Consider the following 57,671-nt stretch of genomic DNA (forward strand, 5'->3'; position numbering starts at 1 on the left):
CCATTCAATTTGGCTCCTTGCTCAACTAAATAACGGATCACATCTGCTCCACCGTAGCGCGCCGCATATAAAATGGCTGGATGATCTTTGGCATTGATCTTGGCTCCTCGCTCCACAAGAAGTCTGACCACCTTCGACTGATTACAGATCAATGCCAGATCAAGCGGACGAAGCGTAATGTTTGAGCTTATTGCTATTTTTTCTTCCAAATCCATACCTTGCTGTATATATGCTTCAACACGGGCAACATCTCCTTGGTAGATTGCGAGGGCTGGATCAGGTAACGTTTTGAACGTGCCTTGATTACCGATTTTGTACATAAGTTTGGCCTCCTCTGCAATGAAATAATGAAATTGATGTTTGTTGAGCTACCCAAATGAATATGCTAACATAGTGGGCAACCCTTCGGAATCTACATACTAAATACATAACGAACACAGAAAGGACACTATGAATTCCCTAAACCTTCATCATACATTGCAACAGATCATTCCACCGCTGGATCTCAGAAGCTGTCTGGTCAGTGTACGCGGGGAGATCGTTTACAAGCATTTTCGGAACACACAGGCTGAGACAGATATCGCCAAAATCAATTCATGTACCAAGAGCATCATCTCTGCGCTCATCTGTATCGCCATGGATCAAGGGCTACTGCCCGAGGCAGGCACGCCCATATCTACCTTTTTCCCGCAGCTTACTTCTGATCCTGATCCACGTAAACCAGCAATTACCCTAGAGCAACTGCTTACAATGACAGCCGGATTTAACTGGGACGAGTTCGGCGGACAAAATTCGTTTCCACGGATGACACGTACGGATCATTGGATCAACTTTGCTTTAGAACAACGTTTGCGACATGAACCCGGCACACATATGGAATACAATTCGGGAGTTTCCCAGATTCTATCTTCAATATTAATGCAACATGTAGGCATGAGTGTAGCAGCGTATGCCGAGCGTTATTTATTTGGCCCACTTGGCATTCAAGATTATGAATGGGAGCAAGATCCCCAAGGTGTACACACGGGTGGATTTGGCCTGAGATTGCTACCAACCGACTTGCTCAGATTCGGACAACTCTACCTTCAGGAAGGGAATTGGGAAGGAAAACAGCTTATTTCCAGCCAACTCGTCAAACGCTCAACGCAACCCTTCATCACGGTCCCTCCACCAAACCATGGCAGTTACGGATGGCACTGGTGGGTGGATCAATATGCAGATCAACATCTTGACGATAACTCGCTCCCCCAACACCGACCTACGCATTCAGAGCGTCTCAAATCACTAGATTATTACTACGCCAGAGGATTTGGAGGTCAGTATGTATATGTTGTTCCCGAGTTGGAACTTGTGACCGTGCTGACTAATGACAAACGCAAGAAGGAAAAGCCACCCATCGACGTATTCCCCAGATTCATTGTGCCTGAATTGTGGAAGCTAGCTACCTTTTCCGAATAAATTTACAATGATTCGAAGAGAGATATTTCAAACATATACCCTTGCCTGGATTGCGTGATCGTTAAGTGGAAGGGCAAGGGTACTCAGACATTAGGAATTAACCTGCTACGGCGTTCTCCCTTCTGTCCGTTTCAGGGCAATTGTCTACGATCCGATATTTTCCAACCTCAACTCTCCCTTTACACCATTGCTTCCTCTACAGCCAACGTTATAGGATAAGGCCCTGACTCCTGATTTGAAATAACCACAAGTTGAATCCCATGCTTGGGATACACGCCAGACATAAACGAAACACCTGGGTCAAAACCCATGACATGAGCCTTAAATATTTCTTTTTCACGTAACTCCAGCCATATCCCCAAACCATAAAATTCCTCGTCCTCATCGTGCGCGTAGGGTGTCAACAAATACCGTGTCATCTCCTCACCGAGCAACGTATACCCCAGCAGAGCATCCCAGAAACGAATCATATCTGGTGCGGTTACATAGGCTCCGCCATCTGCTCCACCTTGAACAGGGATCGAAAAAATATTACTAGTCCATGTCCCGTCGTCAGCATCGATATATCCAATAGCTGTGTTACGCGGAAGCTGATCTGTCAGGAAATAACCTGAATCTTGCATACCCGCACGTTTGAAAATATGTTCCTCCACATATGTTGTAAAGGCCAAGCCAGTGTATTGCTCCACAATGAGTCCGAGTACGATAAATGCCGCATTGTTATAATGAAATTTCTCACCAGGAGCAGACTTCATTGGCAGATGTTGAAACATAGCCAGAAAATCACTGAGCTGTCGCATCACATACACGGGCCTGTCTCTCCACAACGCTGAAAAATCATCCATCTCGTCCTCATCAAAATAATCCGGTACGCCAGAAGTATGGGTCAGCAACTGGTGCACTGTAATCTCTGAATCCCACGCCGGAAACGTAAGGTTTAGGACATCCTTTAATTTGGAATCTAACGTAAAATGTCCTTGCTCAATCAACTGACCTATACTTACAGCTGTGAAAACCTTACAGCCCGAAGCAATACCAAAACGTGTATTCACATCATTCAGAAGTTCATCACTGCGGTTCGCATACCCTCGCACCATCTGAAAAAGGGTCTCTCCCTCCTGTTTGCACAGCACAACACCCGAAAAATCTTTTTGTTCCATAACCTCTTTGACTTTTTCCCTGACTTTTGCTGCATCCAGCATATCGAAGCACCTACGCTTTCTTATCATTGGTTTGTAAACTTCGTTGATCTGGTCCAGACCCTCTCGCATTCAGCAAATAATATAACGTGAGATAGATAGTAAAAAGAAACGTTCCAAAGAACATACAAAACGCCAAGGAGGGCCGACTAACACTTTCGTTCATCAGCCTGATTAACAACTCGCGATTAGTCAATGCATCCCAGCTGTTTAACCGATAAACCCGTCCAAGCAGAACACCATAACTGCCAAGAGCTGTTCCACCCATTACAAATATCCATGACGCCGCACGTCCTAACCGATTATAGATGACTTCCTGAATCTGATACATTGATAGGAAGCCGATCAGCAGTCCTGTCCACACAAACATCAGCACAACCATCAGATCATACCAATAGTGAAACTCGGCAAGGCTTCCAGAGAAATACCTTGAACTCCTTGACGTCAGGTGAAGCAAATCCGTAACGATATACGAAGAGTTGGGGAAAAACAACAGCCACATCATCGCACTCGGTATCGCGATCCATATGGCTCCTTTCCATTTCAGACGGCCCAAACCATAGGTTAGGGATGAGAATACAAATGGAATCCAGCCCAAAAACAAATTCCAGATTAGGAAACGGAAATACCGCTGATTCAGCCAGTCGGCCGCTATGTAATACAACCCCAGCGTGACAACCGTAACTGCACTAAGAAAAACAAACATGTGCACATAATTTAGTTTTCTCAATACGTACAACCTCACTTGTGTTGAATTCAAAATCTACTTCATTCATGGCATATATTTACTATTTTTCAAATCTATTAGATCATACCATGTATAACTCTAGAATCAAATTTATGATAGAGAAACTAAAGTAGATTAGACGGTATATAAAACAAAAAAAGCGACGGTCCTTTTTAAAAGGATCATGTCGCTTAAATAAGTAGTTACAGTTAAACATTTCATTACTATTATTAGTTCATAATTGCACAGTTGCCAGTTTGTTTGGATTGACAATGAGATACACGCCATGGATTCGCTTCCCTGAAGCATCCATTTCCAAACATAACACTTCAGTGACCTGCCCATCTTTCATTAAAGCGAGCTGAGGCTCGCCATTAATGAATGCAGGCTTCCACATTCTTTCTCTTAACGAACGTAGCACTCTAGGAGAGGTAAGGATGGCGAGCACACCTTTATGCACATGCATTGTTCGCATAATCGTGCGTGCTACGCCACCGCCATCCGCTGTGAACACAGGCTGATCTGTCAACAGCTCCAGCATAGCTGAAACGTCATGTGCTAGAAATGCCGTGGTGAAACGGCTAAGCACTTCTTTTTTAGTTTTCCAATTGGCGCTCGCTTGCTCTATCACTGGAAGTTGTTCAGGTAAATTTCGTCTGGCACGACTGTAAATCTGTCGACAGTTGCTTTCTGTTTTCCCCAGCCATCCCGCAATCTCCGAATAGTCATGCTCAAACGCTTCGCGTAGCACAAAAACAGCCCGTTCCACGGGTGACAGACGTTCAAGCATAACCAGATAGGCGTACGAAATCATTTCTTTTTGCTGTATCGCTTCCTCTGGCGTATTAACTAATTCATGAACACCAAGCGGCTCGGGAAGCCATTCCCCGACATAATGCTCCCTCTGGTTGCGAGCAGAGTTCAACAGATTCAAACAGCGGTTCACGATAAGTTTTCCAATGTAAGACTTGGGTTGGTGAATAAGCTGATTCCTCAACTTTTGAAGTTCTGCGAAGCAGTCCTGAACGATATCTTCCGCCTCAGTCACACTGCCCAGCATTCGATATGCGATCGCGAAGGCATAATTCTTATACTGTTTATACAATGCACCAACATCCAGAGAAGACGGTTCCGGCGTATACTTATGTTGATTAGAATCAGAATTAAGATTGGACTGCATAGGATCGCCTCCTCTGGCTTGGTTCGTTTATCGTTTATTTTTCTCGTTTATCATGTTAGTTAAAACATCCTGGGTACATGCCTGTCGTAATGGCAATCCGGTTCCAACTGTTGATTGAATTAATCGCCATAATCAAATTAACGATTTCCGTTTCGCTGAAGTGCTCACGAATTTTATTATATAGCTCAAGTGGAACCCCATGCTCCGATATTTGCGTCACAACCTCGGCCATCTCAAGCATAACACGTTGTTTCTCCGTAAATATAGGCACTTCATGCCACACACTGAGCAAAAGAATATGATCCCCATAATCGCCCAGCTTCATCAAGTCTTTAGCATGCATATCTATACAAAAGGCACAGCCATTGATCTGAGAGACACGAATTTTCAACAACTCATATAACACCTTATCTTCAAATTGCCCGGATACATATTGCTCCAACGCCATCATAGCTTTGAAAGCACCAGGGTTCGCCGCTCTGTAATTCATACGTAAATTCATATTCATTCTCCTCCATCATCTGCTCTCATTTGGTCTACATACTGAAGACAAATAACGTATGAAGTTTGTGACATCTCGCGAGAAAAAAGATTAAAAAAACAAAAAAGGCGCTCTGAATTGAACGCCCTTATCGTTATGATGCTTCATAATAAAGATTATCGTAATCATGCCAGATCTGCTTATCATAAAGCTCACGGTAATGAGAACAAAATACGAAATAGATTCGTACAAGAAGAGTAAATAGAGGAATATGATTCAATTTACGCCTTATTATCTGAGTTCAATTGCACCGGGATTTCGCTATAGTATGGGCATCCTGGTTCGTGGATAATACGCGGATCTACCCAAGTACCCCAATGTGGAAGACGATTCACATAAGGAGGCATATTTGGTTGCATATTTGGTTGCATATTAGGCTGTACATTCGGCTCGATGTTGGGTTGAATATTAGGCTGTAAGTTCGGTTGCATACTCGGTTGGGCAATATGTTCGATCTTTGGTTCGATCTTTGGTTCAATATTCGGTTTGATACTAGGTGGGATATTAACTGGTTGGATGTTTGGTTGAAGATTCGGTCCCACATTAGGCATGTGGTTGGATACAGGCGCGATCTGCGTTTTACAACCTTTTGGCGGGCCGATAATTACCGTTTTTTGAATGGGGGCCAATACTTCCTGCACTTTATGGTCATCCAGACAATAGGTGTGTGCCAGCACTTTCGCAGGAGTCAGTCGCAAAATATCAGAGCCGAAGATCGCTTCAGGCACAGGAGCATCAAAGATCGCGAGCAGATGTGTGTGATCTGCCGTCGCCACTTCATAGTGCCACCATCCTTGCGGTACGTTAGCGGTCTGCCCTGGTGTAATGGGGAAATGAAGCAGTTCATTCGTGAACGGGTTAATGAGGGAAACAACCGCCGCACCGCTGATGCAATAAACAAGCTCGGCTGCGTTCTGATGAATGTGAGGTTCGACGACATTGCCTGCACTCAGAAAAATATCCAATAAAGAGCTGTCGCCCAACGTATTGAGCTGTTTAACCGAAAGTGCATTAATGTAATTATGCTCATCTTTCTTGAAAAGCGGATTGTTGCTCAGATCATACGTAAACTGCGTAGTCGGTAAAGTGAAATCCATGTACGAGGTTGCCAAAATAAAACGCCTGCCCTTCGCTCTCGGTTTAGGTGGTACCCTATACCTCAGCGTATGCCTAGCGCCCAGATCGGTGAGCCCATTTCTACTGGGCTAAGTTGCTGTGTCAGCGAGTGAAGAATCCGCATAGGCTGATATCATCAATCCAGACATTGGAGGCTTGTGATATGTCATATGTTCCAGGTGCATCATCAACCCAGCAATCTGTAGGCTATCCTTATCCTTATTATCCGCCACCGCCACCCCCTTACCCTTATCCATACCCCTATCCTTATCCACCGGTAGTGCCATTTCCTCTTCCTTTTCCTATTGGGGGATTTGGACCATCGTGGCATGGTGGTTATCCAGGACATTATCCGGGATATCCGGGAGGCCCTCACGGCGGCGGTCCAGGAGGACACGGGGGCCATGGCGGACCGGGTGGGCCCGGAGGTCCCGGCGGATTTCATGGTCACCGTTTTTTCCAGTGGTAGAGCCTGAAGGCTTTACGTTTTAGCCAAAAGGCAGGAGCTATTCAAATTGCTCCTGCCTTTTGGTTATTTCATCTTTTTATATCCATCGTAGTTTACAACGAACATTCAGGGTTCTAGTATTCAATCCCATCCATTAGATTCAAATTGCGGATAGACATCCGGAGAAGCTCCGCAAACGATGATGTAACGTAATAAACAAAGTCTGGATCATGCACATACATAATAATCTGTCCGTATGTCCCCGCCTCTGCTGGATCAAAATCAAACATCAAGTAGAGCGAACCTCCAGCCATTGTGGCAAAAGGAATCCATGATTTATGGAACAAATACGGTTTGATCTCAGGATCTAACTGGCAAATCTCTTCATCACCGTAATGCTCCTCCAGCTTCTCGTCCACATCACAGAAATATTGTTTGGTCTCGACAATCTCCTCAAGTGACATTAGATAGAACGGTTGACAAGACCCCTGCTCTACATCCCCCGGGTACAACATATGCAGACCATAACCACTGCCATCCGTATGGCGGTAAAAAGCACGGAAATCAGAGGGTAGGCGAACCTCATACAGTTTCTCGAACTGATCCAGTTCTGCCTCGGATACACCTGACAATTGAAGATACGTGTCATACAATGACCGGATCTCTTCATCTTGTATTTTCCGGTCTAACAGATGGTTCAATTCTATCCGCAGATCATTGATAACCGTATCCACTCCAGACTTCATATCCCGTCACCTTCACCTTTCTGCACACTTCGGTCCAACACATATTGTTCATATCCCCAGAACGCCTCTTGTTCATCGCCGCCTTCAATCAGGATCATAACTGCATACGAGAACAGATTAAGCCATTCCTCCATCACTGCAACCTGCTCATCTGAGATGAGATGATTACTGCGAAGCATACCTTCCGGTTCTACAGCCCAAGTCCTCGCCAGATGAGTAATGCTCCATAGGCAAGCGATTACTTCCCGATCCAGTGCTGCATGCGAAAGATCTGGAGCGAGCGTGCGTAATATGCGCATTAATTCATGGAAGTTCTCTTCAATCAATTGACCGCGAAACGGACGTAAGCTACCGAGAAAGCCATGTTCCATTTTCGGATGATTCACATCATCGTGAGCAAAGGCGTGATATTTTAACAACACTATAGCCTCTTTACGTTCCACCCTCATCATCCTTTAGCAAAATCAAATTCATTCATTCAAGGCCTGCCAGTCTATGCTACCAGCGCAGCGGCTCCTGTTCACGCCATAATACGTAACGCTCCCGTTCACGCAACGTACCTGTGCCAATTCCGTATTCGTCCATCCGTTCCGAACCCAGATCAAGGATGTGCAACATACCGCCATATGTTCCCACAGCAAGCTGAGACTGCTCAGGTGACACAGCCAGAGAACAGATCGTTGAGCCCACAAAATGGCGCCATAGCTCTTGGCCTTCGCGGTTGGTGCAATACAAATAACCGTATGCATCACCAATCACCATGCCTGCCTCCATCTCAATCATGGTATAAACACGAGCATTCTCTTCAATAATAGGCCACTCTTCATCCTGTTTACGATCAGCAATGCTGTCTAGCGGAACTTGAATCGTTACTCCATTGTAGAAATGGCAGGCATTAAACCAGACAACTTGATTGTCCTGACTGAATGCCGCACAGTGCGGATAACTCGACTCCGGCTCCACCTGATACGTCTTGTTATTTTCCCGATCCAGCACCGTATGGCTACTCATCTGGCTTCCCCAGGCAATCCAGCGCTCCTCCGAAGATACTGCGGCATGTCCCATAGAAAGTTGAGTGTCCTCGTATTCGTACTCCTTAATCTCTGACACATCGGGATGAAGAATAATCACCTGTTCCTGCTCTATCAGATAGATGCCGTAACGGGATTGAAGCAGCAGCGCCTGTCCTTGATCCATGGGGATCAGCTTTTCAATCGTGTTCTCGGGATGTATCGTATCTGCCAGGGATTCAATTTCAGGCAATTGAGCTTTGATTCGATCTTTGATCTTGTCCCACGGGTAGTATGCGACTTGCTCTCCTTCCAGCTTGCGGTCTGGTTCACGAATGACGCGAATACCTTCATGACTCGCCAGAGCTACGTAAGCGCCGCCCGCTGAACAGCCTGCCATGGTGTAATCCGGACTACACCACCATCCCTGCTGATCCATCGTATATACCTGCCCGTTATTCGACAATACTCCTGTATTACAGAGCATCGTATCCTCATTCAAGTAACCTACAACTTGCACGGCCTGCATAGAATCCTGAAAATGATTGCTCAGCGGCCACGTCGCCGCAGGTAATTCTTCTCGAAGACGCTCCACCTCACCTTGAAGATTAGCCTGTTTCACCATTTTCATCACTTTGGAACTGAGCGAATGCCGGGCATCATCTGCCAGTTCAGATTCATCCGGATGCTCTCCCTGAAGCATTTTATGTACAAATGCATTTACATCCCTGGCATACCGCTTGCCTTCCTTACGCCACTGTTCTGCAATTTCTGTATCCAGCCAATCCATAAAATCCCCTCGCCCTCTGCTGCTCTCTATTCCAATGCAGTGCAATGATGTGCCTGCAATAACTGTTGTATCGCCTGCACCTGCTGCTGCGCTTCTTGCGCCTCCGTTGCATGATTATTTTTTTCATAAAATAAACCTATTTCGCGCTCACTCGCCATATTAAAACGAACATACCCGCCAATCATGGCGCTGAATAGCTTGCATGTATATTCATTATCAATGACCAGATCCCATGAAAAGTGCGACTCGCACAGATCTACCAGTTCTTTCATTGATGTTCCGTTCTCTTTTCCCGTAAAATGATAAAAAATATGTTGCTTCTCCTCGTTCCACGGTTCGAAATACGCTGGTCTGAACGGCTCGTCCCTGTTGTAATATCCGCAGTAGATACGATCAAGAATATCAGCGAAAGACGCCTCGTTCGATGGCCACACCGTAATCTGTTCATCATGCCGCGGGAGCCAAATTAGACCTTCCACATCTGCATGAATAACCAGGAAATCGCCGTCTACTGAACTTCCAATGCTAATGCACTCTTGCAATTGGGACTGGCTGATGACCGTTGCTTCCGTATGCTCCCAAAGATCATATGCTGCAAATGGTTTTAAAACTTCAGGATCCGGCCGCTGAATGTTCATCCAGCCTGAATAAGTTCCTTCTCCGTATTGTTGCAGCCAGCGCTGATAAGCCAAAGGCAGACGAACGGCGTGTCCTTGCTCCACTTGTTGCAACTCCTGATGAGAAACAGGCTTTAACATGTGAGACACGATATACATTCAGCATCAGCTCCTAACATTAGAATCATCAAATTCATAAGATGATGGATAGACAAAACACATTAGGCCAACTCTTCCTGTACGATTTCAGTCTCTACGCCTTTGCGATTACGAATGCGGATGGCAAAAGCATCATAACCATTACGCTTTACTTCATTGAAATGCACACGTTCACCTGTAATCAGCTCATACGTCCCATCTGCCTCCACATCCTCGCCAAACTCTTCATCCCATGGCACGTTGTAATATGCCGTCAGAAATACTTCAAATGTATCCTCACCCTCAACGTCAAGATAAGGACGAAGCGGCCTGTTGTTCAATTCTTCCTCGGGATACGTCTCACACACCATCGCATCGTAACCATGCTTCGCTGCATCAATAAGCAGATAGCGTTCTCCAGTAACCGAGTGTTCTGCATAAATCAACAATGGTGTCATATCATGCCACATAATCAGATCATCTTCATCCAGGTCACCATAATAAAAAATATGAAACTGATCATGTCCATCGCCGGTTTGTAATTTTCCTTGCCATTCCACTTCATGTGTTTTTTCTGCCGCCACGCTCTTTGTCAGCCCTTGCAGATATACAGGCCCATGCTCTACACCATACATATTCATCATTTTGCCTCCACTTTGTTCATTCGAATTGTGACAACCTTATGCTCATCATCCACGGTCAATTTTACATCAATGCCCAGCTTTTCACGAAACAACGCCGTAATATTCAGGTAAGGATCACGTGCGGCTTCCGTGCCGCGATTGCTAGACCGGCTCATGCCTTGATGAATGATAGACTTCACCAGCTTATCGTCCCCTTTACCCGTTTGTTCGTAGGTATAGATTATCTTTCCCTCACGGTCCAGCAGCGTGATTACCGTAACAAAGTCATTTGCATTGGTATATTTGTTTTCGCTTTGCACATACACATGATCGCTCTGCGAGTAATCGATTTGACCTGCTAAATACGGGTTGTTTCCACCCGGTTGAACTTCGTACTCCTTATAAGCCAATTGAAACAAATACTGTAGACCGCTCGTGTCAATACGGTAATACAGCTGGCGGTCGTCTCCTCGTTTGTCCATTGCTGTATATCCGTTGATCAGCGGCCATGTCTGATAAGATTTACCTTCGACATCCACAGCAACGGCGTAGCCTGATAACACCTTTTCTTTTTGAAATACACCATACGTCTCCATAATAAAATAAGCAGGTATGCACATCATGGCAAACACAAACAGAAAAACACTAAATTTAATTCGCTTATTCATCTTTTTTCCCCTGTTCCTGATGATAATCATTTATCTGAAGTTATGCTGCATCTTCGTTAACACGCGGGTTACAGCTTCCCTGTTCTTGGCCTCCTTGATGTAGACAGGGATACTGTGTGATGCAGTCTTCTGAGATCTGCCTCCATATTTCACACGTAAATCAGCCGATACATACTGCAGAAGATAATTGAGATGTTTCCGATTGACCGCCCAGATCTGTTTGCCTCGAATGTGGTCCAGAAAATAGAGTTCCAGACCAAAAAGCGGGTCCCTGCCCTTTTGAATTTCGTTGTAATAACCTCGACTGACCTGCCTTTTGTGCAGTGTAGCTCGATTGTTCGCCCCGCAGTGTGGACATGTAATATGGACTAGCGGATGAGGTGTCATCTTCTCATCTGTTACCAGCACCGTAAACCACCGCTCACATACTGTACAATATCCCTTAGCTGCATACTCGTAGTCAGCTTCTTTGACTGCATGAGCGTAGCACTGACTACATCTCCACTGCACTTTTCCATTAGAGCGTTCTATGTAAGCGTACCCGCCGCATTCTGGACATTTGACTTCAACTCGCTCTCCCCGGTAAAGCACAGAATAAAAGCTGTATTTGTATGCCCCTTCGTCTTCGAAACGTTTCACATTCACCCTCTCCTTTCATTGAACCTTACGCTGAAACAGTCGTTTATCCCACATTGTTCCAAATGAGCCGTTAATAAAATTATATGAAACTCTTAACCCAAGCACAACAAATGCTGGCGCATTGTCTAAAAATAACGCCCTTGGTCCTACACAAATGTGTGCTTCATCACACCGATGATCCCATCGATATCGTAATCTGGACTTAGGAGATTCCTGAAATATTACTTGCACAAGTTCGTTTTTGTGAAAATCATCACTTGCTAATTGAAAGGTTGTGAATCTATGCTCTCGTTTCCCAACATTTATAAATACACGCTGATCCTGACCATCTTTACTGCTGCACTCTCTCATTGCAGTTCGACAAGTCCAATTCAGCAGACCCAAAATGAAGAAGCCTTTTCAAGTACTGCACCCAGCCAGCCGCCCGTTGATCCGGTTATTCGCAGAGATGGCCAAACCGTATATATCGAAATGACCTCTCAAGTGACAGATATTGAAATTTCAAAAGGAGTCATCTATAACGCCTGGACGTTTAATGGAACGTCACCTGGCCCAGTCCTGCGTGTGAAGGAGGGCGACACGATCGTTTTTACGTTGAAAAATAAAGATACGCGCATGAATCACTCGATGGACATGCATGCCGTTCATGCTTCTCCGAGCAGTAAATTCATTGATGTCATGCCGGGGGAAGAAGGTACTTTCACTTATCCGGCCTCCAATCCCGGCGTATTTATGTATCACTGCGGTAGCAAACCAACCCTAGCTCACATTGCCAATGGCATGTACGGCATGATCATTGTTGAGCCCAAAGCAGGATATCCTTCGGATCACCTCGTTGATCGTTCGTATACCCTTGTGCAGAGCGAATGGTACAAAGAGCACGATTACAATTCTTTTGTTAACGGGGAACCCGAGTATGTTGTTTTTAATGGCAATACCTATACTCTGAAAGAACATCCGCTACTTGCCAAAGTAGGAGATACCGTTCGCATTTATGTTAGTAACGCTGGTCCAAATGAAGTCTCTTCCTTCCATGTCGTAGGGACGATTATGGATCGTGTATACAAGGACGGCAATCCAAGAAACATCGAGTATGGTATTCAGACCGTTATGCTACCTGCCAGCGGAGGAGCGGTTGTCGAGTTTACCGTCACTGAGGAAGGTGACTATCCCATCGTAACCCACCAATTCAAACATGTAGACAAAGGTGCTTCTGCCGTGCTCCGTGTCACGAAAGATGGTAAAAATCACGGTGGTAAGACCATGGCTCATTAAATATACAAAGAGGTGACTAAGAAATGATCTGTACCCATGGAAAAAACGATGCCTGTTTCACCAAAGTTTCGCTTTTTCAGCATCTGGACCCTGCGGACGCTACATTGCTGACCTCGCTTCTCCATACCCAAAAATATCATAAAGGAGAATATATCGTGCAAGAAGGTGAACGTTCAGACACCCTCTTTGTGATACATCAGGGCAGTGTAAAGCTCTCCAAGTATAATGAGAATGGCAAAGAACATATTATTCGCTTCCTGTTCTCCGGTGATTTTTTCGGACAGAATTCATTACTACATCAGACACCCCATCAATCGAATGCGGAGGTTCTTGAGACCTCGTCGATATGTTCTATCCGCAAAGAGGATTTCGACCAATTACTTGAGCATGATCCCAAACTTGCTTACCATTTCCTGCTTGCCATCACCCGTCTGCTCAATGAGACCGACGAGTGGAACAGCTCTCTCAGCGCTATGACGACGGAGCAAAAAATTGCAAAGCTTCTTCTCGATTTCCATACCCGGAATCATGCCAACCCTGAGATCCGACTGCCTGTTTTCAAAAAGGATATAGCCTTGCTCTTAGGAATTACTCCAGAGACGTTAAGCCGGAAATTAAACATGATGCAACATCAAATGCTGCTTCAAGTAAACGGCAATGAGATTCGGATTCTGCAGCTACAGGAGTTGAAAGATATGATCTCCTGATCGATTCGTCTGCTTGCATATGTAAACTATTTAACCCAGGTTGTGAGTATCGTCACAGTGAACGTCTGATTTACAGTATAAAGTGAATAACAAGAAAAGAATTTTCAGGAGGCTAACCTTATGACGACTACCGTTGTTAAATTGGACAAACAACTCATTATGCATAAAATGCAGGAGCTATGCTCCCTATTGTTACAGGATGAAGGCTACAAAGAGATGCGTGAGATGATCGACCAATTTGCCGCAGATGAACAAGCGACAGAGCAGTATGAACGCTTCATGGAGAAACATCAGGCCCTTGAAGAGAAAGAACGTCAAAATATTGAGTTGCTCGAATCCGAGATTAAAATCTACGAAGAGGAAGAACGTGCGCTTTACGATCATCCGCTGATTCGCAGATTTATCTATGCACAGCGTGAGTTCAGCCAATTGCATCAGCAGATCAGCAACTATTTTACAAAATCCGTTGAATTGAATCGGCTACCAGAAGCCAAAGAACTAGGTAAAGAAGCCTGTGGTTGCGGTGGAAGCTGCTCGGGTCATTAATTTCAATATAAAGTTGAAACTTCATCATCAATCTATAAGAAAAGAGTATCCCATTCAGAATTGAACTGATTAGGATACTCTTTTGCTTTGATAGATTCAGACTTCGGTTTGATGCGATAAGAGTTTTATATGATGTTTCAGAGTACACCCAAACTAAATATCCAGCAGCAAGGACACCAGCAGTCCCATCGATGCGATCAATCCTACCACAGGCCCTCCTTCTTCAAAAGCCTCAGGCATCATCGTTGAACAAAGCATAGCTATGATACCCCCTCCGGCAAAAGCGCCAATCGCTGCTCCGATCTCTTTCGGAAGCTGTTCCAGAAATAGATACCCGCCCATTGCGGCAAGAGCAGAGATCAGCAATACACCAAGCCACATCAGTAGAATTTTGCCTTTGCTATATTTGCTATTTTTCAGTCCTGCCGTACTGGACAACCCTTCAGGAATATTGCTGACAAAGATCGATACCACCAGCACCACACTGACACCTTTACCTGCTAGCAAACTGGCACCCAGCATGATCGATTCGGGAATGGCATCCATCACTGTGCCTGCAAATATGCCGAGTCCACTTTGCTGGCTTGAATCTTTTTTGCTGGAACGTTTCCGATCGGACCCGCCTTTGGCCGAGATGAGCCAATCAAACAAGGTATACACCACAGCTCCTGCGGTAAAACCGACAGCAGTTGGCAACATGCCTCCATCATTCAATGCATCTCCAAGAAGCTCAAACGTTGCTGCACCAATCAGCGTGCCTGTTCCAAAAGCCATAATCCAACCGATAACCCTTTTCGGAATCTTCATGAATAATGCGGCAAGAGCACCAATTACAACCGCTGAGGCGGAGATGCCGCCCCACATCAATGCAGTCCACATTCGGGTAGGCCCTCCCTTTTTCCAGATCGTTTTATCTCCCATTAACCCGGCGTGACAGATTAAAAACAATCACCTGTTTCAATAGATTCTATTTTCAGACTGCGCTGTATGCTAAAGTAAGCAGCCCCGTCAGGAGCTGCCTCATGTCATGCCGTATCTTGTAATCTGATCTGTTTCCGCTAACCCGCCAGCTTACTCGGCATCCGGATAAGGATTGATCTTCTGGATCGTTCCGTCTTCGTTGTATTTCAACTCGGAATATTTAACGCAGCGCTTATGGTTGACGCCTTCCGACAGGGAGCTGTCGTGATAGAACAGATACCACTTGTCTTCGACTTGCACAATGGAATGGTGGGTTGTCCAGCCGATAACTGGAGAGAGAATCTCACCCTTGAATGTGAACGGCCCCATCGGGTTCTTGCCGATCGCATATACGAGCTTATGCGTGCTTCCTGTAGAGTAGGACAGGTAGTAATAGCCGTTATATTTATGCATCCATGGGCCTTCAAAATATCTCCGTTCCTCATCCCCAGCCAGAATTGGATTCCCATCTTCATCCACAATGGATATCTCGACAGGTTTATCCTGGAAGGACAGCATGTCGTCGCTGAGCAGGGCAACTTGTGGTCCAAGCGCCGGCTGGTCAGGAGCCGGTCCTTCTGCATCTGGTACGAAGCTTCCGGTCTGCCATTTTTCCAGCTGGCCGCCCCAGAGTCCGCCGAAATAGATGTATGACTGATTGTCATCATCCACCAGTACGGCCGGATCGATACTGAAGCTGCCTTCCATGTAATTCGGCTGCGGCGTGAACGGCCCTGCCGGAGACTCTGATGTTGCCACACCCAGACGGAAGATGTCGTCATGATCACGTGCCGGGAAGAACAGGTAATAGGTATTGTTCTTATAAGCAGCATCCGGAGCCCAGAGCTGCTTGGAAGCCCACGGAATATCTCTCAGATGCAACGCTTCGCCGTGATCGACGACCGGGGAATCGAAGTTGTCCATCGAGAGCACATGATAGTCTTCCATTTTATACTGGTCACCGTTATCGTTGCTCGGCTCGTCATGATCGAGGTCATGGGAAGGATAGATATAGATTTTGCCCTCGTAGACATGGGCGGACGGGTCCGCAGTGAAGATGTGGGTTACAAGCGGCTGGTGGGGCTTAGGTAAATGTTGTTGGTTCATAAGGCATCTCCTTTGGTATTGGAATAATAGAATCCTTCATAAATAAGTAGGACTAGCGTTCTTTATACCGTTGCCCGAGGCGTGAAGTTCAGAACTAAGACTGTCTCCATCATGAGATGGTACTGCTGAGGCACGCGAACATGGGAGGCCCCTCATCGTCCAGCGTGTAGGACTTCCTGCTCGGTCCGGAAATAGCGCTCAAATATCCGGCGATTACGGGATTACGGTAATTCATTGAATGCAGCGTACCTCCCTCTGAAATCAAAGCAAGCGCTTACAATATCTAGTGTAATTGTACTAGATCCGCTTGTTCTTTCCTATACTCATACTTAAGATCTTCCCCCAAAAAAATGTACAATTCCCCCTATCCGATTATACTGGAATTAAACACCTATTGCTCGCGTTTTACTTACTTGGTGAACATTTTTTGGTCGATGTTGGCTGCAAAAACGGATATATGCTTTATTGCTAATTCCGGCGTCAACCTTTGGCAATATGTCGTGGTAGGCATAAAACGTTAGAGGACGGATCGTTTACAGCGATCAGTCCTCTAATGTTTTTTTGAATAGCGACTTCAATGGGAATATGTTCTTGTCCCTGGGCATGTCTTCATGGTTAGTAAACGTTCAGCATCATTCCATGTCAATCCGATGACGATGTGACCTATGTCACCTGATGTGGACTTAAATCACGTTATGATAACATGATGTGATTTATAGCAGGATAAACCAGAGCAGAAACTGCACCGCTCCAATGATCTCAATGATGCCCACCTTCATAGGACGTAGAGTTTGACCTGCATATCGGAACGCTCTCGCAGCAGAATAGACGAAGGCCAGCCCCATCCATGGATACCCAACGATAGCCGGAATGAATAGCAGTGTAACATGCACAAGTCGTGACAACCTGATCCAGCGAGGATTGTTGCGTTCCCGAAAGACAGATTTCACAAAGAACGTACTTCCTGTAAAATGTAAAAAGGAAAATAATACAACGATCAACATGCCATAATCCCATTCACCACTGCCAATTAAATAAGCTGCTGCTCCGCCAAGGGAGAACACTAACATCGCACAAAGGTCATTGGTCAGTGACCTTTCTGCCTTATGTCTCACATGCCAGATGTTAACCAGGAGTAGGCCTACGAGCATAGGGCCAAACCATAACAGCGAGGATTGCCCAACGACGGCCGGTATGAGACAGACCAAAGCTACCGTGCCGTATATGGCGGCCCATGTGTACAAGCGATGCCGATTCGCGTTTCGTTTGAGCGATTGCAGCAAAGGATATGCGGTCAGATATAGGCCAAGCCAGGCTATGAACAGAGGTACATGAAGCCACTGGGGACTACTTGCCGCCACACCGACGAGGAAAGGCACACTAACCATCGCCCACCCACCGTGCTCATGAGGGATAACGATTGGTTTTAGGTTCGTACTTGCATTGATTTTCAATTCAATCATAACCTCCTATCCGATTTACCATTACAAAATTAGAGCTTTAGAGAGGATGAACTCGTATGACTCGGGTAAATAAAGAAAACGCAGCTGAATTTCTGCAGCAATTCCCAATATTTCAGGATCTCAGCCCTGAAGAGTTGAAACAAGTCGAAGAAATCGCCATATCCCGCAGCATCAGCAAAAAAACAGTGATCTTTAGTGAAGGCAGTGAAAAAGAAGCGGTCTTCTTCATCCGTACCGGCATTGTCAAAGCGTACAAAACAGACGAAAACGGACATGAACAGATTGTCTCCTTTCTCAAAACAGGAGATATGTTCCCACATACCGGATTTTTCAATGCGCATCCATACCCCGCTACCGCTGTTGCGATTACTCCGACAAGTCTGCTAGCGATTCCTGTCCGTCATTTTGAACGGCTCATGCTCAGCACACCTTCCATTGCCATCAAAATTATGCGTGTACTTGGCGATAAAATACGCGAATTACAAGATAAGTTACAAGTGCTTTCCGGTCAGGATGTGCGTAATCGTGTACTCTCCTTTCTTCTCATGCTGGCAGAGCAACATGGTCAGCAACAAGCAGATAAAATTGTCATCAATCTGCCCATGACCCACCAGGAATTCGCTAATTCCATAGGAACGACAAGGGAGACAGCCAATCGACTGCTGAACCAGCTTGCGAAAGATGAATTGCTTGAGGTTGATCGTAGTCGCATCATCATTCATAACCTGCAGGCTTTAAAGGAACAACGAGACGCCTGAGCATAACGATAAGCCGCTGCATGCATTTTGCTTATTCTTTTTTCTTTCTTCTTACTTCTATCCGAGTGTGGAGACTGCCACTTGTGCAAAAAGAGACCTTAACTACTGTAAATCAAGTTAAGGTCTCTTGCTGTATGTTGGATCACTTTTTCAAAACCTGTTCCGTTTATGTGATTTGCTCAGGCAATCGTAAGATCGGGTTTACTCATGTCACTGAACATACCGGCGTAATATTTGACTTCCCCAGCTTCATTACGAATCGCTGTAATACTAAGCCATTCCTGATAGACCTCACCGTTTTTCTTCCGGTTCCAGATCTCTCCCTGCCAGTATCCTTTATCACGCAGTTCCTGCCACAACTGATCATAGAACTTTTTATCCTGCTTGCCTGATTTCAGCATGCTTGGCTTCTGTCCTACCGCTTCTTCAGCTGTATAACCTGTAACTGCCGTGAAGGCTGGATTCACAGAACGAATAACACTGTTCGTATCTGTCACCAGAATCGCTTCAATTGTATTCTCCAAAATGCTGGCAGACAGTTGAAGTTTCTCCTGATAGAACATCCAGATGACAAGCACGAGACTTACCAGTGCAATCTGGGATAACGCCATGAATCCAATCGCATAATGCCCTGTCATACTGTACAACAGTGTCAGCATCAATGGAGGGAAGAAACCACCCAAACCACCCATAGCTGAGATCATACCATTCGCGATTCCTGCTTGTTTGACGAAATACATTGGCACCAATTTGAAAATCGTACCGTTACCTGTCCCCGCGCAAAGCGCAACTGTCAGACAGCCTACTGTATAGATATAGAAGGATGGCGCGAAGGATAACACAATCGCCGCTACTGTCAATCCGCCAAATACAAACATTAATATTTTGAACGGATTAAATTTATCACCCAGCCATCCGCCAACCGGACGCATAATTGTTGCGACCAGGATGAATCCTGCGGTGCGAAGTCCGGCATCAACCTTATCCATCTGGAAATTGGTTACCAGGAAGTTCGGCAAGTAGACGGTGAACGCCACGAATGAACCAAACGTTAGGAAATAAAAAAGACACAAGAGCCACAGTTTATTATTGCGTGATACGTCTTTTAGCTGCTGCATCAGAGGAAGGGTGACACGTGTTTCTTTTTTGTCTCCCAAAGCAAAGTTGAGTGCCGCCATACCAATTAAAAGAATACTGTAAAATAATACGGTTTTGGACCAACCCACCTGAGCAGCAACCAAAGGAGCTCCAAACGCCGAAAGCGCCGTACCCAGGTTACCAATACCATAGATTCCGTTAACAAAACCGTGACGCTCTTTGGGATAATACTTCGGTAATGAGGTTACTCCAACAGAGAACACAGCTCCACCGATCCCGAGGAAAAATCCCCCAATGACCAGATCACTGAAAGATGTTGCGCGGCTTACCCACCATACTGGAGCTAGTAACAATACAAAGCTGATCATGAAAATGTTACGTGCCCCGTATCGGTTCGTCCAATACCCAATCGGAATACGGGCAATCGAACCGATCAATACCGGAATAGCCGTTGCCCAAGCCAGCTGTGATGACGTAAGTACAATGTCTTCTTTAATGAAAGGCATGAGTGATGACAGAATCACCCATACCATGAAACCGAGAATCAGACTTGCGGTTTGCAAGGGCAGTTGAACTTTACCTTTTTGTTGCATTTACATCGCCCTTTCCTTATGTTGTTCTTGATTCTGATTCGGATACACTGCCCCGTCTCTTCTGCGATACAGCACGTAGCTACGTCTGAGATATCCGAGAGGCATACTCAGCATGTGGACGAGACGTGTGAATGGGAACACACAGTACAGCACAAATGTAAGCAAGATATGAACTTTGAAGTTCATGGGCACAGTTTGCATTAGAGCCGGATCAGGTTGGAAGACCAGAAGTCCACGCAGCCATGGATTAATCGTTGTACGATAATCAAACCCACTGTGGTTTACCGCATTAGCGGATGTTGCCAGAATGCCAGTTACGATAACAATAATCAACATGGCGAGGGCCAGCCAATCCCCAACGCTGCTTGTTGCGCGCACTCTACGAGCCGTATAACGGCGTACCAACAGAATAACCAAACCGGCAAATGCAATAATTCCTGCCGGTAATCCGCCGAACACAGCGCCCATATGATAGGCTTCGTCACTCAGACCAATCCAGTGGTAAAATTCGATCGGTACTAGCAAACCGGCAATATGTCCGCAGATGACGGCGAAAATGCCGATGTGGAAGAGTAAACTTCCCCATCGCAGCATACGTTTCTCCAGCATCTCACTTGATTTGGATGTCCAACTAAACGGATTGGTTACATATCTCCAGATGGTCGCTGTGATACAAAACACGATGACCATATACGGGAGAGCACCCCATAACATGAATTCCAGTGTACTCACCGACTGCCCCTCCTCATCAGCTCAACGATCTCGTTCAGACCGCCAAGCGGTTGTTTCTGTTCTTCTTTGCTTGGTTCAGGTACGTCCGAAACAGACGGCTCGGGCATCACCTGTAACATCAGCGTAAGGAGCGGCCCGTATGGACTGTTTTGTCCTGCAATACTTTCGGTCATCGATACCAGTGCTTTATGGCAACTGTCCAGAACTCCAATGGCATCCTGCTCCAGAGCCTCGGCAATGAATTCAAGCACCATGGGCAAGTAATCCGGGAGTTCGGTAGCTTCCATATAGAAACCAGCCGCTTCATATCTGCGTTTCAAATCAATCAGTGCTGGCCCGCGATCCCTCTCATCGCCATGCAAAGCATACGTCAGATAGAGATTCGATTTTTTATCAAAGTCAAAAGAACGAACATACGCGTCTTGCCACCGTATGGCATCTAGAGCCTGAGCACTACTGATGAAGGTTAACACGGTCTGCTTCACTTCTTCATCAGAGATGGAAAGAACAGCTCCCTGTACGCCTTGTAATCCCTCTCTCCACTCGGTATCCGGATATTGCAGCAGATAGGAGATCAGTTTGCAGACCATTCGTCTTGTTTCCGTGTCATACACCGGCTTAACGATTGGTTCTGGATCGATATCAATTGTCATCGTTGTTGTCTCCTCTCCTATGAGAATACGCCGCAAGAACCCGGGCCGCCTGCAAAGTCAAGACCGCAGCTGCCTTGTTCACTGAAGAGATCCGCCACTTCCTCACGGTGAGCTGGTGGGATCACAAAACGATCATCGTATTTCGCGATAGCGAGCAGACGATACATATCTTCAACTTCCTGCGCACTCATGCCTACCATATCTAACAGGTCGGACTCACTTGTTTTGCCGGTTTGCTGGTTACGCATATGAATACGCATTACAGCCATTTTGCGCAGTACTTCACGAATACGTCCTGTATCTCCAGCAGTAAGCAGGTTCGCCAGATATTCAACCGGAATACGCATGTTATCAATCGCCGGGAAAATATCGTTTGCTTCGAGCGAGCTTCCTTGGCCTTCTACCCGGTTCGTGATCGGGCTTAACGGCGGAATATACCATACCATTGGCATCGTGCGGTATTCAGGGTGCAGTGGAAGTGCGATCTTCCAGTCAATCACCATTTTGTAGATCGGGGACTGCTGCGCTGCTATAATCCAGTCCTCTGGAATGCCTGCTGCCCGTGCTTCACGGATGACTTCAGGATCATTCGGATCAAGGAAAACATCCATTTGTGACTCATACAGATCCTTTTCATTCTCAACCGATGCTGCCGCTTCAATGCGGTCTGCATCATAGAGCATCAGACCGATGTAACGGATACGTCCGACACAAGTTTCGGAGCAGATCGTTGGCAGACCCGCTTCAATCCGCGGGAAGCATAGTGTACATTTTTCGGCTTTGTTCGTCTGCCAGTTGAAATATACTTTTTTGTAAGGACAACTGGATACACAGAATCTCCATGCACGACAAGCATTCTGGTCAACCAGTACGATACCGTCCTCTTCCCGTTTGTACATGGCACCTGATGGACAAGAGGACACGCAAGACGGGTTCAGACAGTGTTCACAGATTCGCGGCAGGTACATCATAAATACCTGTTCAAAATCCATTTTGATCGATTCCTCGACACCTTTCATGTTCGGGTCTTCCATCCCCGTTATATGAGCACCGGCGAGGTCATCTTCCCAGTTTGGACCCCATTCGAGGTTCATGTACTCTCCCGTGATTTGGGATTTCGGTCTTGCGACCGGCTGGTGTTTTTTCTCCGGACTGTTGGTCAGTTTTTCGTAATCATAAGTCCAAGGCTCGTAGTAGTCGTCAATCGTTGGTTGATCCGGGTTGTGGAAAATGTTAAGCAAACGTCTGGCACGTGTACCGGATTTCAGCTCCAGCTTGCCATTTTTCATCTCCCAGCCGCCGCGATAACGCTCCTGATCCTCCCATTGTTTCGGATAACCGACACCCGGTTTCGTTTCGACATTGTTAAAATACATGTACTCTGCACCTGGACGATTCGTCCAGGTGTTTTTGCATGTAACGCTGCATGTATGGCATCCGATACATTTGTCCAGGTTCATGACCATACTGACTTGTGCTTTAATCTTCAAGCCAATCCACCTCCTGCAGTTTTCTAATGATGACGTTCAGGTCACGCTGGTTGCCTGTAGGGCCATAATAGTTGAAACCATAACTTAACTGGGCATAACCACCGATCATATGCGTTGGTTTCACATGAATACGAGTCGGACTGTTATGCGTACCACCGCGTGTCTGTGATATTTTCGTACCCGGAACGTTAATGTGACGGTCCTGAGCGTGATACATAAAGGCTACTCCGCGTGGAATCCGGTGCGTAACAACTGCTCTTGCCACAACGACCCCGTTACGGTTGAAACATTCGATCCAGTCATTATCCACCAGGCCGGCGTCCTCAGCATCTTCATGATTCATCCAGATCGTTGGGCCACCACGGAACAATGTCAACATCGGCTGTGCATCATAGTACATACTGTGAATGGACCACTTGTTATGCGGTGTCATGTAGTTCAATACGATTTCTTTGCCGCCCTCGATCGGACGTTTGCTGTTTGGATGGAACGGTGTATGTTTCAGAATCGGTTTGAAGGTCGCCAGCGTCTCACCGAACTCACGCAGCATCGCATGGTCGATATAAAACTGTTGTCTGCCCGTCAATGTCCGCCATGGAATCAGACGCTCTACGTTGGTTGTAAACGGTGAATACCGCCGTCCGCCTTTTTCCGATCCGCTGAATGCAGGTGATGTAATGACTGTTTTCGGTTTTGAAGTAATCTCATCAAATGTGAAACACTCCTCCGAGCGCTCTTCTGCCAGATCCTTCAAGTGCAGTGCCGTCTTCTTCTCAAGTGACTCCCACGCACGTACAGCCATCTTGCCGTTTGTGGTGGTAGAGAGCGTCAGAATTGCTTCAGCAACGTTGCGATCTGTACTCAGATCTGGACATCCTTGTCCAATACCATCTTTTCGGTTAACACCGAGAATGCCTTTCAACTTCTCATACTCCTCGGTTGCAGACCATGAGATCCCCTTCGTACCAATCGGTTTATCCTTCACATTAGGTCCGAGACTGATCATTTTGTTGTAAACCGCAGCATAGTCACGTTCTACCACATGAATATGCGGCATCGTTTTGCCCGGAATAGCTTCACATTCTCCAGCACTCCAGTCTTTGATCTCACCGTACGGCTGCGCGAGTTCATCCGGTGAATCATGCAGCAACGGTGTAGTCAAAATCTCCTTCTGCGGTCCGTCGAACTGCTGTGCAGCCATGTCGGAGAACACACGTGCAATCTCCTTGAACGTATCCCAGTCGGAACGGGATTCCCACTGTGTGGCTACTGCCGGGTTGAATGGATGCACGAACGGGTGCATATCCGTACTGCTCAGGTCGCTTTTTTCATACCATGTGGCTGCTGGAAGTACGATATCGGAATACATTGCTGTACCCGCCATCCGGAAGTCCATATTGACCATAAGATCCAGCTTGCCTTCCGGAGCATGTTCCACCCACTCCACATGCTCTGGACGAAGTCCCAGATCATCATCATTCAGCAATCCGTTCGTGGCACCGAGCAAATGCTTGAGGAAATACTCATGTCCCTTACCTGAGCTTGAGATCAGGTTTGCTCTCCAGACAAACAGCACACGCGGGAAGTTCGCCGGGTCATCAGGCTGTTCAATGGAGAATTTCAGATTTTTATTTTGCAGTTCGGATGCCACGTAAGCTCCGATCTCTTCATTCGTTTTTGCTCCCGCATCCAGTGCATCCTGATGCAAATCAATAGAGTTCCGGTTAAATTGCGGATAAGACGGAAGCCAGCCCATGCGTGCAGCCATAACATTATAGTCAGCAACGTGCTCGAAGCGCGGATCACCCTCAAGTGCCGAGGTCAGCTCTCCGACCTTAGTCTCCTCATATCTCCATTGATCTGTTGCAAAATAGAAGAAGGAGGTACCATTTTGCAGACGCGCAGGTCCACTCCAGTCACGCGCAAACGCAATCGTCTGCCAGCCTTCCGCCGGACGTAGTTTCTCCTGACCTACATAGTGAGCCCAACCACCACCGTTAACCCCCTGACAGCCTGTCATCAGCAGCAGGTTGATAATGGCACGATAGATTACGTCAGAGTTGTACCAGTGGTTGATGCCGGCACCCATAATAATCATAGAGCGACCTTGTGTATCCACGGCATTTTGTGCAAACTCACGTGCGATCTGAACGACGGTATCCCGGTCAACCCGGGTGATTTTTTCCTGCCAAGCAGGTGTAAATGGTTTATCCTCTTCCGCTTCCATAACGACTCCTGCAACGATTTCAGTAGAGTCTGCTGAACGCGTCATTTCACGATCAACCCCATACTTCGCCAGCACGAGATCATAAACCGAAGTAACCGTAATCCAGCGATCATCAACCCAGATGCGGCGAACCGGGATTTGACGTTCCATTACGTGACTTCCTTCGTCATCGAAGTAAGGCAGTTGCACGGTTACGAGATCATGGTGCACACCGAGCATGGAAAGTCTTGGATCAATCGGCTCGCCGGTATCCACCTGCTCCATTTTGAGATTCCATGTACCTTCTTCACCCCAGCGGAAGCCCATACTGCCTTTTGGAATCGCATAGGATGCCGTATTTTCGTCATATACAAGGGTCTTCCATGCCATGTTGTTGCCCTGGATGCCCAGGTCTTCCCCAAGCAGGAATCGTCCTGCAGTGTTCACGCCATCCTTCTCTTCGACAATCAACAAATTCGGGAAGTCTGTATATTGCTTCGCATAGGACATGAAGTACTCCGTAGGATGATCCAGATAAAATTCTTTCAGGATGATGTGCCCCATTGCCATGGCAAGAGCTCCATCTGTACCTTGTTTTACGGACATCCATGTGTCTGCAAACTTCACATATTCGGCATAATCCGGACTGATGGATACTACTTTTGTCCCTTTGTAACGGGCTTCAGCGAGGAAGTGGGCATCCGGTGTACGGGTCATTGGCAAGTTGGAACCCCAGACCAAAATGTATCCTGAGTTGTACCAGTCGCTACTCTCCGGCACGTCTGTCTGATCTCCCCAGATTTGCGGGGATGCCGGGGGCAGATCCGCATACCAGTCATAGAAACTGAGCAATGGTGAACCTACCAGAGACAAGAAACGGGATCCAGCAGCGTAACTGACCATGGACATCGCTGGAATCGGCGAGAAACCAATGATACGGTCAGGGCCGTAATCTTTGATCGTATGAATCATGGAAGCAGCAATAATCTGTGTTACTTCGCCCCATGATGCACGAACCAGTCCACCTTTACCGCGTACCGATTTGTATCTCTTCACTTTGACCGGATCATTCGCAATGCTTGACCAAGCTCGAACGGGATCGCCATGAGTCTTCAGGGCCTCACGCCACATTTCAAGGAGCGCACCACGCACGTAAGGATGTTTCACACGTAATGGACTATATAGATACCATGAGAAGCTTGCTCCACGCGGACATCCACGCGGTTCAAAATCAGGCATATCCGGTCCGGTTGATGGATAGTCCGTCGCCTGTGTTTCCCATGTCACGATGCCATCTTTCACATAAATCTGCCAGCTGCACGAACCCGTGCAGTTCACGCCGTGTGTGGAACGCACCACTTTATCATGCTGCCAACGACGGCGATACACATCTTCCCAGTCCCGGTTTACCGGGGACATCTCACTCCAGCCTTCCGCGTTTTTTTCACGTTTGGCAAAATACTTCAGTTTGCCCATCCAGGGCATGCTTTTGCTGCTCATTGTTGTCCTCCCACAATTGTGACCTGTTGATGCTGGTCTTCCTATCCTCCAATCTGCGACATATGCCGCAGCGTAGGTGTTCCGTTAATCTCTTGCCCTTTTAAGGCTTTTACCATGTCATGAGTTTCGGGTTTGGAGCCGAGCGCCTTGTAAAATAAATCCTGCACCGCTTTGTCGTCACCAACGAGCGGGCGAACATTGTACTCATCCGACCAGTACAGACAAGGCTTAATGTTACCGTCGGCCGTTAACCGGAGCCTGTTACAGCTACCGCAGAAATGGCTGCTGACCGGATGAATCAGCCCGAATGTTCCAGCGGCTCCAACGATCCGGTAACTATCTGCTGGGCCATTGCCATACACATCACCGCAACTTTCGTAGTTCCACTTGGTTCCGCAAGTCTTCAGTACATGTTCAAGCGGCAAATAACTCGACTTCCAACCGGTTCCACTGTCTCCGATGGGCATGTATTCAATAAAACGAATATCAATTGGAGCTTCCAGCGTCATGCGTAGAAAATCCTCCACCTCATCGTCATTTACACCCTTCATCAGTACAACGTTTAGCTTGATGGGCTTGAATCCAGCCTTTTGACTGGCTTTGATGCCCTCCAGCACGCGATGTACCTTACCGCCCCGTGTAATACGCGCAAATCGCTCCGGCTTGAGCGAATCCAGACTAATGTTCACGCGTGTCAGACCTGCCGCTTTCAGCATCTCGGCATGAGCTGCCAAAAATATGCCATTGGTTGTCAATGCAATGTCTTCAATCCCTGGAATAGCGGATAACATCGCAACCAGTTGATCCAGCCCCTTGCGAACGAGAGGTTCTCCGCCAGTCAATCGCAGTTTCCGTATGCCTAGCGGAGCAAGTGCCTGGACAATCGATGTAATTTCTTCATAGGACAAAATGCGTTCTGTCGGTTCAAACTGCATTCCTTCTTCCGGCATGCAATACACACACCGCAGATTGCAACGATCCGTAACGGATATACGCAAGTAATCGTGCACACGTCCAAAAGGGTCTATTAGTTTTGATTCCATACACGTACCTCCTTTCTCTCGGGTGCTGTCATGACATCGCTAAAGGAGAACACTCGCTTCCTCACATGTATTGTCAATCATGGGCTAAGCATAATGATGTCTGGCTTTGCTAACTGTGCAAAATATCACAAGAACTGAAACATAACGCACAGTTGCACATTTATGAAAGCTCCGCAAGCCTTTTCCGAACAGGATTTCAGTCCAAATAAGGCGAGATTATGACAAAAATAAAGGTGTGAGCAGGCTCACACAGCCTCGCTGTCTGCTTTTCTATAATCAAGTTGCAACACCACACTAATCCCAATTTGGAGGAATGACCCATGAACACATACGCTGCAACCATTAATGCCACAGAGTATCCACCTCATTTGAAACATAAAATTATCTTTGAAACGTTTGAAGCTCTTCAGCCTGAGGAAGCGATGTTACTCGTTAACGATCACGATCCAAAACCGCTCCGCTTCCAGTTTCAATCGACACATCCTGACGGCTTTGACTGGGAGTATATCGAACAAGGTCCTATAACGTTTCAGGTCAAAATCACTAAACGATAGATTGGAGTTGAACGGGAATGGCGCATGTTGAAATCATTAACGAGACTACACTGCGTCTGACGCTGGGACTCGAAGATGCTGTATCCATGATTCAGATCGCTCAGCGTGAGCAGGCAGCCTATGCACAGGAGATCATTACGATTTACGAGAAAATGCCCGTGTTCGAATTCACTCATTTCTGCTTCTATGCCTATGACAGTGCGAGACTGTTTGAACGTGTGCTTGAGATGGACCCCAAAACCTATCTCTCCTTCTCCCTGGATGCACCTGATTCATTCTTCTATGCCCTGTACGGAGGCATGGCCGCTTTATATGAATCTTCGATCAAGCTGGTTCAGCAGACGCAAGCAGCTACGGCAGTCAGCACCGAAACGGATGTGAACGTTCATGCTTGAAACCGACGTTAATATTGTTGAACTGGACGTACGCCCTCATCTGAGCAAAAAACTGGAGCCTTTTCAGCTCATTATGGATACCGTTAAAGAACTGAAACACGAAGATGTATTGGTCCTGCATGCGCCGTTCAAGCCGACTCCATTGCTTGGCATTCTGAAAATGAAAGGATACTCCAGTACATCGGAGCGTCTGGAATCCAATCATTGGGTGACCACATTTGTGCATAAAAAAAATAAAACCGCTGCAGAGAAGATTTCTGCGGCGGTTCAATCCAATACTTTGGCTCGAACTGAATTAACTTCATCGTCGATTGAGGATTCGGGTTCAGGGGATGCCATGAATTCCTGTGAAGGGCAACCTCCAGCAATAGCTGAACCTTCGACATCCGAGGTCTTGTCAGATGAGCCCATAACACAGGAACTGAAAGAGCCAACCATTGTACTGGACAATCGCGGACTGGAGCCGCCCCAGCCAATGATGCGCACATTAGCTGCACTTGAACGTTGCAAACCGGGAGAAGTTGTACTTATTCATAATGACCGCGTACCCGTTTTTTTGATCGAGGAACTGAATCAGCTCGGTTGCCTCTACACCGTTGAGGACCAGGCGGATGGTACAGCCAAAGTCAGAATTGAAAAAGGGTAAGGGGGCGAAAGCCATGTCCAGGTTGCCGTTTCTTTTTATCATCACGGGCATCGTTGGATTTGTAATGTATCACGCCTTTTCCTTGCTCTCATTGACAGGCTGGCTAGGTGATGAATTAAGGGGACCCGAAGGCTGGTTTCATGCGCATTTGTTCGTACTCGGATGGGCCACCATGCTGGCGATGGGTGCCGTTTATCAGTTGATACATGTCATTTTACAAACGAATATATATAGTACAGTGCTTGGTTACTGTCACTATTTCTTGTTCACCGTCGGTGCTACAGGCATGTTGATTGGTTTTATTCGCACAGATGTAATCTGGATTGCAGGTTCAGCAACGCTTGCACTATCCGGCATTTTGTTATTTGGCTTGAACATGGGTATCACCCTCTACCGTGCTTCCATATGGAACCCTGTAACGATCAGTGCAGCATGTGCCTGTCTGTATCTTGTACTTACCGGATTATCTGGCATGCTGATGGGACTGAATTTTGCTTTTGGCGACTGGAATGGTCTGCATCAACGATTGTTTGGCGCACATATCTGGATGGGAACCCTTGGATGGTTTGGCATGTTAATTACCGGGTTCAGTTACAAAATGCTGCCGATGTTTTATTTGTCCCATGATTTCTCTATCCGATTGCAAAAGATGGTTCTGGTCCTGTGGAATGCTGCTGTTATTACAGGAGTGATCGCATTCCTGACAGGTATCCAAGGTGGCTTGCTCTGGTTTGCGCTTTTGCTTTTGACAGGAGCATTAATCTGTTATGTGTATCATCTGGAGCAAATTCAGGAGAAACGGCATAAAAGCAACCCTGGCCCCGGAATCCGCTGGACGGTCTATGTAGGCCGTGCCTTGCTCGTATATTCCATGGCTCTGTTAATCTATAGTGCGCAAGATGTAGAGCTACTCCTTGATTCACGCGTTGTGCTTCTGACTGGCTGGGTATACCTTGGAGGCTGGGTATCTCTGACGATCCTCGGGTATGCTTCCAAAATCGTGCCTTTTCTATGGTGGACCCACAAATACGGCAAGCTTGCCGGACGTCCTGGCACTCCACTCATGGCTGGCATGTTAAGTGAAAAAAGGATCAATCATGGAATACTTGCGATGGTCGCAGCCAGTCTGCTCTTAGTCAGCGGTATTCTGATTAATTTGGCGGAAGTGATGATGGTTGGCGGAACATTACTGTCTATGATCTCTATCGTGTATATTTCAAATATAGCCTTGGTATTCAGACGTTAACAAGATGGATTGGAGCGTGGAAAAGATGGAACAAACCTCACATTTACTCGAGTATTTAAAAGAAGTATATGACCCGGAGCTTGGTGTCAACATCGTTGACCTCGGCCTTGTGTATGAAGTAAAGGAAGAACCTGAGCGCATTCAGGTGCGAATGACGCTGACTACGCCAGGATGTCCGCTGCATGACACCATCGTTGGTGCGGTGAAATGGGTTTTACAAGAAAATACCGACAAAACCGATATTGACGTACAGGTGGTATGGGAACCGCAATGGTCTCCGCAGCTGATGTCCAGAGAAGCCAAAGAAATGCTCGGATATTTTTAAACAGGTGTTTATAATTAAGGATGTCGGCACAAGGATATATGTCCAAACAACTCTGTCTGATGAACATCAATACCCGAAAAAACGTACCCAAGCTCTGATCCAGTCAGGCCAAGGTACGTTTTTGTATGTGTTCCTTTTCACACGGAAAGGAGAGGCACTTCACCAAAGAAAAAGAACTCCTCGCGGAGTCCCCATTCCCTATTATTCATCCGGCTCTATCGGATATTAGATATCCTTGGCGTAAGAAGCTTCCGGCACTTTATTCAATACCACGAACAAACGAACTTCCGCATCACTTGTGTTATGGAACGCGAATTCCGTCTCTCCTCCGCAGGATACCACATCTTCTGCCTGAATCTCATGCTCTATTCCGTCCAGAATCAGTGTGCCCTTGCCTTCAACAACAAGCAACGTGAGGTCTGCACCGGGATGTTTGTGAACGGGAAGCTGTTGTCCTGGCAGAAAATGAAGCATGAAGGTTACACCGCCTCCTTGTTGAAACAACACCCGTTTCGTGAAACGTTCCGTACTGTATGCTTTAACTTCTTGTAATGACGTGATACTCATGATCATCATCCTCCTGTATTTGTTCTGGTTATGTATTCATCTTATCGCAAAAAAACCTGCAACTCCTTGATTCAAATCAAGAAAATGCAGGCGTGAATTTAGGATTTACATTCTAAAATATCACTTGTTTTATATATCAGTAAATACAAGAACAAATACCAATATAATATATATCCATACTATAATAGAAGAAACTCATTCATATTACCAATTGTCCTCTCTTTTCCGCCAAACCAATCGTTGCGTGCACACCCGAGTTAAATTCCAGAAAATCCTGCTCCACCCCGTCACTGAAAATAACTCCATCCTCCGGCATTTGTGAAACAATGTGAAGGGGTTGCTTCGCATGAATCTGTCCAAACACGAGATTTGCCGCCGTGGTTCGACTCGGGAACGGTTCACGTACCGTAAAATATAAATAAGGGGAATCCCACGAAAACTCGTTCTTGTTCAATCCTCCCTCAGAAGCCGTTCCTCTTAAATCAACTGATCTTTCATCACTAGTCAATTGCTGGTGCTCCCCCCTGCTCACATGTTGCCAAGCCGCTGAACGGACAATACCTGAAGCACCAGCCAGCACACTCTTAAACCATCCGGTTGATCCCATGCCTGTAGATACAATAATACCGCTGGATGATTGATTTTCAGTGGAGGCTCCCAAACGCACTTCATAACGGGCAGATACATGTGTCTTCCGACCAATAAAGAGATCATTGACACCGTACAGCACCTGCCCGTCATTCAGCTCAACTTTGGCAAGGGTGACTTCCTTAAGCGAGCGCTGTCTACGTATCACGTCTGGAACAATGAAGCTTAAATCCTCCACTGTAAAAGGCAACAGCACCCCGTCCCACCGCATCGGATCTGGATTAACACCGATAAGCGGCTGCTCGGTAACATACTTCAACGTATTGGCAACCAGACCATCCTGTCCGACCACTACTACAATATCTTGCTCTCCAAAAATAAAGTTTGGCACATGCTCCCGGTCAATCATCTGAACACGTCCAAGTTGACTCAGTTGTTGCTGAGCAAGCTGTATCGATTGCTTATAACGGCGATCTTCCTCGACGTAATCGCTAAAGTCAGCACCAAGACGTTCAATGTAAAACTGAGCCTGCTGTACAGTGTTGTAACGTACAATCATTTCCTCCAGCCGGGTTCTGCGCTTAACCAAAATTAATTTATGCTCACTCATGGGTTCATTTATCTTAACCATCTGTGATTCCACCTCCCGCTTTCCCTTTGACTTAAGGAAAACCATTATTGATTTTTTTGGTTTTTTTGAATTTTTGAACTTGTCTCACTTGTTTCATTTGTCTCACTTGTCTCACTTGTCTCACTTGCCCGACTCACCAGATTGACTTGATTATCTGACACGTTTTGACTAACTCGACTGGATCGTATAAACCGTGTTCTGGAAGCGGATAGATTGGTTTGTTTCCCCCATCCAACAATCATCGTGTTGCCCCTCCCTTACCTCTTCCTTCTGCTGGTGCCATCAGACCCTGTAGCAGATCTGGTGAGATATTCAGCTGCCCGATTTTGCCAGCATTCTCGGCCAGTTCCTGGAACGCAAGTGCAATCAGTTTATCCGAATTCATGCCCATATTGGCCATGGCCTGTAATACGTTCGGCTGTACATGCTGAAGCGAATTCATGACTGCTGCAATCTCATACGCTTTGGCATCCGCTTCCGCATTCTGATTCGCAATGGTGAGCTCGATTAACTGTTGCTTGCGCTCTTCCATCGCGGTATTAAACTGGAGCTGCTCCTGTTCCATCTCGTTCTGCTTCTGTTTCACCGAGCGTTCGGCCTGTAATTGGGTTTCCCTAATCTGTTGTTTCTTCGTCTCCACCGCTATCTCGGTATTCAGTTCATTTTCTTTCACACGGCGTTCCTGCTCAATGGAAGCATTGCGCCGTACATATAAAGCCTCATCTGCCTGTCTTAAAATTTCTTCCCTCGCCTGTGCCTCCAACGCACGCATCGTTTCCTTGTTTGGCAAAATAGCCAGAATGGATAGATTCATCAGCTCTACGCCCAGCTTTTCCAACTCTTCATGTTGTGCGACCTCTCGTTTCATGTTGCTGGCAAGCCGTTCGCTGGATTGAATCGCTTCTTTTAACGGCAACTGCTCCAAATATTTCTTCGTGAGCACTTTTGCTATGGTAATCACCCGCTGATCCAGCTTGTGAGGATCGTCAGACATATATTGATTTTTGCGCAAATTGTACGTGTAATTCAGGCTCTGTGTAATCTTGCTGTAATCCATAATGCGATAGCTAAGCTGTCCCTGTACGGTAACCGTCTGATAATCCGCTGTAATCTCTTCAAACATAAACGGCACATCCACCGAAGAAACAGGCAATACAACCACCGAAGTCGTCGGCTCATAATAATAAAAAGATAAGCCCACGCCTTGGCGCTGTACCTTGCCGTTCTTCACTTTCATAACATATTCACTCGGCTGAAACTTTACAAATCGGAATCCAAACATGGCTCATTCCTCATTTCTTATTAATGTCGTTTTGATATTATCGAAATGATAACAAACGATCTCGATATTGTCAATACGACATTAACAAATTCCGCACGAAAAAAGAGACCGAATCTTGGATTCGACCTCTTTCTTGTCTACATGTTATTTACTTTCCATTAAATCAAGTTACCGTTTCTAATACAGCTGTTCCATCAATCTCGCTACTGCAACGGCACCTTGCGCACGATTAGCGGTTTGCTTGGGAGCAAATGTGTTATCAGGCAAGCCGTTTAGCACACCGAGATGCGACATGAATGCCACGGCGTCTTTGGCATAATCGGCAATATCTGCTTGATCTCTGAACTTCATCTGACCCGTGTTTACAGTAGCAGAGTTGTTATTACGTTCTGCTGCTTCCATCGCTCGATGTAGCATAACACCCATATCCTGCCGGGAAATGAGATCATTCGCACCGAATGTTCCGTCCGCTCTGCCCTGAATAATGTTCATTGCAAGACCTGCGCGAACCGCATCCGCATACCATTGATCTGACTTGACGTCTGTCGGTAGTTGGGTAACCGAAGAATCAGTGAGATTTGTTTTGCCAATCCCTTTAACGAGCATCTGTAAAAATTGGGCACGGGTGAGTTCACCCTGCGGTTCAAAACGTGTGTCACTCATTCCCGCGATGATGCCTTTGCTATAGAGATGTTGAACCTCTTGAATTGCCCAGGCGTGTTGCTGCAAGTCGGTTAACGGCACTTCAATATTGGTTATAACGTAACTTCCAGGCTTAGACGGCTTGAATGCCATCGTAGCTGTGGTCTGCTCATACTTCGTATACGTCACAGGATGGAGTTCACCGTTTGTTGAGATGGAGTTGACAACCATGACCGTATGATCTGTTTTGACAGGTTGCACATCGGACAAAAGCACTTCAACCGTCTTGTCAGCCCACTGGATTGACTTGTTATTGAGCAGCATCTGCACATCAACTACAGGATGATTGCCCATATTGGCTCGCTGGGTATCGTTCACTTGCGCAGCTGAGCCTTCCGCAACGATAACGTCAAACGTACCTGTGTTCTCGGCAATCGTGAGGGGCAGGGACCGAAGCGGGATCCGAACTGTCGTTTTGCCTGCAACCACCTCAATAGACTGCACTTCCTCTGAACGAACCCATGAAGAGAGCTGACCTGCTGGTACTTGGAACTTCACTGTTTTGGAACTGTCTGGTACATCGGCCACCAGCTTCAATGTACGTTTACCTGTGTCCATTGATTTCAAGGCCTGAGCAAGCTCCGCTGTACTTGGACGCACCGCATATGTGCCATCTCCAGTTGCTGTTCCTTTTACAATAATAGAACCGCTCGCAGTTTCGCTACCAGGTGTTGGCTGAGGAGTAGTTGATGGGTTGTCCGTACTTGTTGAAGGTGCCGATGACCCGGACGGATTACTAGGCTGAGATGGCTGTCCTGTGCCCGGATTTGTCGTCTGACGTGCCAATTGTGCCATGGCTTCCTTCAGAAGTTGTTCCGCACTGGTGAGCTCTTCTTCTGTAGCTTCCGCATCCAGAACCAACTGCTGCGCTTGCCCCAACGCTTTACTGAACACACTCCAGCTTGAGGCCGTGTAATCCGTTTGTTTCAATGCTTCCGCAGATGCAACGGTTGATTTCAATACGGTCCTGTCACCCGGAATTGTGCCATATGCCTCAAATTCCATGAATCCAACCCATGTCGGACCAGCTGTAATGGTTACACGAATATAACGCCCATCTGTTCCCTCGGGGAGAACATGACTTGGGGATGTCGATACGACAACATCACTGGTTGTATCCACTACGGTCTTGAAATGCTCATTATCATCGGAGACATCTATTCTGTATTTGATCCCACCGCTCCACATCGACATTTCAATTTTCCGAAGATTGGCAACCTGTCCCAAGTCCACCTTCCACCAAGTATCGTTACCCGGGCCCTGATCCGTTCCCCATGACGTATTTGGATTATCATCAATTGCACCTGACGGGGCGTTGTCTTTACCGCCTCCATTTCCAGCACTACTATATGCAGTAGCGGTTTTACACGTGGTCAAGGCTTCTAGTTTAACCAGATTTGTAAAAGCTTGTTTTAATGTATCCAGTGCTGCATTTACCTGAGATTGCATCGCATCTGCTTGGTCTCTCACCTGAATAGCAGCCTGTAAAGCTTGCTGTAGAACTGACCAGCTGCGGTGTGTATATGAAGATTCATTTTCCAGCTGCATGAGCTGAATGTACTGGTGCAGTTCTGTTTTATCCACGTCAGACAAGCCCTTAATGGCTGCTTCGAGACGCTCTACCGCTTTATTTGCATCAGTCTGAGTAGCTCGTGAGTTAGCCACAACGGATTTTGCATGTTCCAGTGCTTTACTGAATACGCTCCATGTTGCATCCGACCAGTTATTCCGTTGAATCTTCTCTGCTTCTGCAATTGCCGCTTGAAGTGGCTCCAGTTCTGGTGTAATCACGCCAAGCTGTAACATCACATTTTCCAAAGATGCTGATGCAGCATCGGTTTCCTCTTGACTCACACCACCTGACGTATACGCTTTGGCGTATACCCCTTTAGCTTCAACAATTGCAGGAGCCAGACTGCCCCAGCTTTCTGGTGTAAAATCACTTTCTACAAGCGAGTTTGCTCGTGTCAGTGCCGCTGCGAGCTGCTGCCGATCTGTCGGCATCTGTTCCATTCCTCTTTTGTACACATCGAGTGACCATAACGCTCTTCCTTCATAAGAATGCCCGCCATTCGCTGGATACTCATCGTAATCAAACATGCCCTGGTTCTCCCACGCATCGCCTTCGGATGCAATCCAGCCTACATCTGCCGGAATCCATGCCGGCTCCCAGTAAAAGAAACCTGCACCGCGATTATTCGGTACATTGGCAATCAAATCCATGATGCCAGCGATGGCATCGTATTGACCTTGCACTGTTGCCGGGAATGTGGCTCCACCATGAAAGAGCGCTTGATCCGAACCGATAATATTTCCATGCGCGTCCCCGTTTTTATAAGTGAACGGATAAGACGTTTCAGCTATAATGACATCTTTCCCAAAGGCTGCTGAAACTTCGTTCATCGTTTTCTGCACATCGGCAAATGTCCCGTGCCAGAACGGATAATAGGATAGTCCAATGATGTCATAATCGGAGCCCAGTCCTTGTTTTTTCAACTCCTCAAAATACCATTTGAATGTCTCTGCCTTGCCACCTTCAGCCAGATGAATCATGATCTTCGCCCGATCAGCTGCATTAACGTTTCCTTCAACTGCGCGAACCCCGTTGATTCCCTGCTTCAGCAAAGCTGCATTTCCCTCAAAATTCACATCGCTGCTTAGTCCATTGAGGAGACCACTGTTGATCTCGTTACCAATCTGCACCATATCCGGCATGGCTCCTGCCTTCTTCAGATCCCCAACGACTTCAACCGTATAATCATACACCGCTTGCTTAAGCTCTTCGAAACTTAACTTTTCCCACGCTTTCGGTCTGAGCTGTTGACCCGGGTGTGCCCACTCATCGGAGTAATGGAAATCCAGCAGCACCTTTAACCCTTTTTGCTTCGCGCGTACGGCCATGGTGATGACGTCAGCTTTATCGTTATAGCCGCCTGATTTTTGTGGGTCATTCCACAACCGCAGACGTACATAATTGACACCTCGATCTTTGAGAATATCAAGCAAGTCCCGCTCGGTGCCGTTGATATCCAGGTATTTTCCACCTTTATCCTCGATAGCCGTGAGTGTGGAAATATCGACGCCCCTCACATAATCGGAACGATAACCTTGTACAGCAACTGTTGCTTCGGGTTTAAGATTCGTACCATATACGGTACCCGTGACAGAGAATGAACCTGTTTTTTCATATTTCGTTGGATCAACGCTGTCCCATGTGACAGGAACGAGACCCGACTTATCATTCTTATAGTTGGCCTTGACTTCCGCAGGCAGAATCGGCGCACTTCGTGGAAGTGTGCTCACTTGAACGGAATCAAAATGGGTAATATTAGCCGGTTCCATGCCCTCCGATTCTCCCCACACTTTAAACTCCAATATTTGTGGCCAAGCTCCGCCCTCTTTATAAAAGGCTATGTTGAGCTTAATGTATCGTACATTATTTTGTTGAAATGTCAGATCAGCAATCTGTTTCGCATCTGCATTATCACTTTGATCCGTAACGGTAGACCAATGCTGCTGGTCAGCAGACGTTTCAACCGTATACTTCACTACCGTACTGTCTCTCCATGTTATTTCCGCTCCGGATAGATTGTACGTTTCACCCAGATCTATGATGACCCACTCCGGTTTTTCAGCAGTTACTCCCGTTTCTGTACTCCAATAGGTGCTCGCATCCCCATCTACCAGATGCGTTTTATCGCCTCCCCATCTTTTTTCATCCGAACTCACCGTTACCGTTTTGTTCAGCGCGATATTATTTTTTGCCGCCTCTGCGGGCCTGGCAATCAGACCCAGATCACAGAATAACAACAACAAAACAAGACAGCCGCTTATGTACCTTTTGTTCACCCTTGATCTCCCCTTCTTGTGTTTGTTTGTGCTTGGATCAATGAATGTCATGAATCCTCCCCATTGTAAGCGCTTCATGATCCTTAGCAACACGGCATTATGCAAAGGAAACAGCAGTTTTTTTAACAATGTCGACTTTTCTAACCATAATCCAGCCTAGCGTAATCCTTATTTTCCAGCCTCAGGGAGATGAACAGGTGTATTCTTTTTCCCAACAAAAATATCAAAAGCAAAAAATCTGTTTGCCCGCCCGGAGGCGGAACACAACAGATTTAGTGGCTTACTATATTAAAATCGTTCAATAGAATTCTTTACTAGAATATTTCAATAGAATAGTTTAAATCCATCTATTATTTCGCCAGCTTCAATTCAAGACGAACCTGGATATCATTTTCAGTAGAAAGCACAACCGAGTGTGGATTTTTCATACCAAAATCTTCGAATGTAACCATTGTTGTGCCTGACAACAGCACTTCATTATTTTGATAAGCCGCTTTAGCGTCAAACGTAACTTCCTTTTCAATGCCTCTTACGTTAAGTGTGCCTTTCATTTTCAAATCAGCCGTCTGTCCTTCTGTCCATTCCGAAGGCAGACCTTCAAATGAAGTCGCTTTGAATGTTGCTTGCGGATGTTTAGCCATATCGAAGAAGTCTGCACTTTTCACATGCTCGTCGCGCTGTCCATTACCAGAATCAATGCCGTTTACCTCGATTGTTCCTTCTGCTTTCGACTGGGCCGGGTCATTCACATTAATCGTCCATTTCCCGCTAACCTGCTCGTCCACAAAATTTACGGTTTCTTGTGAAGTGGTTACTGAGAAATATACTTTCGACCCCTGACTGATATTCCAGTCTCCGTTCAGCTGGTCTGCTCCAACCTTTTTATTTTCCACTGCTTTGCCCGTGCCGCTATCTGCAGCTGTAGTGGATGCAGCCGCGTTTGCCGGAAGTACCTGTTCAATCTCAACATTGTTACCCAAGTAACTATTTGCAAAGTAATAACCGCCCCCACCAATGATGGCTACTGCTGCTACCCCTGTAATAATCCACGTTTTGGCCTTTTTACTCATCTCTATTATTCCTCCAGTACAGTATGGTTTCGTTACCTCTTGATATGGATAGTAACAGTCCAATGTGTCAGGAAGAAGTCAAGATGAAATTCTTTTTCATTTTTTTTCAAAATGTGAAAACAGGATTGGCTTTATGTCCCGCCTCATGTAAAATCAGTACACAAGCTTGTCTGTGAAAGGAGAACACCCTGTTTGAAATCTGTACTCATCGTAGAGGATGAGCAAGCAATCGCACGCGTTCTAGCTGCTTATCTGAGAAAAGCTGAATTTGAAGTTCATCATGCAGCGGATGGCAAGACTGCTTTAACCCTTTTTGATTCCGAAAATCCTTCTATCGTATTACTCGATGTTATGCTACCCGGAATGGATGGATGGGATCTGTTACGAATTATTCGGGAAAAGAGTGCTTGTCCCGTCATTATGTTAACTGCACTGGACGATATTACAGATCGGCTTAACGGTTTGAATGCCGGTGCTGACGATTATATGAGCAAACCGTTTGTACCTGAAGAAGTGGTTGCACGCGTGAACGCTGTACTGCGGCGGAACCCGCACTGGACTTCCGGAGGGCAGGACAAGCGTTCTTTTGGCAATCTGGTCATTGACCTTGCGGCTAAGCAAGTGCTACTGAACGGTGCGGAGGTCGCACTCACACCACGTGACTTGTCTCTTCTTATTTTTCTGTCCGAGTATCCCAACCGCACATTCACTAGAGATCATCTGATTGAACAAGTCTGGGGACTCGATTATGAAGGCAGTGATCGTGCTGTGGATCTATCGATCAAACGACTGCGTCAGGCACTCTCTCACTGGACAACAGACACAGGAGAAATCCGGACGTTGCGAGGAATGGGGTATCAATTTTGGATCGCCAACTAACATCATCAACCAAACCCAAACGAACAACATCTATTTTGTCACATTGGACACTACGTTACTTTCTGATTTTATGTATCGGCTTCTCCGTAATTGCTGCGGGTGCGCTGTACTGGATAAGAACAACATCGATTGAGAAAAGTTTGAAAACGGCTGAGCTACTCGGATGGGAGATCGCTGATCGAGTAACCGTGAAAGATCATAAGCTTCAGGTACCACCTGATCTGAATACGATCGTAAGCAGCCGGGAGAAGCTGTTTAATACCGATAACTATTTTTGCGTCATGGTGCTCGACAATAACAACAAACTGATTTTCTCCCAGCCAAAAATGCAACAAGAGGATGTTTATTACCGACTGTCCGATGATTTTCTTGAACCGCGTAACAGCAAGTATGCTGGTGTAACGGTAGATATTGCTGACGGGAATCAAACGATTGGCAAAGTATGGGTCATGCAATCCAAACAATCTATCACCTTCGGTCCTGAAACGGTCTGGCTCGTCGCATTGATTTTTGGAGGCCTTATTCTCTGCGGCTGGTTCACGATTTATCTCCTGTCGAGCAAACTATCTAGACCGATTCGTCAGGTCGCTTACGCGGCAGAACAGATCCGCGGTGGAAATTATGATGTAAACCTAGATATTAAAACACGTGAACGGGAAATGAACGAACTTGTAGGTTCTTTTGGGGACATGGCAACCCGTCTGCGTCAACTCGAAGAATGGCGTGCACTCTCTCTCGCAGGCGTTAGTCATGAGCTCAAAACGCCTGTCACCTCGATCAAAGGATTGGTGATGGCTGTTCGCGACGATGTCGTCAGTCCGCAGGAAGGCAAAGAGTTTCTGGATATTGCTCTGAAAGAATCAGAACGCATGGAACGAATGATTGCGGATCTACTGGATTATAATGCCATGACCGCTGGAAGTGTTGCTGTTCGGAAGGAACGTACCGACCTGAAGTTGCTTGTAGGCGAGATCATTTACCAATGGAAAATTGCCTATGAGGAACATATGCCAGAAGTTCAGCTTCATGCGCCGTCAGACGCACTATACGTGATGGGTGATGCGCTCCGGATCCAGCAGATTATTGTAAATTTGCTTAACAATGGACTGCATGCCACAATACCTGGCCAACAAGCCCTCTTCCAGATGCATTTAAGCGTAGAGGAAGACATGTTACATGTCGATGTGCAGGACAACGGCACGGGAATTTCCATAGAGGATCAGCGTAACATATTCGAACGATTCTATCGGGGAGAGTTGAAAAAACGCCGTAATCGTGGCTTGGGTCTCGGTTTAACATACAGCCGTCTTCTTGCACAGGAGCAAGGTGGTACGTTAACCCTCGTTTCCAGCAGTCCAGATGGAAGTACGTTTAGATTAAGCTTGCCACGCTGGATTGCTCAGCAGGAAACATCTATTCCAGAGAAAACCTATCGTTCACCTGTCAAAGCCAAATCAGCATTGTAATAAAAAGGCCCGGTATTCCTTACAAAAAGGAAGCCGGGCTTTCATTATTCGCCGAGGTACTGACTTCACCTCTACCCTTGTAGCACTCGGGGTCTGTATTCCTCGTACGCATCAGAGATCAACTGCCTGTGCAGAGCACGGCTTCCAATAATAGCTTTACGCTTTGCTTTTAACACAATCTGCTCCACATCCGCATAGCTGCAGCCAGCCAGACGTTCACAAATATAATCCTCCAGCTTGTGCTCCTGTTCAAACGTTCCAACCAGTTTGCTAATGTACAGTCTGCGGCTATCTTCATCTGGCATCGCGTACGTCATCTTGGTATCAAATCGGCGCCAGATCGCATGATCAAGCTGTGTCTCCAGATTCGTGGCAGCAACCAGAATGCTGTCCCCTTCGAATTCATCCAAACATTGCAAAAGGGTATTCACCACCCTGGCCATCTCTTTTACCTCGTCGTTACTTTCCCTTGTCCGGCCAATGGCATCAAATTCATCAAGAAACAATACGCAAGGATTAAGGCGAGCATATTCAAACAACTTGCGTACGTTACTTCCCGTTTCTCCCAAGTGGCTGTGAATAAGGGCATCCAGCCTGACCAGTACAAGAGGCAGTTCCAATCTCTGAGCCAGATATGACGCGGTTAACGTTTTCCCTGTGCCGGGAGGGCCAAACATGACCATTTTATTAGGGATGGATACATCATGTTCCCTGAACTTTTCTTTCATGCCAAGAATCGTAATGAACTCTTCGACAATGCGTTCATTTTCCGCCGAGAAGACAATATGTTGTGCTTTTCGTTTACATTCCTTCGGCGTGAAGAATGCCGCCATATCGATTCCTTTTGCACGAGGGATGCGGTTTGCGTGATTCAATTTACTCATGTGTATATGTAGCTCCTTCAAAAAAGATAGTCATTCGTATCGTCGTTATTTATTGTTAAAGATTTTGTTGTTGCGGGACTGCTTGCTAATTAATCGTAATTTTTACTATTAAATAATAACATACAGATGCCTCTTTGCAAAGATTAGACTCCTGATCTGCATCCGTATGTCTCCTGAGCCGCCATTCAGTTGCATGGGAAAGCAAAATTTGCTATTCTGAAAGTGCATCGTTGTGTATAACACAAAAAAGCCCTCCAAATTCATGAGAGCGTGAAAATTGTTCCAGATTCTCAAGCGGCAACTTGCGAATCCGGATCTTTATACCAACGAATGTAAATCCAACTAAAAGTGAGGTTAACAATCATGGCAAAAGACGTATTGTGTGAAGTAAACTCCTGTCGTCACTGGGCTCAAGAAAACAAATGTAATGCTTCTTCCATCTACATCGTGAGCCACGCTTCCAAAGAAGCAAGCGAGTCTGCTGAAACAGACTGCAAAACGTTTGAAGTTAAATAAAAAGATCTGTTTCATTCCAAGGAGCCCACTCGGGTTCCTTTTTCTTTGTTTATTGTAGCAAGAATGATAATTATTATCAAGCCCTCGATGCAAATTTTTCACCCCATGGTCCGTAGCACATTAGACAACAGCTTCACGTAGTATAGGATAGAAATAAATGTGCTCATGAACCATGACCAAGAGGTGAAGAACTATGCCCGCTAAAACCGGCATGCAGTATTGTGAACGAATTAACGCCCAGACCGTACCCTGCTGGTATAAAGGAGAACTGCTTACTGCTAAACGCTCCGAGCACATCGCCTTCTCCGGTTTGATGAAAACTCAAATGAATATGTACGACCTGCAGTATGACCCTCACCTTACAGAACTTATGACGTATCCTTCTCCTACCGATGGAAAGCCTGTAGGAATGTCCTTCCTGCCTCCAACCAGCGTCAACGATCTCCGCAAACGCCGTGAAGCGATGACGATATGGGCTCAGACTCATCACGGTTTTCTGGGACGCTCACCCGATTACATGAACACAGCGATGATGGCGTTTTTTACCGCTGCCGACTTGTTGAACGATCTCTCCCCACAATATGCTGAAAATCTGAGAAATTACTACGCCTATTGTCGTGATCATGACATCACACTATCCCATGCCTTTATTCAGCCACATGCCAGTAAAATTTCAGGACAGATGGATGCTACTGAAGATGCCATCGCTGCCAAGGTTGTTGATCGGACTGATGAAGGACTCATTATAAACGGTGCATTTATGATGGCCACACAGGCTGCTACTTCAGATGAAATTTTTGTCTATCCATCACCTTCTCCTGCACCTTTTGATGATGAAAATCCATTTGCTTTTTCGTTTGCAGTTCCTAATGATCTGCCTGGCATCACTCTGATCTGCCGAGATACGTATGCAGCTGAATCCAACTACAATTACCCCTTAAGCTCCAGATATGAGGAGATGGACAATATCGTCATCTTTGACCACGTGCTTGTGCCGCATAACCGCATTTTTTTTGCAGGTCATGAGCAGATGTCTTCGACTCTTTTCAGCGGCAGTAACTTCCATATCCATGCGGGGCATCAGGTGTTATGTCGTTATATTGCCAAAACCGAATTTATGCTCGGCACCATTCAACTATTAACCGATACGCTTGATCTGTCGAACGAGGCGCATGTTTTAGAAAAAACTGCACGTGCTCTCGCAGGTCTTGAATCCTTAAAAGCACTTGCTCTAGCTGCTGAGGCAGGCGCAATACCGGACGGACGAGGATATATCCTGCCAGCGCCTAAACCGCTTATGGCTGCCAATCTTCTCTATCCGAAACTGTATCCTGAAATGATCGAGATATTGCAGTTGCTCAGTTCCAGCGGCATGATCATGGTTCCTCAGGAAGAGGATTTCCAGTCCGGAACAGCTGACTCTTTAAACGTCTACCTCAAAGGCTCCGACATGGAATCCAAAGAACGAAACGCACTGTTTCGCCTGATCTGGGAACTTGGTGCAGGTTCATTTGGAGGCAGACAGACTCAGTTTGAACGATTTTTCTTTGGTAACAACATTACCGTTTCAAATCGCTTATATAAAGCCAGTTCTCAAGATCATTCTCAGCGAGAACGTGTTCGTCAGTTCCTCGGAAACCTTGCACGGTAACATTCACTGAATCAAATATCCGTAAGCGCACCCCGGCAACGCAGCTGTCAGGCTCGTTGCCCTTCACACCAAATGGTCATATACCGTCATGAGTTCTGAAGCTGGTCTACCTGTTGCCACACTGGGTAATCCACACTGCTCACCGTAACCGATGTGAAATACGCCGAGCACCCTTTCGCTCGATGTAAGTCCCATCAAGTTCATGAATACGGGATGTTGCTGATAATCATTCATCTTCCAGACGGCGTGTACCCCCTGTTCAGCAGCCAGAATAGAGAATCGTTTGCTCCATGCCTTCGCAGGCAAAACATGATCCTCTGGAGAATTGCCGGGGGCAACCACCACCAAATGAGCTGGGATCGCTTCGGTGTATTGATACGCAGCCCAGCTCCCGTGAGAATCTGCAAGATGAGGCGGATAGCTCTGTCTGACAGCTTCCATATAGAGCTGTCGCCCTTCACCGGAAAACAGCATAAAACGCCAGGGCGCTGAACTCATAACATATAATGATGGATCAGCTTCATCCAGCAACTTTCTTATGACAGCTTGAGGTACAGGCATGGAGCTGAACTCACATGTTCCTGCTCTTCTTTTTCCATTACCGATATCTTGCCTGAATAACGTCGTCACCTGTACTCCCTCCTCCGAAATAAGTGTTATCAACAGCTTCGAGTGTCACATCAACCATGTTTTTTGTGGCTTCGTCCCTTCCGTTCTCCAACGGTCCACTTCTTCATGCACACGGATCTTATCCTTTGAGGTAAAGTGCTCTGATTCTTGCTTCTCGGCTTTGGGAATGCTATCCCGAACAAGACGGATATAATCCATCGAACGCTGTAATGATTGGCGACCTGGTATGTACCTGATCTTCCGCCCTTCCAGCAGACAGTAAATTTCAATCATACCTGGCAACTTGCCAAATGCTTCCCAGCAAAACACACTGACCATATGTTGAAAGGCTTCCACAACGTTGGCATCATGGACCACCATATATTTCTGAACAAGCAGTGCATCCCAGCCTTCCGGCTGCCAAGCCGCCTGAAAGATGACGGATAAAGACATCTGTAAAGAAGGTACTTCTGTTTTCCATTGTTCAAACAAGATCGCAGGCCGCTTCAAGTCATCATTCGCTGCAATGGCCAGGGACAGTTCATCAATCATTTTGTGCTTTACATCCCAGTAATGTAGAACGGAATCAAAACCGTCCGCTTTTCTAGGCCACCATTTTTCGAGTACATATTGAATCGGAATTTCTTTGCGTACGTCAGGGTCCACACTGTAAAAATGATTAATGGCATGGCTCACCGCATATTGCACACGATGTCTCCATTGTAGCGCTGGACGTTGCTCAGCCGAAGGTTCAGGGCGGATAAACCGGTGCGGGCTACGCAACATCTCTTCCAGCTTATAGTCCTCAAGCAAACGTTCAGGGAGCCCATCGCTCCCCTGAGCCTTTGCTGTATAGGCATCACGCTGTAACATTTCGATCAGGATATCTCCGCACCAGCAGTAACAAAACGTCTGCCGAAATCCCGGCATGATTCTTTTTCCTGCTCCAGCGGACTGTATTCAATTTTCAACATCTCTGGTGATACTTCCGCCCCACGTTCCTTCAGCTTCTCCGCTGTTAGATCAACTGCTCCGCAAAATTGTTCATAGGACGTATCTCCGCTTCCGAAGACAGCCGCTCTCTTTCCATGCAAATCAAGCTCATCCAGTTCTTCATAGAAGTCCAGAAATTCATCCGGCAGTTCACCATCTCCCCATGTGTACACACCAATCATAAAGCCCTCATAATTCAAAACTTCTGCGGCATTAAAGTCGGTTACGGATTTCAAGTCAGCTTCATGACCACTTGCTGTAATGCCTTCCACAATGAGTTCCGCAATCTCTTCTGTGTTGCCTGTCATACTGGCGTACGCCACTAACCATTTAGCCATCTATTGTCCCTCACTTTGGTTTCGTTATATGGATTGAATTTCCTTAAATTACGTTTCGCGTCGATTGCATATTGCAATATCAAAATCATAAGTGATAATGATTATCATTGTCAAATTAATTTTATTCAGATCTTCATTTTATGATATGTCGAAATTCGTCGTCTGCACATTGCCTTAATCCCCTGAGGCTAACTGGCGTACAGCCCCTTTTTTGTTGTACAATAGTATCCAAATGAATTTTGAAGGATGGATAAACCACTATGTACGTAGCTAAGAACTGGAAAGACTATGAAGTAATTGATACAGGAGGCGGCGAGAAGCTCGAACGCTGGGGAGATGTCATCTTGCGCAGACCTGACCCACAGATCATCTGGCCACTTGAACAAGAAACCCATGAATGGCGCCAAGCTCACGGTCACTATCACCGCAGCTCTTCTGGCGGCGGAAACTGGGATATGAAAAAGCCCATTCCTGAACGCTGGACGATCGGATATGAAAACCTGAAATTCCATATTAAACCGACAAGCTTCAAACACACCGGCTTGTTCCCGGAGCAAGCTGCCAACTGGAGCTGGATGATGGATAAAATTTCGAATGCAGGACGCCCCATCTCTGTCTTGAATCTATTTGCCTACACTGGCGGAGCAACCGTAGCAGCCGCGTACGCTGGCGCTTCTGTTGTACACTGTGATGCAGCGAAAGGTATGGTCCAATGGGCGAAAGAAAATGTGCAATTGTCCGGACTTGCTGATCGACCTGTTCGTTTCATCACCGATGATGTGTTCAAATTTGTACAGCGCGAACAGCGCCGTGGTAACAAATACGATGCGATTATTATGGACCCTCCTTCTTATGGACGTGGCCCGAACGGTGAAACATGGAAACTGGAGGAAAACCTCTATCCTTTCCTGAAATCCTGTATGACGATTCTTTCGGATAATCCGTTGTTTATGCTAGTGAACTCTTATACCACAGGTATCTCTTCAACGGTATTACGAAACATGCTGACGATGACGATGTCTGCCAAGTATGGTGGAGAGATTACTGCCGGAGAAATCGGATTGCCGATTACACGCAGCGGTCTCGATCTGCCTTGCGGTATTTTGGGCCGCTGGGAGTCCTGATTATGTCTCATGATGTGCAAAAAACTGGAGATATCGAGATTCTGTATGAGGATAATCATCTGTTAGGCATCACAAAACCGGTGAATGTCCCGACGCAGGAAGATGCTTCCGGTGATCCGGATCTGCTCACTTTACTCAAACAGGATCTGAAAGAACGTTATAATAAACCTGGCAATGTATATCTGGGACTGGTGCATCGCCTGGATCGCCCGGTTGGAGGTGCCATGATCTTTGCCAAAACCTCCAAAGCAGCTTCCCGATTGTCCGAAACCGTGCGTGGACGTCATTTCCGTAAAATCTATGCAGCTGTTGTTCATGGCAAGTTGCCAGCACGTCAGGGCACGTTGAAGCACACCCTGCTAAAAGACAGCAAAACAAACACCGTAACCGCTGTACCCAAAGGTACGCCTGGCGGTAAAGATGCGGTTCTAGACTACGAGGTCGTCGGAGAAACCGATCGTTACAGCCTTGTGCATATCGAGCTTCATACAGGTCGCTCCCATCAGATACGTGTGCAGATGAAAGAAGCCGGCTGTCCACTATTCGGAGATCAGAAATATGGCGCCAAAATAAACAAACCGGGGCAACAGATCGCGTTATGGTCTGTCATTGCTGCACTCCCCCATCCTGTCACCAAAGAGGAAGTTGTGCTACAGTCCCTGCCTGCGCGAGAATTTCCTTGGGCTGAATGGCCTATGGATATATACGAAAAAGCTTTCACATTGAAGATATAAACTGCATATAAGCAGATTGGATCAACTAGAAGCAGTAGCTTTCTGCACCTGTAACGTGTCGTTCGGATGCTACATCCGGGCGACACTTTTTTAATCGAAAAATCATATAACAACTCCTTCTATCTGCGTTCAATATTTAATCTTCTAAGACAGGAGCCGATATTCATGACCCCGTTCACACAGCAGGTTGTCGCCATTATTGCTGCGATCCCTGAAGGAAAGGTAATGACGTATGGACAGATTGCAGCCTGCGCTGGAAGCCCAAGGGCGGCAAGACAGGTCGTTCGTATTCTGCACTCTATGAGCCGGAAGGAACGCTTACCCTGGCATCGGGTCGTCAATGCGAAAGGACAAATTGCCATAACCGATGAAGCATCACGCATGATGCAGGAAACCGAGCTTGTCAGTGAAGGTGTGGAATTCCAGCTGGATGGGAGCATCGATCTCCAACGTTTCGGTTATGAACCTGATCCAGATTGGTTACTGCATGATGTGACTTCAATTAAAGATGAAAATGAATGACAGTATATTCTTTCGTTTGCTTAGTGATATGTCATCTGTAAAACAAAAAAAGAGAGCTCTCGTTGCCGTAGAAGATGTGTCCTACTGGCAGCCTGAGAGTTCTCTTTTTTTGTTTATTCGTTATAGATTTCAAGTCTAATTTTAAGCTGTTGCTACTTTTTTGGCTTTTTCTTTCTCTGCGTTTACCGGTTCGGTAGCTGGTTTGGTTTTCTGAATGAAGAAAGCCATAATCAGCGCTGCAATTGTCATAAAGGTGGCTACCGTAAAGGCATAGTTGACACCATAGATGGTTGCATCTGCTGTAGCAGCCAGCACCGCTGTTTTGTTGTTCGGGTCAATTGTACCCGTAGCCATCGTTTCCGCCAGATGCGACTTGAGCTTGCTACTCATGATCGTTACGAGAATCGCTGTACCAATCGCACCTGCCACTGTACGCAGTGTGTTCGACATCGCTGTACCATGAGCATTAAGTCGTTGAGGCAACTGATTCAGACCAGCCGTCTGAATCGGCATCATCAGCATCGACATACCAAACATACGAGCAGTGTAGATAAACATCATATATCCATACGTGGTGTCAATGGCCAAACGGCTGAGTCCCCATGTGGTAACCGCTGTAATAGCCAGACCCGTAACGGAGAGCCAGCGTGCACCGACTTTATCGAAGATGCGACCTGTAATCGGAGACATAATTCCCATTAGGATGGCACCTGGCATCATGAGCAAGCCGGATTCAATCGGTGAGAACCCACGGATATTTTGCAGAAAGATTGGGAGCAAGATCATGCCTGCAAACATAGCCATCGTAACAAGCATATTAATAATGGTTGTTAAGGTATACATGTTGTATTTGAAAATACGGAACTCCAAAAGCGGATGATCGGTCGTCAACTGACGAATAACAAACAGAATCAGGGAAATGACACCAACTACGAGGCAGCTGATGACAACAGCACTTCCCCATCCGTCTGTACCCGCATCACTGAAACCATACAGCAAGCTACCGAATCCGAGTGTGGATAGAATTACGCCAACAGAGTCCAGTTTCGGCTTGGACTGACGTGTTACGTTTTTGACAAATGCAATACCAATCGCTGTTGCGATCACGGAGAATGGCAGAATGATGTAGAATAACAATCTCCAGGAATAGTGCTCAACGATATAACCGGACAACGTAGGACCAATTGCTGGTGCGAGAATCATGGCTATCCCCATCGTTCCCATCGCCTGCCCACGCTTCTCAATCGGGAAAATCGTCAGAAATACCACGGTCATCAGCGGCATCAGAATACCGGCACCCGCGGCTTGAATAACACGACCCACCATAAGAATCGAGAAGTTCGGACTTAGTCCGCAGACTAGCGTACCGATCGTAAATAAGGTCATAGCTGTTATAAAAATTTGCCGTGTTGAAAATTTGGCAATCAAGTATGCCGTAACCGGGATTAACACCCCGTTGACAAGCATGTAACCCGTCGTAAGCCACTGGGCTTTGTTCGGCCCGATGCCGAGATCCTCCATAATTTTAGGAAGAGCCACGTTCATCAGGGTCTGGTTCAAAAATGCCACAAAGGCACCAATTAACAAGGCCGCTACAATGGGGCCTTTCTTGATGTTGTCCATCGCAGAGGACGGAGCTGTAGCAGTTGTTGTGCTCATAAGTTGTTCATCTCTCTTCCTTGTAACTTTTCAATCATCAGACTATGAATGCGAAGCAGGTGCTCTAGATCTTCCTTCGAAATATCCAGTATAGGTGATACACGCTCCATCCAGAGCTGTTGTGTCTCCTGTTGAGCCTTTTCCCCTTTGGCTGTAATCTGTAGTACCACAGAACGGCGATCTGCATCAGATCGTGTCCGTACGATGTACTCGCCTTTCACGAGACGTTCTACTACAGCGCTCATCGAACTACTACCCATATGGCACAGATCAGCAATCTCGTTAATGCCAATTGCAGGTCGCTCCTTAAGGATGGATAACACCATAAACTGGATCGAAGTGAGCTCGATCTCCTTGTTTTCATTCCAGAATGCCCGGAAAAGCATCTGATTCACTTGTCGAAATGAGTTGATAATGTAAAATACCTCGTACGTATCCGTCATTGTTTCACCCTTTTACTTATGGAATATAATATTTCGTACACGAAATATCAGGGGAACAATTACTTATTATAACAAAAATATTTACATAGTCAACTCTTTACATATGATTTTAAGAAAATAATATTAAGACATATTATATTTGATATATACATTATATAAGCAAGCCCAATAGCAGCTAATCAGTTTGGTTGTAGCTTTTCCCTGAGTGATAAGATTATGCACCGTAGTGTAGACCTTCGATGTTGATGTTCTTGTCATCATGTAAAATAAAAAAAACCTCCATTCCACTTTAGGTGAAATAGAGGTTTGATACGGTTAATAAGTTTGAACATAAGATCAGTTTTAGCTTTTGGTTAATATACACGCTCTAGATAAACAAATTATGATTTGCATGATCCGCTTGTCCGAGATAATAACCCACACCGCCAATGACAGCCTGATCGATCAATTCCTCACGTTGTATGCCCATCAGATCCATCGACATCTGACAAGCTACGATCTCAACCCCTTGAGCGATAGCCGATTGCATGAGTTGTTCCAGCGAAGCTACGTTATTTTTTTTCATTAACCCTCGAATCATTTTCGGTCCTGCACCAAACATATTCATCTTGGAGAGTCCCAGCTTCAGACTGTTGCTCGGCAACATCAGATCAAACATACGGGCCATGCCTGTTTTGACAGGTGCCTGCTGCATCTCTTGTTTACGAATCATGTTTAAGCCCCAGAAGGTGAAAAACATCGTAACTTTCCGCCCACTGGCTGCTGCTCCATTAGCAATAATGAAGGAGGCGATGGCCTTATCGAGTTCACCACTGAATACGACCATTGTACTTGCTTTTTCAAGTTGCATTGAACCGCTTGTGACAGGCGAAGTATTCTTGGCCAGAACGGCCTCGATTACCCCGCCCTTATCCCGCTCCAGCTTGAGTACGTCAGACCCCGACATGGTTGCCCAAGCCTTCACATCCTCATAAAATCCTGGATCTGAAGCTTTGACCCGTAGGGTCTGTCCGTCTGCCAACTGATCCATTTTTTGTTTAACCTCGATTAGCGGGCCAGGGCAACTCAAACCACATACATTCAGTTCATTATCAATATGGAGCTCCCTAGATGCATCTTCTCCTGATCCTTTGTTTTCATTTGCATTCCCATTCATCAAAATTCTCCCTTGCTCTTTTTGGGGTTCTACGCCTGCAGGTTTGAATTGTGCCTGACGATACGTCTTGTAACCCCCGCTTAAATTCTTCACCTGATAGCCATGCTGACGTAGAATTTGTGTAGCGGTATAACCACGAAGTCCAACCTGACAATAAACCCAGATTTCTTTGGTTACATCCAGCTCTCCAAGCCGCTGACGAAGCTCATCCACCGGAATGGATAGAGACCCGGGAATGTTACCGTTACGGTGTTCCAGATCACTCCGAACATCCACTAATACGGACTGGGCAGGGTCACGTTCTGCAAGTTGATCATACGTGTAGGAATGCACTCGTTCGTCCAAGATGTTCTCGGCAGCATATCCGACCATATTAACCGGGTCTTTTGCAGAAGAGTATGGCGGTGCATAACTGAGTTCCAGTTCCGTAAGATCTCGTACATTTCCCCCGAAGTGAATCGCCACTGCAATATCATCAATTCGTTTGTCCACACCTTCGTAGCCCACAGCTTGTGCACCTAGAATCTTCCCATCCGGAGCAAAGAGTAATTTCAACGTAACTGCACTAGAACCAGGATAATAGGAAGCATGAGATGCAGGGTGTACGATAACACTTCGATAGTCTTTTTGCATTCGTTTCAGCGTTTTTTCATTAGTGCCCGTAGATGCCCCTGTCAAACCAAACACTTTGATAATCGATGTACCCTGAGTGCCTTTATAGGTGGTGGGAAGACCGGCAATCTGATCCGCTACGATCCGTCCCTGTTTGTTGGCAGGACCGGCAAGGGGAATTGCTGTCTGCGTGCCATGAATGTAATCCTTCACTTCGATGGCATCGCCCACGGCATAAATATGCGGAACACTGCTCTCCATTTTGTCATTAACTATGATGTGTCCGCGTGAACCAAGAGCTAGACCACTGTCCTGCAAAAATGAGGTGTCGGGTATAACCCCAATGGCCAGAATGACCATATCTGCAGATAATATCTTGCCATCGGACAATTCCACACCAATACCTTGATCTAACGTACGGAAGCCTTGAACCCGCTGTGAAAATAAAAGCTTTACTCCATTTTGCTCCATCTCTTGAGCTAGCATAGCTGCCAATTCCGGATCAAACGGGGTTAACAGCTGATCATTCCCCTCAATCAAAGTTACATCCAGTCCAGCTTCCTTCAAATTTTCAGCCATCTCTACACCGATAAACCCACCGCCAATGACAATCGAAGTACTGTTGTTATCAGAACTTATCTGTTCTTTGATTCGATCAATATCAGGAATGTTCCTCACGGTATATATCAATGAATTCTCTTTGCCGGGCAGATCGGGCACAAGTGGACGAGCACCAGGTGACAAAATTAATTCATCATAGTTTTCCTCGTATAAACCACGCTCGGCACTACGTACCTGCACGGTTCGTTTACTTGGATCAACAGCGATAACCTCGCTTTGTGTACGAACATCGATATTGAAACGATCCTCCATCCCCTTCGGTGTCTGTACGAGCAATCGCCCCCGTTCTTCAATCGTACCTCCAATGTAATAAGGCAATCCGCAATTGGCAAATGAGATATATGGGCCTTTTTCAAACATAATAATCTCGGCATGTTCGTCTAGACGACGGAGGCGTGCAGCAGCAGATGCACCGCCTGCTACGCCCCCCACGATTAACACTTTTTTACGTTTATTCATCTTCGCAACCATCCTTTTCAAATAAAATCATGACTAACTGCTCCACACGAGAATCAGCCAGTACGTAATTGACTTCAAGGCCATTTCGCTCCGTGGCAACGATACCCGCACTGCGAAGCTTTTGCAGATGCTGCGACACCGTCGACTGCGGGAGATCCAGACATTCCTGCATATATGAAACATTACATTTTTTTTTGCGCATCAAACCACGGACGATACATAAACGTACGGGATGAGACAGCGCTTTAAGAAACTCTGCTGGCTCGTCAAACTGTTTTAATTGATTCCGATCGAACGCAGGCAACTCCAAAATGATTCCTCCTCAAACGTTATAACGCAATATTACGATATAATGATTTAGTTGTCAATGTGTATTCTTTACAAACCATACTCAACAAAATAAAAAGACAAAAGCATACACCTGGCCCTAATGACCAGAAGTATGCTTATTTATGATCATTGCATTATTCGTTTTGTTTTTTAACATCATCAGATTATTTACTACACTCATTTCACGATCAGATTTTGCTCGTTTAACCTGAACTCGTTAAGGCAGGCTCTTGCGCATTCGTTTTGGGTGCAGTCATTTTCCCAAGCAGATATACAAGCAATTGTTGATTGTGCATCGAGATGTTGCTCAGTACGGAATTCATAAACTCATTGCGGATCGTGATACCACGCGTGGTTTCCATTCTGCCCTTATCGGATAATGAAACCCACACAATCCGCCTGTCCTGATCATCACGAACTCTGCATATGAGGCCATTTTTCTCCATTCGATCCAATAACATCGTTACTGCAGCAGGTGTTGTCGCAAGAAATGGAATCAAATCAGATGGTTTCATCTTTGCATGATCTTCGAGCACCTCAAGTACCGCAAGCTGTGCCTCTGTTAACGAAGGGGCTAATTCCTGATCCATATGCAGTTTATAATCTTTGGTTAATCTGGACCAGCATTTAGCAAAATCGGAATTATACATCGAACATCACTCCTCCTGCAACGGATAATCATTTCATTTGCTTAAGTTTTCGCGCTTCAAAGCCGCATTCCTGCTGCATTTTTTCAATTTCCCAGCGATCGACTGTAATCGACGAAGGTTGTTAAACTTCGCTTGATGATGCACTTCTCATCCGCCCAAGAACAACAAAAAAAGACTCTTCACCCGACAGAATCAGCACTGTCGGCAGAGAGTCTTTTATCTTTTTTAGGAGGTTGTCCCCGGTTGATTCTCATTAAAATCCTGAATAAGCTCGGTAATTTCGTCCTGTTTGTCTACAGGAACAAGTAATTTACCGATGTGTTTACGTTCTGTGAGTGGAACGCTCTCGGATGAGACCGTATGGGCTTGTCCCTCTTTGGTCATCACCGTCAACTGACGTTGCTCTTTACAGTAGAATGCACCTGCAATACGGCTACCATTCGGTTTAACACGTTTACCTTCCTTGAATTCAAAGGTAACCACGCCTTTACCACCACGGCTCTGCGGGGCATAGTCCAGAAGCAAGGATCGTTTACCATAACCGAGGTCACTCAATACAGCTACCTCTCCCTCATCTCCCTCTACCCATAACACAGAGACTACTTCATCCGTATCTTTCAATTGAATACCACGAACACCACCAGAGACACGTCCCATCGGATTCACTTCATCTTCACGGAAACGAATCGCCATCGCTTCTTTGGTAATCAGCATGATATCTTTCCCGCCCGTACTTAGATGTACGGACAGCACTTCATCATCCTTAGCAACCTTGCATGCCGCTACGGCACCCGAGCGCTTTGTAATGTATTCCTTAAGTTCAGTTCGTTTGACCTGTCCCTTGCGGGTTACAAATACCAGACTGTGATCTGGTTCCTCGAACGATTTGATCGCCAGTACACTGGTGATCCGATCATCCTTCGCCAGAGGAATTACATTAACAATGGCGGTACCCGGATCTTTCCACTTAAACTCCGGCACCTGATGCACAGGCAGGAGGAAATATTGCCCTTTTTGTGTGAAGACAAGCAAATTCTCCAATGTATTTACTTCAAGCACCTGGGAGATATAATCTCCTTCTTTTACACCGCTAGCACTTCGCTCACCGCCAGAACGTGTGAAGGACTGCATGCTCGAACGTTTGACATATCCTTCTTTGGACAATGTCACAAATACATCTTCTGCGTTGACCAATACTTCGAGATTAACCTTAAGTTCCTCTACTTCACCCTGAATGGCGGAGCGGCGCTCAATTCCGTACTTCTCTTTGATCTCCAGCAGTTCTTTACGAATGACCCCGATCAGCTTCCGATCACTATCGAGAATCGAGCGTAGCTGTGAAATTTTCTTCATGAGATCATCCAGCTCTTTTTGCAACGAATTAATCTCCAGATTCGTCAAACGATACAATTGCAAGGTGAGAATAGAATCCGCTTGACGTTCCGTGAACCCAAACATCCAGATCAGATTGTTTTGAGCATCTTGACGATTCTTCGAAGCTTTAATCGCTGCGATTACTTCATCCAAAATGTTAAGGGCTTTCACCAGCCCCTCCAGGACATGAGCACGGTCTTCCGCTTTCTCCAGCTCATACTTGGTTCGGAAAGTTACTACTTCGCGTTGGTGAGCAATATAAGCTTCCAGAATCGCTTTTAGACCAAGTTGCTGCGGCGCTTTGTTCACAATCGCGACCATATTGAAGTTGTATGTGACTTGCAGGTCGGTTTTTTTCAGCAAATAAGCCAAAATCCCTTGTGCATCCGCATCTTTTTTCAGCTCAACAACAATCCGTAATCCTTCGCGTCCACTTTCATCCCGAACTTCTGCGATACCTTCAACCTTTTTCTCCAGGCGGATATTTTCCATCGCCGTAACAAGACGGGATTTAACCACCTGATAAGGAATCTCCGTAATAACGATCTGTTGCTTGCCGCCACGCATATTTTCGATCTCGGTTTTGGAACGTATGTAGATTCGTCCTTTACCTGTCCGATATGCATCCAGAATACCGTCGCCGCCCATAATTAAGCCGCCTGTTGGAAAATCAGGTCCCTTGATGAACATCATGATTTCGTCCAGTTCAATGGACGGTTTCTCCATGACAGCAATACAAGCATCAATCGTTTCACGCAAATTATG

At 46.2% G+C, this 57,671-nt stretch carries 55 protein-coding genes (2 of these 55 cut by a window edge); 18 read left to right on the top strand and 37 right to left on the bottom strand.

Going from position 1 to position 57,671, the window contains the following annotated elements:
• Positions 1–320 carry the beginning of an ankyrin repeat domain-containing protein gene (locus tag ACT89M_RS17170; RefSeq protein ID WP_308723356.1) on the bottom strand. 748 nt of this gene lie to the left of the window's left edge, so the window shows 320 of its 1,068 coding nt (coding positions 1–320); the start codon lies at positions 318–320; its stop codon lies beyond the left edge, outside the window.
• A 130-nt stretch (positions 321–450) separates the two neighbouring features.
• Here ACT89M_RS17170 and ACT89M_RS17175 point away from each other — a divergent pair, with 130 nt between their 5' ends.
• Positions 451–1,458, top strand: a complete 1,008-nt coding sequence (locus ACT89M_RS17175) for a serine hydrolase domain-containing protein (RefSeq protein WP_253493685.1) — start codon at positions 451–453, stop codon at positions 1,456–1,458.
• A 179-nt stretch (positions 1,459–1,637) separates the two neighbouring features.
• Here ACT89M_RS17175 and ACT89M_RS17180 read toward each other — a convergent pair whose 3' ends face one another.
• From ACT89M_RS17180 to ACT89M_RS17200, 5 genes are all read right to left on the bottom strand, one after another.
• The gene (locus tag ACT89M_RS17180; RefSeq protein ID WP_487344764.1) at positions 1,638–2,687 is read right to left on the bottom strand and encodes a serine hydrolase domain-containing protein; all 1,050 of its coding nucleotides are present in this window, start codon (positions 2,685–2,687) and stop codon (positions 1,638–1,640) included.
• Complete coding sequence (locus ACT89M_RS17185) at positions 2,671–3,387, bottom strand: DUF1361 domain-containing protein (protein ID WP_308723357.1); 717 nt, start codon at positions 3,385–3,387, stop codon at positions 2,671–2,673. Before ACT89M_RS17185 ends, ACT89M_RS17180 begins: the two co-directional genes overlap by 17 nt.
• 232 nt (positions 3,388–3,619) lie before the next feature.
• Complete coding sequence (locus tag ACT89M_RS17190) at positions 3,620–4,564, bottom strand: sigma-70 family RNA polymerase sigma factor (RefSeq protein ID WP_308723358.1); 945 nt, start codon at positions 4,562–4,564, stop codon at positions 3,620–3,622.
• Positions 4,565–4,619: 55 nt separating this feature from the next.
• The gene (locus ACT89M_RS17195; RefSeq protein ID WP_253493670.1) at positions 4,620–5,066 is read right to left on the bottom strand and encodes a carboxymuconolactone decarboxylase family protein; all 447 of its coding nucleotides are present in this window, start codon (positions 5,064–5,066) and stop codon (positions 4,620–4,622) included.
• Positions 5,067–5,326: 260 nt separating this feature from the next.
• Positions 5,327–6,217, bottom strand: coding sequence for a cupin domain-containing protein (locus ACT89M_RS17200; protein ID WP_373323312.1), 891 nt, complete (start codon positions 6,215–6,217; stop codon positions 5,327–5,329).
• Positions 6,218–6,384: 167 nt separating this feature from the next.
• Here ACT89M_RS17200 and ACT89M_RS17205 point away from each other — a divergent pair, with 167 nt between their 5' ends.
• Positions 6,385–6,690 (top strand): hypothetical protein, encoded by a 306-nt coding sequence (locus tag ACT89M_RS17205; protein ID WP_308723359.1) that lies wholly within the window; start codon positions 6,385–6,387, stop codon positions 6,688–6,690.
• A gap of 113 nt (positions 6,691–6,803) precedes the next feature.
• Here the strand turns inward: ACT89M_RS17205 and ACT89M_RS17210 are convergent, their stop codons facing one another.
• The 7 genes from ACT89M_RS17210 to ACT89M_RS17240 form a co-directional block, all read right to left on the bottom strand.
• On the bottom strand, positions 6,804–7,415 hold the full coding sequence (locus ACT89M_RS17210; RefSeq protein WP_308723360.1) for an SMI1/KNR4 family protein: 612 nt from the start codon (positions 7,413–7,415) through the stop codon (positions 6,804–6,806).
• A complete protein-coding gene (locus ACT89M_RS17215; RefSeq protein WP_308723361.1) occupies positions 7,412–7,858 on the bottom strand; it encodes a hypothetical protein in 447 nt (148 codons plus the stop codon). Before ACT89M_RS17215 ends, ACT89M_RS17210 begins: the two co-directional genes overlap by 4 nt.
• A gap of 55 nt (positions 7,859–7,913) precedes the next feature.
• Entirely contained in the window at positions 7,914–9,215 is a 1,302-nt protein-coding gene (locus ACT89M_RS17220) for a hypothetical protein (protein WP_308723362.1), read from the bottom strand.
• A 26-nt stretch (positions 9,216–9,241) separates the two neighbouring features.
• On the bottom strand, positions 9,242–9,991 hold the full coding sequence (locus ACT89M_RS17225) for an SMI1/KNR4 family protein (RefSeq protein ID WP_308723363.1): 750 nt from the start codon (positions 9,989–9,991) through the stop codon (positions 9,242–9,244).
• 62 nt (positions 9,992–10,053) lie between these two features.
• Positions 10,054–10,614: a hypothetical protein gene (locus ACT89M_RS17230; protein WP_154983619.1), complete on the bottom strand. Its 561-nt coding sequence runs from the start codon at positions 10,612–10,614 to the stop codon at positions 10,054–10,056.
• Entirely contained in the window at positions 10,611–11,261 is a 651-nt protein-coding gene (locus ACT89M_RS17235) for a hypothetical protein (RefSeq protein WP_154983620.1), read from the bottom strand. The genes ACT89M_RS17230 and ACT89M_RS17235 overlap by 4 nt, the downstream gene beginning before the upstream one ends.
• A gap of 30 nt (positions 11,262–11,291) precedes the next feature.
• Positions 11,292–11,900 carry an FmdB family zinc ribbon protein gene (locus tag ACT89M_RS17240; RefSeq protein ID WP_154890548.1) on the bottom strand — a complete coding sequence of 203 codons (609 nt, stop codon included), beginning with the start codon at positions 11,898–11,900 and terminating at the stop codon, positions 11,292–11,294.
• Between the two features lie 282 nt (positions 11,901–12,182).
• Between ACT89M_RS17240 and ACT89M_RS17245 the strand changes: the two genes are divergently transcribed.
• The 3 genes from ACT89M_RS17245 to ACT89M_RS17255 all read left to right on the top strand — a co-directional run bounded on the left by ACT89M_RS17245 (position 12,183) and on the right by ACT89M_RS17255 (position 14,428).
• Positions 12,183–13,175, top strand: coding sequence for a multicopper oxidase domain-containing protein (locus ACT89M_RS17245; protein WP_308723364.1), 993 nt, complete (start codon positions 12,183–12,185; stop codon positions 13,173–13,175).
• A 23-nt stretch (positions 13,176–13,198) separates the two neighbouring features.
• Positions 13,199–13,882, top strand: coding sequence for a Crp/Fnr family transcriptional regulator (locus ACT89M_RS17250; RefSeq protein WP_308723365.1), 684 nt, complete (start codon positions 13,199–13,201; stop codon positions 13,880–13,882).
• Positions 13,883–14,002: 120 nt separating this feature from the next.
• Positions 14,003–14,428 carry a YlbF/YmcA family competence regulator gene (locus ACT89M_RS17255; protein WP_154890551.1) on the top strand — a complete coding sequence of 142 codons (426 nt, stop codon included), beginning with the start codon at positions 14,003–14,005 and terminating at the stop codon, positions 14,426–14,428.
• 153 nt (positions 14,429–14,581) lie between these two features.
• Here the strand turns inward: ACT89M_RS17255 and ACT89M_RS17260 are convergent, their stop codons facing one another.
• The 3 genes from ACT89M_RS17260 to ACT89M_RS17270 all read right to left on the bottom strand — a co-directional run bounded on the left by ACT89M_RS17260 (position 14,582) and on the right by ACT89M_RS17270 (position 17,958).
• A complete protein-coding gene (locus ACT89M_RS17260) occupies positions 14,582–15,307 on the bottom strand; it encodes a ZIP family metal transporter (RefSeq protein WP_154957524.1) in 726 nt (241 codons plus the stop codon).
• Positions 15,308–15,499: 192 nt separating this feature from the next.
• A complete protein-coding gene (locus ACT89M_RS17265) occupies positions 15,500–16,495 on the bottom strand; it encodes a glycoside hydrolase family 43 protein (RefSeq protein ID WP_154890552.1) in 996 nt (331 codons plus the stop codon).
• A 713-nt stretch (positions 16,496–17,208) separates the two neighbouring features.
• Positions 17,209–17,958, bottom strand: a complete 750-nt coding sequence (locus ACT89M_RS17270; RefSeq protein WP_308723366.1) for a YwiC-like family protein — start codon at positions 17,956–17,958, stop codon at positions 17,209–17,211.
• A gap of 56 nt (positions 17,959–18,014) precedes the next feature.
• Between ACT89M_RS17270 and ACT89M_RS17275 the strand changes: the two genes are divergently transcribed.
• Positions 18,015–18,716, top strand: coding sequence for a Crp/Fnr family transcriptional regulator (locus tag ACT89M_RS17275; protein ID WP_090916998.1), 702 nt, complete (start codon positions 18,015–18,017; stop codon positions 18,714–18,716).
• A 179-nt stretch (positions 18,717–18,895) separates the two neighbouring features.
• Here ACT89M_RS17275 and ACT89M_RS17280 read toward each other — a convergent pair whose 3' ends face one another.
• Genes ACT89M_RS17280 through moaA form a run of 6 tightly spaced genes read right to left on the bottom strand, consistent with a single transcriptional unit; the run spans position 18,896 to position 28,031 of the window.
• Positions 18,896–20,407 carry a nitrate/nitrite transporter gene (locus ACT89M_RS17280; protein WP_308723367.1) on the bottom strand — a complete coding sequence of 504 codons (1,512 nt, stop codon included), beginning with the start codon at positions 20,405–20,407 and terminating at the stop codon, positions 18,896–18,898.
• Entirely contained in the window at positions 20,408–21,121 is a 714-nt protein-coding gene (gene narI / locus ACT89M_RS17285) for a respiratory nitrate reductase subunit gamma (protein ID WP_090917322.1), read from the bottom strand.
• A gap of 14 nt (positions 21,122–21,135) precedes the next feature.
• The gene (gene narJ / locus ACT89M_RS17290) at positions 21,136–21,792 is read right to left on the bottom strand and encodes a nitrate reductase molybdenum cofactor assembly chaperone (protein WP_308723368.1); all 657 of its coding nucleotides are present in this window, start codon (positions 21,790–21,792) and stop codon (positions 21,136–21,138) included.
• A 17-nt stretch (positions 21,793–21,809) separates the two neighbouring features.
• Positions 21,810–23,282, bottom strand: a complete 1,473-nt coding sequence (narH, locus tag ACT89M_RS17295) for a nitrate reductase subunit beta (RefSeq protein ID WP_090917004.1) — start codon at positions 23,280–23,282, stop codon at positions 21,810–21,812.
• A complete protein-coding gene (locus ACT89M_RS17300; protein ID WP_308723369.1) occupies positions 23,272–26,988 on the bottom strand; it encodes a nitrate reductase subunit alpha in 3,717 nt (1,238 codons plus the stop codon). The genes narH and ACT89M_RS17300 overlap by 11 nt, the downstream gene beginning before the upstream one ends.
• A gap of 41 nt (positions 26,989–27,029) precedes the next feature.
• A complete protein-coding gene (moaA, locus tag ACT89M_RS17305; RefSeq protein ID WP_090917008.1) occupies positions 27,030–28,031 on the bottom strand; it encodes a GTP 3',8-cyclase MoaA in 1,002 nt (333 codons plus the stop codon).
• A gap of 320 nt (positions 28,032–28,351) precedes the next feature.
• On the opposite strand from moaA, the gene ACT89M_RS17310 reads away from it, so the two are divergent.
• The 5 genes from ACT89M_RS17310 to ACT89M_RS17330 are packed head-to-tail and all read left to right on the top strand — an operon-like array spanning position 28,352 to position 31,197.
• The gene (locus ACT89M_RS17310; protein WP_090917009.1) at positions 28,352–28,585 is read left to right on the top strand and encodes a DUF2249 domain-containing protein; all 234 of its coding nucleotides are present in this window, start codon (positions 28,352–28,354) and stop codon (positions 28,583–28,585) included.
• Between the two features lie 17 nt (positions 28,586–28,602).
• Positions 28,603–28,980: a hypothetical protein gene (locus ACT89M_RS17315; RefSeq protein WP_090917011.1), complete on the top strand. Its 378-nt coding sequence runs from the start codon at positions 28,603–28,605 to the stop codon at positions 28,978–28,980.
• On the top strand, positions 28,973–29,626 hold the full coding sequence (locus tag ACT89M_RS17320; RefSeq protein ID WP_308723370.1) for a DUF2249 domain-containing protein: 654 nt from the start codon (positions 28,973–28,975) through the stop codon (positions 29,624–29,626). Before ACT89M_RS17315 ends, ACT89M_RS17320 begins: the two co-directional genes overlap by 8 nt.
• Before the next feature lie 13 nt (positions 29,627–29,639).
• On the top strand, positions 29,640–30,872 hold the full coding sequence (locus tag ACT89M_RS17325; protein ID WP_341181008.1) for a hypothetical protein: 1,233 nt from the start codon (positions 29,640–29,642) through the stop codon (positions 30,870–30,872).
• 25 nt (positions 30,873–30,897) lie between these two features.
• Positions 30,898–31,197 carry a metal-sulfur cluster assembly factor gene (locus ACT89M_RS17330; protein WP_145413227.1) on the top strand — a complete coding sequence of 100 codons (300 nt, stop codon included), beginning with the start codon at positions 30,898–30,900 and terminating at the stop codon, positions 31,195–31,197.
• A 225-nt stretch (positions 31,198–31,422) separates the two neighbouring features.
• On the opposite strand, the gene ACT89M_RS17335 is transcribed toward ACT89M_RS17330, so the two are convergent.
• The 5 genes from ACT89M_RS17335 to ACT89M_RS17355 form a co-directional block, all read right to left on the bottom strand.
• On the bottom strand, positions 31,423–31,764 hold the full coding sequence (locus ACT89M_RS17335; protein ID WP_308723372.1) for a cupin domain-containing protein: 342 nt from the start codon (positions 31,762–31,764) through the stop codon (positions 31,423–31,425).
• Positions 31,765–31,963: 199 nt separating this feature from the next.
• A complete protein-coding gene (locus tag ACT89M_RS17340; protein WP_373323315.1) occupies positions 31,964–32,983 on the bottom strand; it encodes a diacylglycerol kinase catalytic domain-containing protein in 1,020 nt (339 codons plus the stop codon).
• 238 nt (positions 32,984–33,221) lie between these two features.
• Complete coding sequence (locus ACT89M_RS17345) at positions 33,222–34,265, bottom strand: SPFH domain-containing protein (protein WP_308723373.1); 1,044 nt, start codon at positions 34,263–34,265, stop codon at positions 33,222–33,224.
• Positions 34,266–34,442: 177 nt separating this feature from the next.
• Positions 34,443–38,816, bottom strand: a complete 4,374-nt coding sequence (locus tag ACT89M_RS17350) for a glycosyl hydrolase 53 family protein (RefSeq protein WP_308723374.1) — start codon at positions 38,814–38,816, stop codon at positions 34,443–34,445.
• A 350-nt stretch (positions 38,817–39,166) separates the two neighbouring features.
• Positions 39,167–39,886, bottom strand: a complete 720-nt coding sequence (locus ACT89M_RS17355) for a YceI family protein (RefSeq protein WP_253493622.1) — start codon at positions 39,884–39,886, stop codon at positions 39,167–39,169.
• Between the two features lie 192 nt (positions 39,887–40,078).
• Here ACT89M_RS17355 and ACT89M_RS17360 point away from each other — a divergent pair, with 192 nt between their 5' ends.
• Together ACT89M_RS17360 and ACT89M_RS17365 are read left to right on the top strand one after the other, a co-directional pair.
• Positions 40,079–40,765, top strand: a complete 687-nt coding sequence (locus ACT89M_RS17360) for a response regulator transcription factor (RefSeq protein WP_090917028.1) — start codon at positions 40,079–40,081, stop codon at positions 40,763–40,765.
• Positions 40,750–42,231, top strand: a complete 1,482-nt coding sequence (locus ACT89M_RS17365) for a HAMP domain-containing sensor histidine kinase (protein WP_308723375.1) — start codon at positions 40,750–40,752, stop codon at positions 42,229–42,231. The genes ACT89M_RS17360 and ACT89M_RS17365 overlap by 16 nt, the downstream gene beginning before the upstream one ends.
• A 71-nt stretch (positions 42,232–42,302) precedes the next feature.
• On the opposite strand, the gene ACT89M_RS17370 is transcribed toward ACT89M_RS17365, so the two are convergent.
• A complete protein-coding gene (locus ACT89M_RS17370) occupies positions 42,303–43,115 on the bottom strand; it encodes an AAA family ATPase (protein ID WP_487344765.1) in 813 nt (270 codons plus the stop codon).
• Positions 43,116–43,478: 363 nt separating this feature from the next.
• On the opposite strand from ACT89M_RS17370, the gene ACT89M_RS17375 reads away from it, so the two are divergent.
• Positions 43,479–43,631 (top strand): DUF1540 domain-containing protein, encoded by a 153-nt coding sequence (locus tag ACT89M_RS17375; RefSeq protein WP_090917035.1) that lies wholly within the window; start codon positions 43,479–43,481, stop codon positions 43,629–43,631.
• A 193-nt stretch (positions 43,632–43,824) separates the two neighbouring features.
• Positions 43,825–45,282: a 4-hydroxyphenylacetate 3-hydroxylase family protein gene (locus tag ACT89M_RS17380; protein ID WP_253493599.1), complete on the top strand. Its 1,458-nt coding sequence runs from the start codon at positions 43,825–43,827 to the stop codon at positions 45,280–45,282.
• 63 nt (positions 45,283–45,345) lie between these two features.
• Here the strand turns inward: ACT89M_RS17380 and ACT89M_RS17385 are convergent, their stop codons facing one another.
• From ACT89M_RS17385 to ACT89M_RS17395, 3 genes are read right to left on the bottom strand one after another with little or no spacing between them, the layout of a single operon-like run.
• Positions 45,346–45,912, bottom strand: coding sequence for a nitroreductase family protein (locus ACT89M_RS17385; protein ID WP_154957536.1), 567 nt, complete (start codon positions 45,910–45,912; stop codon positions 45,346–45,348).
• 45 nt (positions 45,913–45,957) lie between these two features.
• Positions 45,958–46,821 (bottom strand): hypothetical protein, encoded by an 864-nt coding sequence (locus ACT89M_RS17390; RefSeq protein WP_253493596.1) that lies wholly within the window; start codon positions 46,819–46,821, stop codon positions 45,958–45,960.
• On the bottom strand, positions 46,770–47,222 hold the full coding sequence (locus ACT89M_RS17395) for a flavodoxin (protein ID WP_221788235.1): 453 nt from the start codon (positions 47,220–47,222) through the stop codon (positions 46,770–46,772). The genes ACT89M_RS17390 and ACT89M_RS17395 overlap by 52 nt, the downstream gene beginning before the upstream one ends.
• 260 nt (positions 47,223–47,482) lie before the next feature.
• On the opposite strand from ACT89M_RS17395, the gene ACT89M_RS17400 reads away from it, so the two are divergent.
• The 3 genes from ACT89M_RS17400 to ACT89M_RS17410 all read left to right on the top strand — a co-directional run bounded on the left by ACT89M_RS17400 (position 47,483) and on the right by ACT89M_RS17410 (position 49,602).
• Complete coding sequence (locus ACT89M_RS17400; protein ID WP_090917045.1) at positions 47,483–48,346, top strand: class I SAM-dependent methyltransferase; 864 nt, start codon at positions 47,483–47,485, stop codon at positions 48,344–48,346.
• Positions 48,347–48,348: 2 nt separating this feature from the next.
• A complete protein-coding gene (locus ACT89M_RS17405) occupies positions 48,349–49,080 on the top strand; it encodes an RluA family pseudouridine synthase (RefSeq protein WP_253493594.1) in 732 nt (243 codons plus the stop codon).
• Between the two features lie 165 nt (positions 49,081–49,245).
• The gene (locus ACT89M_RS17410) at positions 49,246–49,602 is read left to right on the top strand and encodes an MGMT family protein (RefSeq protein WP_154983637.1); all 357 of its coding nucleotides are present in this window, start codon (positions 49,246–49,248) and stop codon (positions 49,600–49,602) included.
• 141 nt (positions 49,603–49,743) lie between these two features.
• Here the strand turns inward: ACT89M_RS17410 and ACT89M_RS17415 are convergent, their stop codons facing one another.
• From ACT89M_RS17415 to gyrA, 6 genes are all read right to left on the bottom strand, one after another.
• Entirely contained in the window at positions 49,744–51,261 is a 1,518-nt protein-coding gene (locus tag ACT89M_RS17415) for a DHA2 family efflux MFS transporter permease subunit (RefSeq protein WP_253493590.1), read from the bottom strand.
• Positions 51,258–51,704, bottom strand: coding sequence for a MarR family winged helix-turn-helix transcriptional regulator (locus tag ACT89M_RS17420; RefSeq protein ID WP_253493588.1), 447 nt, complete (start codon positions 51,702–51,704; stop codon positions 51,258–51,260). Before ACT89M_RS17420 ends, ACT89M_RS17415 begins: the two co-directional genes overlap by 4 nt.
• 367 nt (positions 51,705–52,071) lie before the next feature.
• Positions 52,072–54,552, bottom strand: coding sequence for an FAD-dependent oxidoreductase (locus ACT89M_RS17425; RefSeq protein WP_487344766.1), 2,481 nt, complete (start codon positions 54,550–54,552; stop codon positions 52,072–52,074).
• Positions 54,545–54,862, bottom strand: coding sequence for an ArsR/SmtB family transcription factor (locus ACT89M_RS17430; RefSeq protein WP_123066091.1), 318 nt, complete (start codon positions 54,860–54,862; stop codon positions 54,545–54,547). Before ACT89M_RS17430 ends, ACT89M_RS17425 begins: the two co-directional genes overlap by 8 nt.
• Positions 54,863–55,085: 223 nt before the next feature.
• The gene (locus tag ACT89M_RS17435; protein ID WP_154890571.1) at positions 55,086–55,532 is read right to left on the bottom strand and encodes a MarR family winged helix-turn-helix transcriptional regulator; all 447 of its coding nucleotides are present in this window, start codon (positions 55,530–55,532) and stop codon (positions 55,086–55,088) included.
• 225 nt (positions 55,533–55,757) lie between these two features.
• Positions 55,758–57,671, bottom strand: partial view of a DNA gyrase subunit A gene (gene gyrA, locus ACT89M_RS17440; protein WP_308723378.1) — the 3' portion only. The gene runs 549 nt beyond the window's last position; the window shows 1,914 of its 2,463 coding nt (coding positions 550–2,463); its start codon lies off the right edge, out of view — the gene reads right to left on this strand; the stop codon is at positions 55,758–55,760.

It is taken from the genome of Paenibacillus sp. NN59, from assembly GCF_057597225.1.

Bases quoted from the DNA above. Each gene is read 5' to 3' on its own strand.
- ACT89M_RS17175 (WP_253493685.1), top strand. From the start codon at position 451: ATGAATTCCCTAAACCTTCATCATACATTGCAACAGATCATTCCACCG.
- ACT89M_RS17180 (WP_487344764.1), bottom strand. From the start codon at position 2,687: ATGATAAGAAAGCGTAGGTGCTTCGATATGCTGGATGCAGCAAAAGTC.
- ACT89M_RS17190 (WP_308723358.1), bottom strand. From the start codon at position 4,564: ATGCAGTCCAATCTTAATTCTGATTCTAATCAACATAAGTATACGCCG.
- ACT89M_RS17195 (WP_253493670.1), bottom strand. From the start codon at position 5,066: ATGAATTTACGTATGAATTACAGAGCGGCGAACCCTGGTGCTTTCAAA.
- ACT89M_RS17205 (WP_308723359.1), top strand. From the start codon at position 6,385: ATGTCATATGTTCCAGGTGCATCATCAACCCAGCAATCTGTAGGCTAT.
- ACT89M_RS17210 (WP_308723360.1), bottom strand. From the start codon at position 7,415: ATGAAGTCTGGAGTGGATACGGTTATCAATGATCTGCGGATAGAATTG.
- ACT89M_RS17220 (WP_308723362.1), bottom strand. From the start codon at position 9,215: ATGGATTGGCTGGATACAGAAATTGCAGAACAGTGGCGTAAGGAAGGC.
- ACT89M_RS17225 (WP_308723363.1), bottom strand. From the start codon at position 9,991: ATGTATATCGTGTCTCACATGTTAAAGCCTGTTTCTCATCAGGAGTTG.
- ACT89M_RS17230 (WP_154983619.1), bottom strand. From the start codon at position 10,614: ATGATGAATATGTATGGTGTAGAGCATGGGCCTGTATATCTGCAAGGG.
- ACT89M_RS17235 (WP_154983620.1), bottom strand. From the start codon at position 11,261: ATGAATAAGCGAATTAAATTTAGTGTTTTTCTGTTTGTGTTTGCCATG.
- ACT89M_RS17245 (WP_308723364.1), top strand. From the start codon at position 12,183: ATGCTCTCGTTTCCCAACATTTATAAATACACGCTGATCCTGACCATC.
- ACT89M_RS17250 (WP_308723365.1), top strand. From the start codon at position 13,199: ATGATCTGTACCCATGGAAAAAACGATGCCTGTTTCACCAAAGTTTCG.
- ACT89M_RS17255 (WP_154890551.1), top strand. From the start codon at position 14,003: ATGACGACTACCGTTGTTAAATTGGACAAACAACTCATTATGCATAAA.
- ACT89M_RS17260 (WP_154957524.1), bottom strand. From the start codon at position 15,307: ATGTGGACTGCATTGATGTGGGGCGGCATCTCCGCCTCAGCGGTTGTA.
- ACT89M_RS17265 (WP_154890552.1), bottom strand. From the start codon at position 16,495: ATGAACCAACAACATTTACCTAAGCCCCACCAGCCGCTTGTAACCCAC.
- ACT89M_RS17270 (WP_308723366.1), bottom strand. From the start codon at position 17,958: ATGATTGAATTGAAAATCAATGCAAGTACGAACCTAAAACCAATCGTT.
- ACT89M_RS17275 (WP_090916998.1), top strand. From the start codon at position 18,015: ATGACTCGGGTAAATAAAGAAAACGCAGCTGAATTTCTGCAGCAATTC.
- ACT89M_RS17280 (WP_308723367.1), bottom strand. From the start codon at position 20,407: ATGCAACAAAAAGGTAAAGTTCAACTGCCCTTGCAAACCGCAAGTCTG.
- narI (WP_090917322.1), bottom strand. From the start codon at position 21,121: ATGTTATGGGGTGCTCTCCCGTATATGGTCATCGTGTTTTGTATCACA.
- narJ (WP_308723368.1), bottom strand. From the start codon at position 21,792: ATGACAATTGATATCGATCCAGAACCAATCGTTAAGCCGGTGTATGAC.
- ACT89M_RS17300 (WP_308723369.1), bottom strand. From the start codon at position 26,988: ATGAGCAGCAAAAGCATGCCCTGGATGGGCAAACTGAAGTATTTTGCC.
- moaA (WP_090917008.1), bottom strand. From the start codon at position 28,031: ATGGAATCAAAACTAATAGACCCTTTTGGACGTGTGCACGATTACTTG.
- ACT89M_RS17310 (WP_090917009.1), top strand. From the start codon at position 28,352: ATGAACACATACGCTGCAACCATTAATGCCACAGAGTATCCACCTCAT.
- ACT89M_RS17315 (WP_090917011.1), top strand. From the start codon at position 28,603: ATGGCGCATGTTGAAATCATTAACGAGACTACACTGCGTCTGACGCTG.
- ACT89M_RS17320 (WP_308723370.1), top strand. From the start codon at position 28,973: ATGCTTGAAACCGACGTTAATATTGTTGAACTGGACGTACGCCCTCAT.
- ACT89M_RS17325 (WP_341181008.1), top strand. From the start codon at position 29,640: ATGTCCAGGTTGCCGTTTCTTTTTATCATCACGGGCATCGTTGGATTT.
- ACT89M_RS17330 (WP_145413227.1), top strand. From the start codon at position 30,898: ATGGAACAAACCTCACATTTACTCGAGTATTTAAAAGAAGTATATGAC.
- ACT89M_RS17335 (WP_308723372.1), bottom strand. From the start codon at position 31,764: ATGAGTATCACGTCATTACAAGAAGTTAAAGCATACAGTACGGAACGT.
- ACT89M_RS17340 (WP_373323315.1), bottom strand. From the start codon at position 32,983: ATGGTTAAGATAAATGAACCCATGAGTGAGCATAAATTAATTTTGGTT.
- ACT89M_RS17345 (WP_308723373.1), bottom strand. From the start codon at position 34,265: ATGTTTGGATTCCGATTTGTAAAGTTTCAGCCGAGTGAATATGTTATG.
- ACT89M_RS17355 (WP_253493622.1), bottom strand. From the start codon at position 39,886: ATGAGTAAAAAGGCCAAAACGTGGATTATTACAGGGGTAGCAGCAGTA.
- ACT89M_RS17370 (WP_487344765.1), bottom strand. From the start codon at position 43,115: ATGAGTAAATTGAATCACGCAAACCGCATCCCTCGTGCAAAAGGAATC.
- ACT89M_RS17375 (WP_090917035.1), top strand. From the start codon at position 43,479: ATGGCAAAAGACGTATTGTGTGAAGTAAACTCCTGTCGTCACTGGGCT.
- ACT89M_RS17380 (WP_253493599.1), top strand. From the start codon at position 43,825: ATGCCCGCTAAAACCGGCATGCAGTATTGTGAACGAATTAACGCCCAG.
- ACT89M_RS17390 (WP_253493596.1), bottom strand. From the start codon at position 46,821: ATGCCGGGATTTCGGCAGACGTTTTGTTACTGCTGGTGCGGAGATATC.
- ACT89M_RS17395 (WP_221788235.1), bottom strand. From the start codon at position 47,222: ATGGCTAAATGGTTAGTGGCGTACGCCAGTATGACAGGCAACACAGAA.
- ACT89M_RS17400 (WP_090917045.1), top strand. From the start codon at position 47,483: ATGTACGTAGCTAAGAACTGGAAAGACTATGAAGTAATTGATACAGGA.
- ACT89M_RS17405 (WP_253493594.1), top strand. From the start codon at position 48,349: ATGTCTCATGATGTGCAAAAAACTGGAGATATCGAGATTCTGTATGAG.
- ACT89M_RS17410 (WP_154983637.1), top strand. From the start codon at position 49,246: ATGACCCCGTTCACACAGCAGGTTGTCGCCATTATTGCTGCGATCCCT.
- ACT89M_RS17415 (WP_253493590.1), bottom strand. From the start codon at position 51,261: ATGAGCACAACAACTGCTACAGCTCCGTCCTCTGCGATGGACAACATC.
- ACT89M_RS17420 (WP_253493588.1), bottom strand. From the start codon at position 51,704: ATGACGGATACGTACGAGGTATTTTACATTATCAACTCATTTCGACAA.
- ACT89M_RS17425 (WP_487344766.1), bottom strand. From the start codon at position 54,552: ATGAATAAACGTAAAAAAGTGTTAATCGTGGGGGGCGTAGCAGGCGGT.
- ACT89M_RS17435 (WP_154890571.1), bottom strand. From the start codon at position 55,532: ATGTATAATTCCGATTTTGCTAAATGCTGGTCCAGATTAACCAAAGAT.